Origin of the sequence: Domibacillus sp. 8LH (assembly GCF_038806185.1) — a bacterium.
In the GTDB taxonomy this organism is placed as follows: Bacteria; Bacillota; Bacilli; order Bacillales; family Domibacillaceae; genus Domibacillus; species Domibacillus indicus_A.
Genome location: NZ_JAVJNG010000003.1, coordinates 1 through 55947 on the forward strand (window position 1 = coordinate 1; position 55947 = coordinate 55947).

The following is a 55947-nucleotide window of genomic DNA, read 5'->3' on the forward strand; positions in this document are numbered from 1 at the left end:
TTTTTTTTTTTTTTTTTTTTTTTTTTTTTTTTTTTTTTTTTTTTTTTTTTTTTTTTTTTTTTTTTTTTTTTTTTTTTGGAAAATATTCCCTTATTATGCTAAAATAAAGAAGAATCAGCGAAGCGCGTTTCAGAAAAACCAATCTTTCAAAGAACGGGGTTTTAACATGAAAAAAGTTGTGTTAGCAGGCGGAACGGGATTTATCGGCCGGTACATGGAGGAACGATGTAAGGAGCTTGGCTATACAGTACACATCATTTCTCGGCAGGAGCCCCACATTTCTTGGGAAAACAAAGACCGTATGATCGAAGCACTGGACGGGGCGGAGCTGCTTGTAAATTTAGCGGGAAAATCGGTCAACTGCCGGTATAATGAAACAAATAAACGAGCTATTATGCTTTCTAGGACAAGTACGACGAAACGGCTTGGTGAAGCCGTGCAGACATGTGAACACCCGCCGAAGATGTGGATTAATTCAAGCACAGCTACCATTTACCGGCATGCAGAAGACAGGCCAATGACGGAAGAAGCAGGAGAGGTTGGATCAGGATTTTCAGTTGATGTTGCCAGGGGCTGGGAAGAAGCGTTTTTTTCATTTGATCTGCCGAAAACGCGGCAAGTTGCCCTGCGCATCGCCATTGTGCTTGGACCAGGGGGTGGCGTTATGACGCCTTACCGGAACTTGGTGAAATATGGTCTTGGAGGTCCTCAAGGAAGCGGCCGGCAGCGGTTCAGCTGGATTCATCTCGAGGATTTGTTTGGAATTATCATGTTTTTAAATGAACGGCCTGAATTAAACGGAGTATTTAACTGTGCGGCGCCTAACCCCGTTCAAAATGATGAATTAATGGCAGCCCTGCGCAGAGCGGCAAATGTGGGGTTTGGCCTTCCTGCGCCCGAATGGCTGCTCGAGCTTGGCGCTAAAGTAATCCGGACAGAAACCGAGCTCGTGCTTAAAAGCCGATGGGTACTTCCAGAGCGGCTGGAGCGTGCAGGCTATACCTTTTTATTTCCAACATTAGACAAAGCCCTTCAATCTATTTTATCCTCTTAAACGAGCCTTGCGGAGGCTATCTATGGTAAACTAAACACAGCAACGTGAGGAAAGAAGAGGTGCAGTATGATCAAAAGAATCGTCAGCATTGCCGTTCTGGCCGGCATTCTGCTGCTTGGCATTACACAAAAAGAAGGGCTGCTTGCTATTGTAAATGAAGGAGGCACATATGCTGTTTTAGTCAGCATGCTGCTCGTGGCGATCTGTGTGTTTGTTCCGCTCGTGCCGTTTCCGGTTCTGGCCGGACTCATTGGTGGTATTTTCGGCACGGCAGAAGGCGTACTTGTTACACTCAGCGGTTCCATGATTGGAACGATGCTGTTTTTCTACATTGCCCGGTACGGTTTTAAAGAATGGGCACAGGCAAAACTTGACCGATATCCACAGGTGAAGGACTATGAAGACAAGCTGCACAAAAATGCGTTTCTGGCGATTCTGCTTGTGCGCTTAGTGCCGGTTGTTCCATCTCCTGTTGTAAACATTGTCTGCGGATTAAGCCGTGTTAACGGATTTGTGTTTTTACTCGCTTCAGCGATTGGAAAGCTGCCGAATATTCTTCTGCTGTCATTTGCTGGTGCAAGCTTTGCGGAAAACAAATGGTTTTCGTTTGGGCTGTACGGCGTCTATGTGCTGATTATTATGGCTGTCAATTATGTAATTGTTTATAAACGAATGAACAAAGTGCCGGAATAATACCGGCGCTTTTCTATTTTAAAAAAAGAAGAAAAACAAAGAAAATGAAAGCAAGAGTTAGAAAAAAGGCGATGATGCACGCTTACATAGCCAATGTTTCCGTTTTCTTTGGGTTTTTCAATTTTGAGGGTGTGTAGGATAATAAAGGCAAGATACGAGCGATGAGGGGAGATAATAAAATGACTAAATATATGATCGATACAGCAATGGTATTAAAAGAAAAAGCAGGTTTTGGAAAATACGTACAGGCAATCGCTGCAGCAGTAAGCAGCTTCCGCCAGTCTATGGACCAATATGGAGAAGCAATCATTAAAGTAAAATCAAGATAATCTTTTTATATAAACCAAAAAGCCAATTCTCTTTTTTTAATGAGAATTGGCTTTTTTCATGGAACGCCGTTTTAATTTCGCCGGCTGCACGCCTTTTTTGGAAGCCCTGTCCATAAAAAAAATACAGGTAAGGGAAAAGCCGATAAATGAATGTACCCAGAAAATGCCCGAAAGCCCATTAATCCCGGCGGCAAGGAGGGTTACCACAAGCAAATAAAACGCGCCCAGGCACTGTACGATGGTTCGAAATCCAATCTTTTTTTGCGCTCTTGCCGTTTTAATTGCTGCAATGGAGCGAAATAGCTGCCAGAGAAACACAGCGATCGTTACAAAGAAAAAGCTATAAGAGACCACACGCACGATATTTTGTTCAGTGAGCCATTCCATGGACAGAACCAAGCGGATTGCTTCATTCATTTTTTTGCTCCTTTCTTTTTATGACAGGTAAAAATCAGCATGCCCGTCCAAAGGATATTTCAAACAATAATACCCCATTTTTCCAATCGTTCTTTCTGCACGGAGGGATCTTCCAGCCTGCATCGAATACTATAAAAGAGCAGCGAGGCGAAGCCATTCACAAGGCAGGAGGGATTTGTTGAGACACTACGCTTTTTTGATTCTGTTAGCTGTTTTGCTTGCAGGCTGTCGTTCCGGTGATCCGGAAGAAGGCCAGGCAGATGCCATTGATTGGGTTGATTTTGTTAAATGGAATGGAGTGGAGTATCACGGCATTCATACCGGAATTTTGGCAGACAAAAATGCAGTTGGCGAAAAAGTTGGACAGGTCACCTTTACGGTAGCGGGCCATATTACCGAGCCATCCTATAAACCAAAGGATGGCGATGCCGCTTTTTATGGAAAAGGAACAGGGCTTTATGCCGTTAAAGAACATCCGGGTCTGCTGGCTGTAAGGGATAAACAAGCGAAGAATGGATACAAGCTCTATTACTCAACAAAAGCGGGCGGCTATAGGTGGCATTTTGATAATGTGCCAATTGAAAAGGTAATCCGGGCTGAAGTTTTCCCGGATGGACAAAAACAGGGAAGAAGTATCTCCGGTTCAGATTTAAAGTATTTATTAAAACTGTTAACGACGAGCGAACCGGTTGATTCCTTTACACCAAATACGCAAAAAGAAGGTGTCTCGTATCATATTGTACTGTATACCGGCGAGGCGGTTGCGTATCAATACAGCGTGCAATATGATGGAATAACCTACTACTGGCATCCATGGGATACGGCGATTTTGGATGATGACATTAAGCCGTTTCTTGAAAGCCAGATAGAGTAAAAAGGAGCGCTTGCCGCTCCTTTTTATTGTATCAAATTTTAAACTGCATTTAGCATAATAGTAAAAAATACATAGGATCCCCGAAGGAGAAATACGTATATGCCAAATCATTTTATCACTTATGCCAGTGAGGCCGCACCGTTCGCAGTCATCGGGCTCATTGGCTTTTTTCTTTGGAAAACAGGCAGGCTGAGAGTAAGGACTGTAACGAAAATCCGCTATGTGTATAAGCAGAGCTTTGAACACCTGCGGATTTCTTATAAAAGGTTTCATGGTGTTGATGAATATTCCTTCTACTTCAGCAAAGGGGGTACAGTCACGCTTGCCTATGAAGTGAAGGTCGAAGAAGGAGAACTGCACCTCGAGTGGCAGGATCGAACATCTCCTATCTGGAGCCGGACGTTTACAAAAGACGAAGAAGGCACTATTGTGTTTACCGCCGAGCATCGGCTGCATTCACTTATCGTTGAGGGCAATCAAACAAAAGGCGGGTGCCGTATTGACTTTACTCACCAGCGTGAGAAAGCAGGCACACTGTAGCCGTCCGGCAGATGGTTCAATTTTCCGGGATGGTTTCTGCTGTGAAAAGTGCTGGATTCCATCCTGTGTTCATCGCCTGGGTAGAGGCCCATAAATTTTCGAGCAGCCTGGCCATCATTTGTTTAGAAGGAACATGTCCGTATCGATGGTAATAAACAAAATACTGCAAATAAAGAGAAGCCGATGCGGGCAGGTGCACCTGCTCGAGGTAGAAGCGGTTTTCGGTAATGGTAGCGATCGAGTACGTTTCAAATCCAGACAGAAAGCGTGTCCGCCTGCTCTTATATAGGTTATCGATAAAGTGCAGGTTCCGAATAACTGCGGGATCATCTTCTCCGTCCGCATTGGCTATTCGCAGCTGCCGGTCTGCCGGCACTTTCTCCAGCCTGTCGGCAAAAACCGTTGTATGAACAAACGCTTTGTCGAAGTCAGCCATCCTGGCGCTGAAGCCTGTTTCATTCATATAATCGACTAACTTTAATGTTGTTTGCTCGTCCATATAGGAAGGGCGGTGAACCTGACGTGCATATTTCACCTCGGTCAGCGATTCACATTCCCAGCGTACGGCAAGATACCATTGATGATGGTCATCTTTCATAAGTGTATAAGGAAAATCCTCGTGTCGATAGCTTGTAAACCGGTCCTGCTGGTCAAACATATATGGTTCTGGTGCAACAGCCTGGAAGCCCGGTAAAAAACCAGGGTGGTCAATCGGTACCATGATATCTATCCACATAAAAAACACTCCTTTTGGGACACTTTTTCCTATAAACGTCGTGTTCATTTTTTATCCAAAGAGTGCCGGTTGAAAACATTCGGGGCCTGCTCATTTTTAATATAGCCGTTGTTTAATGCCGTATCCGCTGTCAGGGCAAATAATTTGACGCACATATACACATCCTGTATATTAGTTGATGGATCAAATGTTGACCCGTCAATGAATTGAGGAGACGGATAGGAGAAGGTGTTTTTGACCAATTTATACGAGGAAGATGAGCGAATCATTTACCACTTGCACGAAATCAACAAGGGGATTATGCCAAAGTTTGAAAGATGTACAGGTGTAAGCCAGTCTCGCTTAGAGCTGCTGCATGTGTTGTTTGAAGTAGAAGAGATCAGCCAGACGGCTTTACAGAAAAGGATAAATATTGATCATGCGGCTGTAACGCGGCATCTCAAGCAGCTGGAGGAGCGCGGCACTGTTGTGCGGCGCAAAAACCCGGATGACAACCGCGTTACCTTCGTTCGTTTGACCGAAGAAGGGCGCAGCCGGATGGAAGGCTACTGCAGCGAAAAAAAGCGGTTTATTCAGCAGGTTCTGCAGAATGTGCCGGAAGCTGACCGTACTCATCTTGCTGACCTGCTTGCCCGTATACAGCAAAACGTCGAAAACATTGAGTGAACATAAAGGAGAAACATCGATGAACCACATCAAAACAAATGATTTTCAGGAAATTGTAACCGGCCGCCGTTCGATTCGGTATTATGATCCGTCGGTTAAAATCAGCCGTGAGGAAATAAAGAAAATATTAGAAACGGCATCGCTTGCACCTTCTTCGGTGAACCTGCAGCCATGGCGTTTTCTTGTGATCGATACACCGGAAGGAAAAGAAACGCTTGCGCCGCTTGCCCGGTTCAACCAGTCCCAGGTCGAAACGTCTGCTGCTGTAATCGCCGTGTTTGCTGATATGAACAGCAGTGACTATTTGGACGGAATTTATGACACAGCCGTTCAAAAAGGGTTTATGCCAGAAGATGTAAAAAATCAGCAGGTCAAATCAATCAAAGGTTTTTTTGAAGTTATGACAACGGATCAGTTAAAAGAAATGAACTTAATTGATGCCGGGCTTGTGTCCATGCAGCTTATGCTTGCAGCCCGGGCGCATGGGTATGATACAAATCCAATTGGCGGATTTGAGAAAGCTGAGATTGCCCAGGCGTTTGGCCTGGACAAGGACCGCTATTATCCGGTTATGCTTATTTCTATTGGCAAAGCGGCAAATCAAGGCTATCAGTCGGTTCGGCTGCCTGTTGACCAAATTACAGAGTGGCGATAAGAAAAAAGGGGGATATAAAAATGATTATTATTCATGCACGCTTTCAAGTGAATCCAGCAAAAGAACAGGCATTTTTGGAGGAAATTCGTCCGCTTATTGAAGGATCAAGAGCGGAAGATGGAAACATTGCTTATGATTTAATGAAAGACACCGAGCAGGCGCATGCGTACACAATGGTAGAAGTATGGAAGGATGCAGATGCAGTGGCCTTCCATAATACGAGCAGCCACTTTACGGCTTTCGTTGGTAAAGCGTCCGAATTTTTAACAGCGCCTTTGGATGTAAACAGCTATGAAGCGTCTCCTTTGTCCAAATAAAGAATAGAAAAAACAGCCGGAGTGATTTCGGCTGTTTTTTATTTCGCACCTAAAGTCCCTGTGTTCAACAAAAAAGATTCCATCCCTCTTAATCCAATGGTAACATGTTTATAAAATCAGCGGCAGTTGTGTTATTCGTAAGTATAAAGGGAGCGGCTTCAGAATTTCCCGACATTATGTGAGAATCTGTTTAGTTTGTCAGCCCACAAACAGATTGAACAAAAAAGTGTCGCTGCCAGCTGGGGCTTATAGATGAAATAATCAAAAAAGGAATGTGAAAAAGGTGAATCAGATGATTACGATTCGGCAGGCATTACCAAGTGAAAAAGCATCTATTCGTAAGCAAAGAATAAAATCGTATGAAGAGCATGCAAAACAAATCCCTCCCGGGCATTGGGAGGCATTAAAAAGCGCTGTCTCATCTAACGCAGATGAGCAAGAAGGCGTTGAACTGATTGTAGCGGTTGAAGAAGGGCAAGTGATCGGCAGTGTAGCTCTGTTTCCGGCGAAGTCAGACGCGTATACGGGGCTTGTTGATATGCTGGATTACCCAGAGATCCGAATGCTGGCGGTTGATCCGCAGGCCCGAAATAAAGGGGCAGCCAAAGCGCTGATCAATGATTGTATCCGGCAGACAAAAGAAAGCGGTCTTCCTTATATTGGCCTTCATACAGCTGACTTTATGGAAGCAGCTGTGCGCCTTTATGAGCGTTTGGGCTTTGAGCGCATGCCTCAGTTTGATTTTGAACCAGCTAACGACGGAATTATTGTCAAAGCATACCGGCTTTCTGTCACATAAATGCATGTAGCTGTCAGCACAGAAACAGGCAGTGAAAGGTTAGCCGACAGGAAAAGAAAACAGAGGCAAAAGGTTCTTTTCCTTTTTGCAAAGGATGTCCGCATCTGCATAAGAAAAGGCCGGATCCACATACTAACTGTGGACCCGGCCTTTTCTTTTGAAAGGTGGTACTCGGAATTGAACCGAGGATGAAGGTTTTGCAGACCTTTGCCTTACCGCTTGGCTATACCACCATATTTTTCTTAAAGATTGTTAAGAAGAGCTGTTAATTTTTATACATTTTGCTGTATTTATGTAAGTATTTTCTTTTAAAATTCTTATCTATTTTTACTTTTTTAGCTGCGAATATTCTATTCATCTATTTGATCCCTTATTCCTATGAAAAAGAAAAAGTTTTATGAAATGGCTAGAAAGAAGCGAAAGGGCCATTGAGCTGATAAACAGCTTGAGGCAGTGGAGCTCAAAGAATAAAAAAGTGGATAAAACTCCTCTCCTGCACCCAGTGCATCAAATCCCCATAATGCGGATAAACATGATATGATACCAAAAGAAAAAAGAAGTAAATAGGTGGAGGAAAAAAGATGTACAGAATATTGCTTTATTATCAATATGTACCAATAGATGATCCAGAAACGTTTGCGAAGGAACATAAGCAGTTTTGCGAGGGGCTTGAGCTGAAAGGGCGTATTTTGGTTGCCAAAGAAGGCATTAACGGCACTGTATCCGGAACAGTCGAGCAAACGGAGCGATATATGGAGGCGATGCATGCGGATCCGCGTTTTAAAGACATGGTCTTTAAAATCGATGAAGCAGAAGAACATGCTTTTGCAAAATTAAAAGTGCGTCCGCGTCCTGAATTGGTGACGCTTCGCCTTGAAGATGACGTAAATCCGCTTGAGCTGACTGGTAAATATGCAGAGCCAAAAGAATTTTTGGCGGCGATGAAAGAAGAAAATACAGTAATTCTTGATGCGCGTAATACGTATGAACACGAACTTGGCCATTTCAAAGGCGCCATCCGTCCGGATGTAGAAACATTCCGTGAACTGCCGCAATGGATCCGGGATCACCGGGAAGAACTTGAAGGAAAGAAAATTCTTACGTACTGTACGGGCGGCATCCGCTGCGAGAAATTTTCTGGTTTCCTCAAAAAAGAGGGCTTTGAAGATGTTGTCCAGCTGCACGGCGGTATTGTGTCTTACGGAAAAGATCCGGAAGTACGCGGCGAGAATTGGGAAGGCCAGTGCTTTGTGTTTGACGACCGCCTCAGTGTGCCGATCAACCGCGTAAATCCGAATGTAGTCGGCAAAGATTACTTTACCGGTGAACCGTGCGAACGGTATGTCAGCTGTGCCAATCCGGAATGCAACAAAAAGATTTTGGCATCCGGAGAGTCCGAACACCGCTTCCTGCGTAGCTGTTCAGACGAATGCCGGACACATCCGCGCAACCGGTACATCGCTGAGCACGGACTAACAGCAGAAGAAGTAGAAGAGCGTCTTGAAGCATTAAAGCAGACGATGTAAACGGATAGACATATACGGAAGAAGCCCCCTGTTTTTTAAAACAGGGGGCTTTTCTCGTTCCTTTGAAGTGAAAACTGATTTATTCTTACAGTAGGAAAAGGTTATGACAAGGAAAAGAGCGGAAGTGCTTAGCCTAGCCCGGCTTAAAAAATTTGATCAGCCTGTGTTGAAAAATGTGAATAAAAGCTCCAAAAGAGGGCTGTTTCCTTTTAAAAGGAAACAGCCCTCTCTCATTAGTGTGTGACTTCCTTTAAGTCTTCAATCCCAACTTGTGTCCGTTCTTCGCCAGGACCACGCAGGTGAACGGTCGCTGTATTTGTGTCTTCGTGTACTTCGTCAATCCAAACAGATACACCGTTAAATTCAACATCAATATCAACGGATGAATTGGAAACAATTTGTTTAGCGCGCTGTAGTTCCATGCTGCCACCTCCCGTTTTATGATTTTTCGGAATGGCCGGCTTTGCCGAGCCGTTTGTTTCGTAAGCGGGTGATTTCCGCCAGCTCGCGGGCATATTCCTCATTCACGCTGTCAGCCGGTATTTTTAAATTTTTTGGTGTTTGTGAAAGACCCCGGTCACCGTGGCTGCCTGTTTTATGCTCGTCTCTTCCCATTGGTAAACCTCCTTCCGCTATTCTGATCGATGCGAGGAAGCATTCATTCTTTCCTGTGGATGGGTATTAATGGAGCCGTCAGCCCGTTTAGAGGCGTAAGCCGCTTTAGCCCGTGCTTTTCCGGCTTCACCTTTCATGGTTGTTATTGGAAAATCTTTTGCTTTATTTCTCATTTCCATCCCTCCCAAGTGAATGAAATTTGCGTGTCCGCTGATATAGTATGGGGAGTTGGAGGAAAATTATCAGGCCGTTTTGAATGAAAATGATGGCTCGTATGAGTCAGGCAATTGAGGAAATACTGTAAGTAAAACGTTTACGCCATATACAGAGAAGCAGGCACGGCGAAAACAAATGATTGGATATGAAAGAACAGTTTAGCTTGCCCGTTAGAGTGAATCTTAATCATAGTGTGCGCATTTTATGTTTGAAATCGCTTAATATTCCATTTGTTTAGGAAGTGATTCCAGCGCGTAGGAGAACTCTTGGTCCGCAAAAGGATGTTTTTTCGCTTCTGTTTCTTTAGTCCAACAACTGTATTATTTTTCCTCTTTTGAGTAAATGTGTTTCCATCATTAAAAATTAATCTTATCTCCTAATAAACTTCATTTTAAATTAAAAGAAAATTAACAATATGCTGATAGAGTGTTAAAGGGATAGAAAAGCAGATAGGAGATGAAGAAATGAAGAAAAAATGGATGGCTGCAGCTTTGACACTTCTGGTAGGAGCAAGCGTTGTTTCAGAAGCGGGCGGGGCTATGGCAAAAGAAAAACAAAAAGACATTGTCAACGTAGCGCACCGAGGTGCTTCAGGGTACGCACCTGAACACACTCTTGTATCCTATGAAATGGGAGAAAAATTAAAAGGCGATTATATTGAAATTGACCTGCAGATGACAAAAGACGGCCAGCTAATTGCGATGCATGATGAAACGCTCGACCGTACGACAAATGGAACAGGGCTTGTAAAAGACTTTACACTGGACCAAATTAAAGAACTCGATGCAGGCAGCTGGTTTAATGAAACCTACCCGCAGTATGCAAAAGCATCGTATGAAGGATTAACGGTGCCAACGCTTGAAGAGGTTTTTCAAAAGTTTGGAAAAAATGAATTCTATTACATTGAAACGAAATCTCCGGAAGTGTACCCAGGCATGGAAGACGAACTGCTTCGCCTTGTAGAAAAATACGGAATTGACAAAGATAAGCTTCTTGTTCAATCCTTTAGCGCGGAAAGTCTTGAGAAAATGCATGGGCTTGACCCTTCCGTTAAGCTTGTTCAATTGCTCTGGTATACAGCCGACGCTGTGATTACGGATGAAGAAATTGAAGAGATCAAAGACTATGCCATCGGCGTTGGTCCGAACTATACATTTATTGACGAACAATATGTGCAAAAGGTAACGGCGAGCGGACTCGAAATTCACCCGTATACAGTGAATGATAAAGAAACAATGAAAACATTGATTGACTGGGGTGTAACTGGAATCTTCACTAATTTTCCAGGCTTACTTCACGAAGTGAAAAAAGGGAAATAAGGTGAAGGCAGCCGTTTGAGAGATGGCCGGTGAAAGAACAAACCGGCTTTAATCAAAAAAATTTCAAGGATCAGATAAAGGATACAGTTAAAACAAGAAAAACGCCCGGATGAAAAAATCCGAGCGTTTTTTAAATCAAGCCTGTAGTGCTTGCTGCAGGACACAAAGCGTTTAAAAGGCTATTATGCACCTCGTTCATTATCTTTATTGCCATGGGCGGCAGCACAAACAAAAGAAGAAAAAAGACGGTTCATCTCCGTGCTCCCTGGCACCATCGATTCAGGGTGCCACTGTACTCCGATCACAAAAACATCTCCATCCATCTCCACCGCTTCAATTAAGTGATCCGGACTGTGGCCGACAACTGAGAGTCCTTTTCCTAAAGCGTCGATAGCCTGATGATGAAGACTATTAACGTTTACTTTATCTGCTTCCATCATTTTGGCTAATTGTGAATGGGGAACGAGAGTAACCTCGTGAATGGAAAGAGAGCGGTGATACGTTTGTGCATGTTGAATGTGGCTGCTCACCTGGCTCGGAACATCCTGCCAGAGTGTGCCGCCGAGTGCGACATTTAATACCTGCAGACCACGGCAAATGGCCAAAATCGGCTTTTTTTTCTTTAAAAGCAAAGCTGTCAGCTCGAGCTCAAACTCATCGCGCTCTTCAAACACTGAACCCATTTTTGCATGAGGAGCCTGGCCGTAGTACATCGGGTCCACATCTTCCCCACCGCTTAAAATAAAACCATCACATAGATCAAGATAATAAGGAATAGTATTTGGGGGGACAGACGGCAAAATAACGGGGATGCCTCCGGCTTTCAGTACAGCACGATGGTAATCATGATGAACGTAAACTCCTTCTGAATTTAACGTTTGGCGGACATATGAACTGGTGATGCCGATAATAGGCGCTTTCTTCACGTGAATCCTCCTTTGGCCATTTAGCTGGGGTGTTTTCATGAAAGCTGCCGCATTACGAAAAATGTATGCTTATTCTTTGCAAGAGGGTACAAAGAGTTGTTGATTTAGTTTATTCAGCACCCGGTTTCCTTGTGAGCGGCAGAGAAGTTGGCTGGTAAAATAAAGGAAATAAGAAAAAAGCAGAACTTTAGCATTCTCGGCTGTGAAGCGTTACACTGGAAGAAGTCCTTACAATGGAAGGAGAAAAAGAAAATGAGATGCAAGGTCAACCAAAAAGCCGCAAAAGCACTGAAAAAAATGCTTGATACACCTGAAGCGGAAGGAAAAATGATTCGTGTTGCAGTCACGGAACATCATGGCAATCATGCGCATTATGCGATTACGCTCGATACGCCAAAAGAGCATGATGTAGTCGTTCACACTGATAAAGATATTGATATTATCCTCGACAGCCGTGAAGAGTTTCTTGATGGAATTTTCGTTCAATACTTCTATGTGCCGCAGGAAGGGTTTGTTGTAACGAACTCATCAAAAGGCGGGCACCATCACCACTAACAAAAGGGCGCCGCATGGCGTTTGAGAGTGTAGACAACGTAGGAAAGCAGGCGTTTGTCAACAGCCTAAAAGCGCCATTACGGCGTTTTTTTATTTTGTCGGGTTCGTTCTATCCTCTCATTGAAAATTAATCACGATAAAGCTTTAAAAAAATAATCGATAAAGCGATTCCATAAAGAAAAAATGTCGATTTTTACAGATTCATGATTTACTATCAAAGTAGAAATAATACTTTTCGATAAATAAACCGGTTAGAAGGTGTTTAGTACTTATGGTCAAACGTGGAAGGATCATTTTAGCGGCAGCTTTAACTGCAGCTGTCGCGATCCTGGTTATGGTTAGTTTAAAAGCAGAAGAGATTGTACAGAAGGAAACAGCTGTTCAAACAGAAAAAAAAGTGAAAGTTTATATTTTAACAGCTGATGCCATAGAAGACCAAAGCTGGAGCAGCCTTGCTTATAAAGGAATGCTTCAAATAGAAGATGAGTTTCCAGTTGAGGCGAAGCTGGTAAGTGAGATACGGTCCGAGGTGGAAATGAGGAAAATCATTGACCAGGCCGTTCAAAGTGGGGCAAAAGTCATTGTTGGCCACGGACGCGAGTACAGCCTGCCTTTTGATAAAGCTGCCGCCGATTATCCGGACGTGCAGTTTGCAAATTTAAATGGTGAGTCAAAAGAAAAGAACCATACTGCTTATATGTACAAGCAGAATTCGGTTGATATTGAGCGAATCGCCGCTTTGGCTGCTGCTATGAAAACAAAAACGAATAAAATAGGCCTTATCGATCCGATAGAAGACCGGCTGTTTCATCCTGGATTTGAAAAAGGGCTTAAAAAAGCGGCTCCACAGGCGGAGTTTTACTATAAGGTCGTGGGTGATTGGGAAGATGGGACAAAAGCCGTTCAAGTAGCCAAAGAAATGATTGACGATGGAGTGGACGTTCTTTACTCTAGAGGGAATGAGTTTAACCGGGCGGTCATTGATTATGCATTGAAGCGGGGAGTTTACGTAATCGGCTATATGGATGATCAGTCTTACATGGGAAAAGAGGTTGTTCTAACCAGTGTAGTGAACGATATACCACAAGTTTACAAGGCCATCATGGATGATTATTTCAGCCGGGAAGGGATGCCCGGCGGGATTGCCATGTTAACCAATGAGGACGGCGTGTATTCCCTTGCGCCGCTTGGCCCCATGTATACAGAAAAAGAAAAGCAGCGGATTCAAGAGGAAACGGACAAGTTGAACTGATGCAAAAGGAAGCAGGTTATGAAAAAACAATTTCTTCATATGTCTTTCCGTCACAAAATCTTAACTGTACTGTTAGTCAATACCCTCTTATTAAGCGGGTTTTCACTTGTTTTTGTACGATCTATTGAAGACGTTCAAAGCGTTGGTCAGCGGATTAATAAAAACGATATCCCTGAAATGGTTTGGATTTCTTACTGGCAGGAAGATCTTAATGTTAAAAAGTATATCGTCGAAAGTTATCTATCCGGCGGTCTCAATGATACGCTTGTAGAAGTATACAAGGAGCAGGACAAAAAAGCTGCCCAGTTTCCCGGGAACGAGAAGGTCGTGATTCCGTCGGCACTTGAGACGTTTAGCCGGGATATCGACCGTTTAGACTTTTTAATCGAAAATAATGTCCAGGGGCTTTTACTTAATGGTAATACAGATGAAGCAGCAGCGTATGTAACGGAGCAATACCTGCCGGAGCTGGATCGTTTAAAATTGAGCCTTAGAGAAAAAGAAACGGAGACACTTTCTTCACTAAGCGGGCAGGCAGACCGGTTTTCGGGAATTATTGAAGCAGCTCTCGTGATTTTATTATTTCTGACAACGGCTGCATTGATCATGTCGATTTATGGGTCACACCGGATCAGCAAGGGGCTGACAAAACCAATCGAAAAAATGGTTGAAAGTGTAGATCAAATTGCAGGCGGCCGCTACGGTTTGACAGTGACAGAAGTGGAGCAGGAAGAGCTGAAACTGATTGCCGACTCTATTAATAAAATGTCTGCCAGTTTAAAAGAATCGTTTCATACCATTACAGAGGGCAAAATTTATCAGGAACAAATTTTAAATTCATTGCCTGTTGGAATTATAACGAGTGACGATAAAACGGACGCCTTTTCTTTAAATACGTTTGCCAAGCACTTATTAGAGGCAGGAGAAGACACCGTACAGCATTTAGCCCAAGCAGATCACAAAAACAAGAAGTTCTGGGGAATATTAAAAGATAAGCGCATTTGCCAAAATGAAAAAATTCCTTTTATGACTGGTAAACAATCTTATCAGCTGCTTGTGTCTCAAGCCGAATTAGTAAATAAACGGGAAGAGAGAATTGGCCGCATTTTTTATTTTATCGATTTTACAAAAATGAGCGAGCTTGAACGGCGGATGCAGCAGTCGGAAAAACTGGCAGTGGTAGGTGAAATGGCAGCTGGTGCTGCCCATGAAATACGAAATCCACTCGCTGTTATTCAAGGCTTTCTTTCTTTAATGGATCACTCTTTCTCCAGAGAAGAAAAAAAGCAGTATTATCTGCCTCTTCTTTTAAAAGAGCTGGACCGGATTAATACGATTATTGAAGATATGCTGCTGATGTCGAAGCCGGAGGCCCCGAGATTAAAAGAAGTCAAAATAGAAGATTTAATCCAGGATATCCTCCCGCTTATCACACAGTCACTGCAAAAAGATATTGAGTTTACTTTTTCACTGGATCCGCATCTTCTGCAGGTGGATCCTAATCAAATGAAGCAGATTTTTCATAATTTGATTCGCAATAGTATAGAAGCGATAGAGGAAACAGGCCATATTTCCATTCAATCAACGATTGAAAAAGGCTGGTACCGCATTTACTTGCAGGATACGGGTACAGGAATAGACGACGGGATGCGAAAAACGCTTTTTGATCCTTTTTCAACATCTAAAGAAGACGGGACAGGGCTTGGACTGCCGCTCGTCCAGCGAATGGTGGAAAGCCACGGCGGAACCATCGAGTTAATGTCCACCTCAAAAGCCGGCACGACATTTTGTATGACTCTGCCAGTTTCATAAAGAAAAAGGAGCAGGGTTACAATCAACCGTTTGTAACCCTGCTCCTTTTTATATGTTTGCTTCTTCGACGGGCTGGTGAAATAATGTGTTCATATGATGAACAATCACCTTTTTTATTTTCTCCTTTGACAGCCGCTTAGGGTGAAGCATCGCATGAAGGGCAAGACCGTCCACTAGAGCATAAAGCCGTTCGATTTCCAGATTTACATCCACTTCTTTTTTCAGCAATCCGCCCTCGAACAGTCCTGTCATAATCCGCTCGATCCCTTCACGTATGCCATCCTCCTCTTCTTGGGCATACGGCAGGCTGTTCATGACAAAGTGAAACCAGACAGACATCTCTGTCTGGCTTTCAGCATCGTATGGAATAAGCTCAAGCAAGATGCGAATACTAATTTGTTCTGGAGAATCCTCTGATTGCAAAAGGCGGTTAATCCGGATAGATACCCGCTCTTTAACGAGATCCATCGCGTATAGGAGCAGTTCCTCCTGGGAGGAAAAATAATGACGTAGCGAGCCGAGAGAAACCCCGGCTTCAGCAGCAATGGCACGAACGGTCGCCCCTTCTATTCCCTTTTTTACAATAATAGTCCAGGTTGCTTCGGCAATTTGTTTTTTTCGCTTTTCGTGATCGACGATTTTTGGCATATACCGATTGTAACAAAAAAGAGGGCAATAAACCATTTTTTTAATACGATTGTATTTAATAAGAAAATGTGTTATCTTTTAAATAATACAAATGTATTATTTAAAAGAGGGGGAAAAGATGGATACCGTTGCCTGGCTTATTATTGCGTGTGAAGCAGCGTTTTGGGTGGTTATCGGAGTGGGTTTAACAATAAGATATGTATTCCAAAAGGAAAAAGCGGGTCTGCTTTTTTTAGCGCTTACCCCCATAATAGACTTGCTGCTGCTTGTATTTACAGTAACAGATCTTCAAAGAGGAGCATCGGCCAGCATGGCTCATGGCATTGCGGCCGTTTATATCGGTGTTTCCATTGCTTATGGGAAAAGCATGATCAGATGGGCCGATGAGACATTCTGCCACTATGTGCTGAAAGAGGGCAGCAAGCCGGTGTCGAAAACAGGCTTTGCTTTTGCTAAGCAGGATTTGAAAAACACTATACGCCATGTTTTCGCTTACGGAATTGGAGCCGGGCTGCTGTATGGTATCATCCTGCTGGTTGCCGGGGGAGAACGAACAGAAGCACTCTGGCAGATTTTGCGCATTTGGACGCTTGTATTAGGGATCGATCTTCTAATAACAGCCAGCTATTTCATTTGGCCAAAACAGAGCAAAAAGAACGTCCTCAAATAAGAAGTGCGTACTTTCAGACTGTAGACAAATGATAGGGATGACCGTACACATAAATGGGATAGATCAGCGGCGTCCGGGCAGCTCCGCTTTCCATGGGTCAGGCGCTGAGCCCGGCTTCGCCTGGCGGTTCTACCGGTCTCCGCTGCCCGCTAGTCCCATACATAGGAGGCTGCGCCGCCCTCCCGCCGCCAATTGGCTTGCGAAAAGATTGTATAGAGTGAATAAGGTCGTGTTTTTCTGTGTAAAAAAGAGGAAATTTCTATTCATTTCTTGCTTATGGATCTTCTAGACCACTTATCGGCTCTTTTTAAAAACGAAAGACTTTGGCTACACACTGAAAGAACGCACTCAAATAAGAAGTGCGTTCTTTTTATAAACGGATTGCTTTGAAAAATTTTTGCTCAGAAACGAGCTTGATGGCTCCGCCTTTTGACTGCCAGTTTTTTGCCCGTTGAATTTGGGCGGAAAGCTGTCCGTCTCGGTATTTTTTCGCATCAGATTCACCGACGATTAAATAATCAGTGTTCTTTTTAACGGTAGGATGAATGCTGGCACCAAGGCTTTGGACAATATGGATGGCTTCCTGCCGTTTCATAGACGTAAGCGTGCCGGTAAATGAAATGGCTTTTTGCGCAAAAGGATGTACGCCCGCATCTGCTTTTGGCTTTTGAACTGGAGCCGGCTTGTCCGGCTTCTTTTTGCGAAAAGACTCGCCGTGAATATAGCCGAATCCATACTGCGCTTCCTGGAGAAAGGCAGCAAGCGAAGCGTGGCGTTCCATCATACCGTTTACCACGACTGCACAGGCAACGGCATCTTCCAGCGCATTATGATGATTGAATGTAAAGTTAAAGTGGCCGGCTACTACATTCAATTTGTTAGAAGGCAGCTTCAACATAGATTTTGCCAGCATACAGGAACAGAAATATGGATTATTCGGCAGGGACAGCCCATGTTTTTGAGCTGTGCTGCGCAGGACGCTAATGTCGAATTGGGCAAAGTGAGCCACAATTGGATCCTCTCCGATAAAAGCCATTACTTCATCGAAAATATCGCTAAACGAGGGCGCGTTCGCTACATTTTCCGGCCGGATGCCGTGCACGGCGATATTCCGGCTGTCAAACCGCTCTTTCGGATTAACAAGCGAATAGTACGTTTTTTTGATTTCTCCATCGACTACTTTTGCCAGCCCAATCGAACAAACACTGCTTCGGCTGGCGTTCGCCGTCTCGAAATCAAGTGCAGTGAAATTTTTCACGTCTGGATCATCCTTTACGTTAATCATAGTTATAGTAGAATAAGTGTACTGGTTTTAGGTATGAAATACAATCCGGCGTATGGTACACTAGCAGAAAAAGCAGGTAAGGCAGGTAAGATGATGATTAAATTCGGCTGGGCATTAACAGTTATTGGACTAATCGCTATTTTGAGCGGGCTTCTTTATCCGATGGGTGTCATTCCAAAAAATACGTTTCTCATCATGCTCGTTGCAGGCGCACTCGTCATGTTTATTGGATCAATGGTGCGAACGGTGGGCATCTTAAAAAAGAAGTAGTCCTTTTGCTTTTAAATGGTGCCAGATTATAATCTTTGTTTATTTTCAAGAAAATGTGGAAATAACGTAAAAGAGACAGATCAAAGGAGGCACATTCACATGACAGAAGAAAACAAACAGTCCAATGACTCAATAGAGCAGCAACGAAAGAAAGAGCGCGGTGAAGATATCGAACCGCAGCGCGCACAGGATAAAAAGGAAAAGCGCCCTGAAGATAAAAACCCTGACGATTTCGAATAATCGTCAGGGTTTTTTATTTTCCATGAAAAAAAGGAGCCCAATGGAGAAAAGTATGTCAAAATAAATGAAGCAGAGGATAATAGAAAGAAGGATCAATGTGAACGAATTTATTTATACAGTGAATTATAGTGAGGAAGACGAAGAACTGGCTGAAATGGAGCTGCGCGCTTTTTTCGGTTCGTCTGCCTCCGGGCCGGTAGTGAAAAGCAGTGTCGATCTGGATGTAAATCGAAGCCCGTTTATACGGGAAAAAGTAGAAGTGCTTCTTGAGGCGGATTCGGTGGCTGACATCGTTCAAAAAGCTGGCAGCATCGATATAGGAAGTGAAACATTTAAAGCGATTTTTGTAAAAACGAACGACCTTCCGCCTGAAAAAAAGGTGGAATATCAGGAACGGCTGGAAATTGAACGAGCCATTGGCTGGGAAATTATTGGGGAAGCGGACTTGAAAAATCCGGATCACCTTTTTGGCCTTGTGGCTTGCGGCGGACACTGGTATCTGGGGCGTTATGAGAAAAACAAGCGTGTATGGATGAAACATATTCAAAAGCCGCGTGAATATTCAACAGCGCTCAGTGCCCGGGATGCCCGGGTCATGGCGAATATTGCTGTACCGGAGCCGGAAGGCATTCGGGCTGTCGATCCATGCTGCGGGATCGGGACTGTTTTAGTGGAAGCTTTATCAATGGGGATGGACATTGAGGGGCGCGATATCAATCCGCTTGTTGTCGGAGGCTCGCGTGAAAACCTGGCTTACTTTGGCCTCGAAGGCTGTGTCACACTCGGACCGATTGAAGAAGTAGAAGAGCATTATGATGTAGCGATTATTGATATGCCATATAATCTGTATACACATGCAACGCCTGATGAGCTGCAGTCCATTTTAACACATGCACGGCGCATTGCCGACAGGCTCGTTGTCGTGTCTATTGATCCGATTGAAAAAATGGTTGAGAAAGCAGGTTTTGCTATTCAAGACCGCTGCATTGCAAGAAAAAGTACTTTTTCCAGACGCATTCTCTCCTGTTCATAAGAAGGCCCTTCCCTTCAAATGTATGAGGCTTCCCATAAAAGCCTGCTTTCGCATTTTGCTCGAATGCTGATACATTTCAGTTGAAATGTATCAGACTGTAGACAAATTATATGGACGACCCGTGCACATGAATGGAATGGATCGGCGGCGCTTTCCATGGGGCAGGCGCTAAGCCCGACTTCGCCTGGCAGCTCTACCGATCTCCGCTGCCGCTAGTCCCATAGGAGTCTGCGCCGCCCGTGGAACGCGAAGTCCGGCAGGCTTCACTTATCGGCTCTTTTTTAAAAGCGAAAGACTTTGTCTACGCACTGAGACATTTCAGTTGAAATGTCTTTTTTTATTTGACATAATGTAAAGTTTTATTGAGATAATTGTAAATTTTCTCATTTATTTCCGCCGATCATGCTATAATTCCTATATTTAAAAAATAGTTTAGGGGGCAGTTGAATGAAAAAAGCGTGGACAGTAGGAACCGTTATTGCAGCAGGATTATTTGTGCCGCAGATGGCACAGGCAGCTGAAGATACTGTAAAGCTGCGTATTGTAGAAACATCCGATCTTCATTCTAATGTAATGAACTATGATTATTATAAGGATTCGGCGACAAACGCCTACGGGCTTGCTAAAGCGGCTGCCTTAATCAAACAGGTGCGCGGGGAAGCAGACAACAGCATGCTTTTTGACAACGGTGATTTAATTCAAGGAAGTCCGCTTGGTGATTACGTATATAACAACAGATTAATGAAGGAAGGCTATATTCACCCGGTATACAAAGCGATGAATCAACTTGGCTATGATGCAGCAACAATCGGCAACCATGAATTCAACTACGGGCTTGAGTATATGGATACAGCGCTTAGCGGAGCAGCGTTCCCATACGTAAATGCGAACGTTTATGACCCGGAAGGAAATCCTTATTTTACGCCGTTTAAAATCATTGAAAAAGAAGTAAAAGATACAGACGGAGAAGTACATACAATTAAAGTCGGCGTTACCGGCTTTGTACCACAGGACATTATGAAATGGGATGCCAAGCACCTAGAAGGAAAACTGGTGGTGGAGGACATTGTAAAGTCCGCTCAAAAGGTGGTGCCGCAAATGAAGGAAGCGGGAGCGGATGTGATTGTGATTCTTTCGCATTCCGGCATTGCCGAGTATGACCAGAACGGCGTCATGAAAGAGTATACAGAAGGCATTGAAAACGCTTCTTATTATTTAACGAAAATTCCAGATGTGGATGCTGTTTTAACAGGCCACCAGCATTTGAGCTTTCCGAATGCGGCCAAGCCGTCTTTTCAGGATGGAAGCGGTATCGATAACACAAATGGGACGATTAATGGTGTTCCGACAGTTATGCCTGGTTCATGGGGCAATAACGTTGGGCTGATTGATCTCCAGATTCAAAAAGTGAACGGAAAATGGGATGTAACAAGCGGAACTGGTTCTCTTAAGCCGATTACATCCGGTGATGTGACTGTAGAAGCGGATTCTGCTGTTGCAGCATCTGTTCAAGCCGAGCACGAAGCGACGATTAAATATATGGAGACACCAGTAGGGGAGCTCAAAGGAAATTTGAATACGTACTTTGGTCTTGTGCGGGATAATGCGGCAATGGAAATTTTAAACCGGGCACAAACGTGGTATGTAGAAGATGCACTGAAAGGTACGCAGTATGAGAACCTTCCTGTTCTTTCAGCAGCGGCACCATTTAAAGCAGGACGCGGCGGCGTAGAAGATTATACGGATGTCCAAGCAGGTACGCTCGTGCTGAAAAACATTGCGGATCTGTACCTATACGACAACAACGTCGTCAATGCCATTAAAGTAAACGGTGCCACTTTGAAAGAGTGGCTTGAATGGTCAGCAGGACAGTTTAACACGATCGATCCGGCAAAAGGAGATGGACAAGCACTGATTAACCCGGATTTCCCGACCTACAACTTTGACGTGATCGACGGCGTTACCTATGAGATCGATGTGACATCCCTGCCGAAATATGACAAAGGACAAAATGTAATCAACGCATCGGCAAACCGAATTAAAAATTTGGAATTTAATGGCGAACCGGTAACAGATGAGATGGAGTTTATCGTAGCCACCAATGATTATCGGGCAGCAGGCAGCAAGCTGATGAATCCAGGCGGCGTAAACACGGTATTAAAAGCACCAGATTCCAACCGCCAGGCGGTAATGAATTATGTAAAGGAATTCAAAGAAATTGACGCAGCAGTGGATAACAACTGGACATTTGCCAAAACAAAAGCGAAAGCAACGTTTACCTCTAATCCAAAAGCAGAAGCGCTTGCCGAAGAAACGGATAACATTAGGTATACGGGCAAAACCGATGAAAAAGGATTTGGCATTTTTGAGCTTGACTTAAACAAAGGCACAGCAGGTGCGCCGCCCTTTGCAGACGTGCCAGCGGATCACTGGGCAGCTGAGTATATCGCGGCACTCGCTGAAGCAGGCATTATTAAAGGCAAAACAGATACAACATTCGATCCTGAAGGCGATGTGACACGCGGCCAGTTTGCGAGCATGCTCGTCCGTACCATGAAATGGACGGCCCAAAAAGAAACATCGTTTGTCGATGTAAAGGGCCGGCTGAAGCAGGATATTACGGCTGCATTCGAAGCAGGTGTTGTGAAGGGCACAACAGCTAAAACGTTTGAACCGGCTAAATCGATCAGCCGTGCCGAGATGGCAGCCATGCTCGTGCGCGCTTATGAAAAAGAACACGGAGCAGTTAAAGTAACGGGCTCTATGCCGTTTAACGATGTAGGCCAATACCGCACATCTATTCAACAATCCATCCAGAAAGCGTATCAGCTCGGCTTGATGGAGGGAACAGGCAAAACATTTAAGCCGGGCGACACGGCAACACGGGCCGAGGCGGCAAAAGTGCTTTATTTGCTCGGCCAAAAATAAATATGACACTTGTCATATTTATTGTATGACGGGTGCTACTGCACAACACGTTTTCTTTCCGCTATAGTAAAGTTATTACTGAGCGGAGGGAACGTAAACATGAGCAAAGAACATACAAAAATTTTACGAAAACAAGTAGCTCCCTATGAAAAATCTGATACGCATAAAAGCATCTTTCAATTAATCAACACAATTGGCCCGTTTTTGCTGGTCTGGTTTCTTGCATACCAAAGCCTGCAAATTTCCTACTGGCTGACACTCGGGTTATCGGTAATCGGTGCCGGGTTTATTACACGCATCTTTATTATTTTTCACGATTGCTGCCACCACTCCTTTTTTAAGAACCGCAAGCTGAACCGGGTAGTAGGCACGATCACAGGTGTTTTAACGTTTTTCCCGTATGACCAGTGGCAGCACAGCCATAATGTCCACCACGCAACAAGCTCAAATCTTGACAAGCGCGGTACAGGGGACATGTGGATGCTGACGGTTAATGAATATTATGAAGCGCCATTGAAAACACGTATTGCCTACCGTTTATATCGCAATCCGTTTATCATGTTCGTTATTGGTCCAATATGGGTGTTCTTGATCACCAACCGTTTTAACGTGAAAGGCGCCCGCAAAAAAGAACGCATGAACACATACTTAACGAATGTGCTTCTTCTTCTTGGCGTCGCTCTTATGTGCTGGCTCGTCGGCTGGCAGGCGTTTCTCCTTGTACATGGCCCGATGTTCTGGATCGCCGGTGCGATGGGTGTGTGGCTGTTTTATGTGCAGCATACCTTTGAGGATTCGTACTTTGAAGAAGATGAACATTGGAGTTATGTAAAAGCAGCAGTGGAAGGAAGCTCGTTTTACAAACTGCCACAGCCGCTTCAATGGATTACCGGTAATATTGGCTTTCACCATGTGCATCATTTAAGCCCGCGCGTGCCAAATTATCAGCTTGAAGCAGCGCACTCAAATTCCGAACCGCTTCAAAGTGTTCCGACTATCACACTCTGGACCAGTATCCAGTCTGTAAAGTTTCGCCTTTGGGATGAGGAACAGGATAAATTCGTTACATTTAAACAAGCTAAAAAAACATATGGCTCATTTGGTAAACGAAGTGCCATTCAGTAGTTTGAAAAGCTGTCCCCACTCAAGTGAGGGCAGCTTTTTTATGGTAAAATAAAAACAAAAAAGGTGTTGTATGAAAAAAAGATTCGCATCGTTTGGGAAAAGCTCCGGCTTGTCTCCTTATATATGGATTATTTTAAGCTTTCTGCCGTTTTATTTTATTTTTCAGTCGTCGTCCACGAATGAAATTGTCATCGGCATTACATTGACGATTTTGTTTTTTATCAGCTTCAGGTTTGCTTTTTTATCATCCAGGTGGCCGGTTTATCTCTGGGTCTGCCTTCTTGTCGGCATTTCTGTAGCCATGACGGTTATGTATCAGTTTATTTACTTTTCATTCTACATTGCCTATTACAATGGAAATATCCGTAAGCGTGCGGCTTTTATAACAGCTTACGTGATCCACCTGGTCAGCACCATTGGTTCTATTAACTATAACCTTGTGATTCAGGACCCGCTGTTTATTCAGCAGATTCCCATTATTGTCATCGTATTTATTGGCATTGTACTGCTGCCCTTTTCATTGTACAACCGAAAAAAACAGGATAAGCTTGAAGCTGAGCTGCAACTTGCCAACAATCGGATTGCTGATCTTGTGAAACAGGAGGAACGCCAGCGGATCGCTCGTGATCTGCATGATACGCTTGGCCAGAAGCTTTCCCTCATTGGGTTAAAAAGCGATTTGGCACGCAAGCTGATCGAAAAAGACCCGGAACGGGCAAAGGGAGAGCTGCTGGATGTGCAGCAAACGGCACGAACCGCACTGAATGAAGTGAGAAACCTTGTTTCGTCCATGCGGGGCATCCGGGTGAATGATGAAATTGTGCTTGTTCAGCAAATGCTGCGGGCTGCACAAATTGAGTATACAGGCGCTGATTCTTTTCAGCTTGTAAATGTATCGCTGTTTGTGGAAAATGTGCTCAGTATGTGCATGAAAGAAGCGGTAACGAATATCGTAAAACACAGCCAGGCCTTTTCCTGCCATATATCGATTGAGCAGCTTGAGGATTCCGTTCGAATGACCGTAAAAGATGATGGTGTAGGGCTCAGCCGCCAGGATATTGGAAAAGGAAGTGGACTGCCTGGTATGCGGGAGCGGCTTGAGTTCGTAAATGGAAGTTTAGAGATCCGAAGTGAAAATGGCACAGTTTTAGTTATGACGGTACCGAACAATGTCACACAGCATGACAGGGAGGGAATGAAATGATTCGCATTGTCATTGCAGAGGACCAGCGCATGCTTCTTGGGGCACTTGGGTCGCTGCTCAGCTTGGAAGATGATATAGAAGTGGTTGGACAAGCTGCAAATGGAGAAGAAGCTGTTGCACTTGTGCGGGAGCTGCAGCCGGACATTTGTATAATGGATATTGAAATGCCGCTGAAAACAGGGCTTGAAGCGGCTGAAGAATTAAAAAATGATGCATGCAAGGTGATTATTTTAACGACATTTGCCCGCACAGGCTACTTCCAGCGGGCGCTAAAAGCAAAAGTAAGCGGATATTTACTAAAGGACAGTCCAAGCGATGAACTGGCGAGCTCCATCCGTAGTATTATGAATGGCCGAAAAGTGTATGCGCCGGAATTGATGGATGACTTATACAGTGAAGAAAATCCGCTGACGGAACGTGAAAAAGATGTGCTGGCTCTTGTTTCAGAAGGAAAAAGCACAGGAGAGATTGCGAAGCAGCTGAATTTAAAAAACGGGACCGTCCGCAATTACATCTCTACGATTTTCGATAAGCTAGAAGTGAAAAATCGAATAGAAGCCATTTCTCAATCTAAAGAAAAAGGCTGGTTTAAATAATGGAGGGCGTGCAGAAGCACGCTTTTTTTATGGAAGAAAAAGAGATGAGGGAGGCCATTCGCTCATAAGATAAAAAAGCACAGAAGAAAAAGGAGGACAAGCTGTGAGTTTATTTTTAGGCGCTGGTATTGCACTGGCCGGCTATTTTATCGGAGACGGGCTTAAAAATTGGAAAAATCCATCTGAAAAAACGTTTATCGATCATTTCAAGCGAAGAGGTCAGTCTGAGCTTATTCAGGAGGATACTTTGCATCGTTTTTTTGGCGCACCGAAGCAGGATACGAAAGAACTGCTTCAAAAATATCGGGATATTCCATCTATTGATGTAAATGGAAAAACGTATTTTTCAAGAACTTCTCTCCACCAGTGGCTGGCAGCACGTAAGATTCGTTCCGATTAACAGGCTCAAGCTGTATAAATAGCGTTCATCTGCCTAAGACTAAAGAAAAAAGGAGGGATAAAGTGGATACAAACCTGACATTGATCCTCGGAAAAATAATGGGAGAACTATACGATCTTCAAAGCCGGCAGGGCATTGACAAAGCCGAGAAAGGCCATATTTACGGACTTAAAAATGGATTTGAAGAAGCGCTGACGAAAGAATTCGGGGAGCTCTCCGTTGTCCGGAAAGAAGAAGTGGAGACGGTGTACCGATATTTTTCTCCTTTTATGGAGGCAAAGACGGAAACAGACGAGCTTCCCCCCATTGAAGAAATGCGGGCACAGATGGAGAAAAAGGGGATTTCTCAAGACCGGTTTATTATCATTTTAAGATACTTGAATGCATGTGACAGGATCAATGTTGATGTAAACCAATTTGGAGACTTTATGTTAATAGGCGGACATGACGAAAAGTAAGTATCCTTTATGGGTACTTCAGACTATAAACAAATTATATGGATAACCGTGCACATGAATGGGATGGATAGGCGGCGTCCAGGCAAGCTCCACTTTCCATGAGACAGGCGCTGAGCCCGCTAGTCCCATAGGAGTCTGCGCCGCCCTCCCGCCGCCAAGTGGCTTGCGACAAGATTATATAGAGCGAATAAGGTCGTATCTTTTTGTTTAAAAAAGAGAAAATGTCTATTCGGTCCTTGTTTATTGATCTTCAACACCACTTATCGGCTCTTTTTTAGAAGCGAAAGACTTTGTCTATACACTGAAGCATCCTTTAAGGGTGCTTTTTTCATTTTATTTTCACTTTCTTCCGCTACGATAAAAGGCAGATCACGTTACAAAGGAAGTGCGATAGATGGAGCAGGAAATGGATGAATGGAAAAAACTGATGCTGATTCACAAATTTGCGCTGGATGAAGTAAATACCAAGCTGAATATTTTAAATGAAGAGTTTCAGCATATCCACCAATACAACCCGATTGAACATATTAAATCGCGATTGAAAAATCAGCATGGCATTATTCAAAAGTTAAACCGAAAAGGTTACGCGTTAACCCCGGAAAATGCACGGCGCCATGTGCACGATATTGCTGGCATTCGCATTACATGTTCGTTTGCATCTGACATCTACCATGTGCTGCAAATGCTCAAGCAACAGCGGGATATTCAACTTGCACATGTAAAAGATTACATCAAACAGCCGAAACCAAACGGCTATCAAAGTTTACATGCAATCATTGAAATTCCTGTTTTTATGGCGGCTTCAACCGAAAAAACGATGGTTGAAGTGCAAATCCGTACGGCTGCTATGGATTTCTGGGCGGGACTGGAGCATAAGCTGTTTTATAAATTTGACGGTGTCATTCCGCCCCGCCTGCAAAAAGAACTGAAAAGTGCAGCGGACACGATGACCGCGCTCGGTCAAAAAATGGAAGCGATCAAGCAGGAAATGGATTTTGTTAAAAACGGCGGAACATTCATTTGACTTTCACCGTTTTTTCACTTTTGTTTTTTATAATGAACTCGGAAAATAAATAGCAGGGAGAGAAAAAATGAACGCTTTAAAAAAAGGAAAAACGTATGTATGGGCTGCGATTATCGCAGCAATAGCGGCGGCTGGATTCTTTTTTGCCACAGCCGGCAGCAGTGCAGAAACGATTGCGGAGGTAGGCGGAACCAAAATTACGAAAGATGATTTGTATGATTCACTTGTAAAAATGTACGGAGCAGACGCAGCGGAATCGTTAATTGCGGACAAGATTGTGGAAAAAGAAGCCACTAAGGAAAAGGTGCAGGTGACGGATAAGGAGATTCAAGAAGAACTGGACGCAACCATTGAGTCGTACGGAGGAGAAGAAGCGTACAAGTCAGCGCTTGAATCAAGCGGTATGACCGAAGCAGATATGAAAGAAGAAATTAAAGTATATCTTGAAACGGTGAAACTGCTTGAGCCACGCATCGAAATCACAGATGAAGAAATCGAGACTTATTTTAATGAAAACAAAGATACGTTTGCCACATCTGAACAGGTAGAAGCCAGCCACATTTTAGTAGATGACGAAGCGACAGCAAAAGAAGTTACAGCGAAGCTTGCAGACGGGGAAGACTTTGCAGCGCTGGCAAAAGAATATTCTACCGATACAACAAGTGCGGAAAATGGTGGTGAGCTGGGCTACTTCGGTACAGGGGAAATGACCGAGGAATTCGAGAAAGCCGCTTTTGCGATGGAGATTGGTGAAATCAGCGAACCGGTTAAAACCGATTACGGTTATCATATTATTAAAGTAACAGGAAAGAAAGAAGCGAAAGCCGCTAACTTGGAAGACAGCAAAGAGGAAATTAAAGAAACGCTCAAGCAGGAAAAAATGTCGAGTGAATATACAACCTGGCTGGAAGAAAAAAAGGAAGATTATGATATTTACAATTCATTTGAATAAAAGAAAGAACTCTGTCCTTGGGGCAGAGTTCTTTTTCTTCTCGACAGCATGGGTCTTGTTTCTAAAAAAAGTGGGTATGGATAAAAGAAGATGGGAGAAAACGGATTTTGGGGACGTTGTTTTGCAGCCCTTTTTCCTCAAACAGATTAGTTGTGAAAACAGCGAAATCGTACGTATAATGAACAATTAATACGGCAACAATGAACAGTATTTCCGAATAAAAGGAGGAACAAAGAAAGAGGCATGAAAGTCATCGCCACCATTTTAAGTGTTGTAGCAGTGTGTGTGGCAGGTTTCGCGATTTGGATTTATTACCCGCAATATCAGATAGAACAATTAAAAGAAGGACCGCAGACGCTTGCAAGTGAGCAGAAAGAGACATATATCGATTATTTCCGCGAAAGTGACAAGCAGGTACTTCGCCACCTGGCAATTGGAGATTCTATTATTACCGGTTTTGGTGCACCGCCGAAAGAAAATCTCGTGAAGTCTTTTTCGGAGAGCCTTGAGTCATCCATCCAAAAAGAGGTTGAATTCCAAAACGAAGGCATTAATGAAATTACAAGTACTGAATTAAACCGTCTCGTGCAAGGCGGCGAGTTTGATGACCAGATCAAGAAAGCGGATATTGTGACGATTAATATCGGCGGCAATGATATTTTGCAGCTTGGCTTCCAAAAAGGGTTTTATGAGGCTGTTCAATCCGTGGATTCGCTTCAAAAAACATTTAATACCAATCTGACCGACATCATGGAGCGGGTGCATACGTTAAATCCGGAAGCCACGGTTTTGCTATTAGAATTGTACAATCCGCTTGATAAAGAATTTGAATTGTATTCAATGGCAGACCGGCTCCTGCCAAGATGGAACCTTCAATTTTACGAGCTGGCAGCCAAGCACGATTATGCGGTTGTCGTTGATACAACTGAAGTAATCAATAGTGAAACACCGCAGAATGTGTCAGATGATGGGATTCATCCGAACGAGTTTGGCTACCATGCTATCGCGGATCAAATGCTGTTTCAGCTTCAGCAGGAAGTACGGTAAAAACGAGCGGGCTTTTGCTTGGAAAGAAAGCCCGCACCTGTTAGGATGAAACAAAAGGGGGATTTGCATGAAACCGAACCGGCTGAAAGGATCTATAAAAATTGCGTTAGGATGGGATGGAAACGCTTCGCTTTTTGACCTGGATATGATGGCGCTGCTTGTAGATAGGGAGAACCGTGTGCGCTCAAGTGAACATATCGTTTTTTACAATCAGCTCACTGCTTTCGACGGAGCGCTTCTTTTATCGAGCGATAATCAAACAGGAGCCGGCAGCGGTGATGATGAAGAGCTTTACGTACAGCTGTCGATGCTTCCTGATACAGTGGATAAAATTGTTCTTGCCATTGCCCTTCACGAATCGGGCGGGCGGACATTCTGCGATGTGAACGCTGCATTTGTCCGGATGATCAATGATGAAATAAAAGAAGAAATTGTCCGGTATGAATTAGGAGAAGACTTTTCGGACGCAGCCGGCGTCGTGATTGGTGATGTCCGACGGGCAGAAAAAGGCTGGAGAATCGTTTTGACCGGAAGTGGTGTATCCGGCGATTTTCGGTCTATTTGTCGTGCGTACGGTCTCACATCCTTGCCGGAAGGGTTTTTCAATAAGAAAAAAGGAATGAATAAAATCTCCCCGCTGCATATTGAGAAGCTGTTTTAAATAAAACAGCTTTTTTAGTTGTGTTTTTTATTTGAATCGTGTACGATTTAATCGCAGAAGATTTAAAAACGATTAAAGGAGTTTTTCGAATAAAACCTATTTTTGAAACAACAATTATTAACACAGGCGGACGCGACGGAGAAGTTCATTCACCGGACAACATTTTTAATTTAGACGTTGAAAAACCACAGGCACTTGGCGGCAATGCGACAACAGCTACAAATCCAGAGCAGTTATTTGCAGCGGGCTACAGTGCATGCTTTAACAGTGCACTTGAATTGATGCTTGAACAGGGAGGCGTTGAATTCCAAAGCAGCCAGGTTATAGCAACCGTTGCTCTTTACCCGGACAAAGCCGATAAAGGTGTTAAGCTTGGTGTTAAGCTTGAAGTGTCCATTGAAGGAGTAGATCAAGCAACAGCAGAGGAATATGTGAACAAAGCGCACCACTTCTGCCCATATTCAAAAGCGATCAGCGGTAACGTTGATGTTGAATTGTCTGTAAAGCAATAAGGAGGAGGGAGTTCTGTGACAACTGTTTACGATTTTAGCGTTAAAAAACCGAACGGCAATGAAATGCCGCTAAAAGAGTACGAGGGCAAACCGCTGTTGATTGTCAATACGGCAAGCAAATGCGGATTTACGCCGCAGTTTGGCGGCCTGCAGTCTTTATATGAAAAGTACAAAGACGACGGTTTTGTTGTTCTCGGGTTTCCGTGTGATCAGTTTAATAACCAGGAATATGACGATATCAATCAAACGACCGAATTTTGCCGGGTAAACTATGGTGTTACGTTTCCCATCTTTGCCAAGGTTGATGTAAATGGTGTGGGGGCACACCCGCTGTTTGTTCACTTAACAACCGAGAAAAAAGGGATGCTGTCCAAAAAAATCAAATGGAATTTTACAAAATTTCTCGTCGACCGAAACGGGCGGGTTGTCGAGCGGTATGCACCACAGACAAGCCCTGAAAAAATAGAAGAGGATGTAAAAAAAATCCTATCATGAATGATTTCCGCTCACTGAACAGCCAGCTTTGTTTTGCTGTTTATGAAACAGCTGGCGAGTTTAACAAGCTGTATACAAGCGTATTGCAGCCGTTTGGACTTACGTATCCGCAGTATTTGGTGCTTTTGGCTTTATGGGAAAAAGATGAAGTAACGATGAAAGAGCTTGGTGCAAGGCTCGACCTTGGTACTGGAACACTGACACCGATGATTTCACGTATGCAGGAAAATGGATGGGTGCGTAAAGAGCGCTCCAAAGAAGATGAACGAAAAGTATTTATCTATTTAGAGGAAAAAGCGCACCAGCAGCAGAGGGCTATTACGAAGCGTGTCGCAGAGGAAATCGAACTTTGTCAAATTAACGTGGACGAATACAAAGAATTGATGACCAGGCTTAATGATCTGCATCAAAAACTTAAAAAAAGAACAAATTCCGCTGATGCGTAGTGCATCGGCGGAATTTTTTTGTTGTCATGTTTCGGACAGGTCGCGCATATCGTATTACGGGAAAGGGTGATGCGCATGTGTGGCATAACAGGCTTTGTACATTTTAATCAAGAGCTTGCCAGTAAAAAAGAAACAGTCCGCCAGATGGCGCAGACACTTGAAAAACGGGGACCGGACGATTTTAACATTTGGACAGCGGAACATGTAGCATTTGGTCATACGCGGCTTGTCGTCGTAGATCCGACAGGCGGGATCCAGCCGATGACGCGCGGAACGTACACCATTGTATACAACGGTGAGCTGTACAATACGGAAGAAATCCGGGCTGAGCTCAAAAAGTGCGGCCACTCATTTCAAGGACATTCGGACACGGAAGTGCTGCTTTATTCATTTATCGAGTGGCGTGAAAAGTGCCTGGAGCGGCTAAATGGCATTTTTGCGTTTGGTGTGTGGGACCAAACACGTGGGGAGTTATTTATGGCACGTGACCGGCTCGGTGTGAAGCCGTTATTTTATACAGAAAAAAATGGCGCGTTTATTTTCGGCTCAGAAATCAAAGCGCTGCTTGCCCATCCAGATGTAAAACCGGAACTTGACCGATTAGGCTTTATGGAGCTGATCGCGATCGGACCGGGCCGTACACCGGGACAGGGAGTGTTTAAAGGGATAAAAGAGCTTCGGCCGGCGCACGCGCTAACTGTAAAAAAGACCGGGGTGAAAGTATGGAGATACTGGAATGTACAGAGCGCCCCGCATGCTGATTCCCTTCCTGAGACAGCCCTGCGAGTCCGGGAGCTGCTGCAGGATGCCGTAATGCGTCAGCTGACGGCAGATGTACCGGTGTGTACCTTTCTGTCTGGAGGGGTAGATTCCAGTGCAATCAGTGCATTTGCAGCTCAGTTTTTCGACACACCGCTTCATACGTATTCGATTGAGTACGAAGACAACAGCCGCTTTTTCAAGCAAAACGTTTTTCAGCCGGGGGAAGACCGGCCATGGATCGAAAAAATGCAGCAGCACATTGGCTCCGTTCATCACACAAAAGTGATTGATCAGGAAACATTGGCTCATGCATTAAAAGAAGCCATGTGCGCGCGTGACCTCCCGGGCATGGCCGATGTGGATTCGTCCCTGCTTTGGTTCTGCCATGAAATCAAGCAGGACTTTACTGTCGGCTTGTCAGGAGAGTGTGCAGATGAAGTGTTCGGCGGGTATCCGTGGTTTCACCGGAACGGATCGGAAGAAGGATTTCCGTGGATTACCTCCATGCAGGAAAAATCCCAGCTGTTAAACGATAAATGGCGGCAGGTTCTTCCATTGAAAGAATACGGACGGGAGCAAAGCGGCAAACTGCGGGACGAGACACCAAAGCTTGATGGGGAATCAGATGTGGAGCGCCAGCGCAGAGAGCTGTTTTATTTGAATATGGTATCATTTATGACCGCACTTTTGGAACGAAAAGACCGGATGAGTATGGGGGCAGGACTGGAAGTGCGTGTACCGTTTGCGGATCACCGGCTTGTTGAATACGTCTGGAACATACCGTGGGAGATGAAAATGGCAGACGGGCGTGAAAAAGGCATTCTTCGAAGAGCACTGGATGGTGTTCTGCCGGGAGATGTGCTGTATCGGAAGAAAAGCCCGTATCCAAAGACGCATCATCCAGCGTATACAGCAGCCGTGTCAAGCATGCTGCAGGATATTTTAAAGAAGGATACACCGCTCTTGCACTTTTTCTCAAAAGAAGGACTTGAGAAACTCGCACAGACCGGCGGGGCGTCTTTTCAATATCCGTGGTTTGGCCAGTTGATGACTGGACCGCAGCTTGTTGCTTATTTTATTCAAATGCACGAATGGTTTGAGGAATATTCTGTTAGGTTTTATGACAAATAAGATGTTTTTGAGCAGGAAATCGGGGAATATAGTAATCAAATACGAAAGGAGTGCTGAAAATGAAAACAAATAAAATGACATGTGTATATAGAAACGGGCAAGGTGAGTGGAAACAAGGCGAGTCGTTTGAAGAAGAACTCAAGCTCGGCGAAGGCACTCACTTTCATATCAAGTGCGGCGAAACATCAAAGTTTTACGAAATGGTTTCAGACCGTTATATAACAGATCGAAAAGACCGTCAAAAAACATTTTATAAATTTGAAACACCCGATGGCTATAAAGCAGGAGACCGCTTTTTCAGCGTTGCTTATATAGACCATCGCAATCAGGATATTACATTTGACATTCACAGCGAATAAACCTGCTTTACATGTTTTTATCATAAAAAAGGGGTTATTCCAAAGTCGAGGGAGTGGACTTTTGGAATACCCCCTTTTTATGTGTTAAAGAGACTCCAGTTTTTTCACACTTACTTTCACCTCAAGTGTCTGGCTGCCGCCTCTGTAAATCCCTTGAAGAGGGCTGACATCTGTATAGTCCCGGCCAATGCCAATTCGAATATGATTTTCTAGTGCTTCTACATTATTGGTTGGATCAAGCCCAATCCAGCCAATTCCAGGCACCATCACTTCTACCCAGGCATGGGAAGCTGAGTCGCCAATAAATTCCGCATTGTCTCCTGTGTATAAATAGCCGCTGATATATCTGGCTGGGATCCCTTTTTTTCTAAGCATGCCGAGCATAACATGCGTATAATCCTGACAGACGCCTTTTTTCAAAGCGAAAGCTTCCTGGGCCGTTGTACGGACATTCGTGGCTTCAGTATCATACGTAAATGTCTTATGCAAATACCGCATTAATTCCAGTGGAAATTGAACAGGATTTTCAATATTACCGACAGACTGCGTCATTTCTTCTACTTGTTCCGGACTAAGAAAGGTATATGTATTTTCCTTTAAAAAAGGAAGATAGTGCTCTTTGAACCGCCTTGAATGAAAAATGGACTTCATTTCAGAAGAGTATTCAATTCGTTCAATAAACGGCGCCCGCTGAATGCTGACAACAGAAGTCGTTTTTACTTCTAATGAGCGATGTTTTTGTGGGATAAGAAAGCTCTCCACGGTATTTCCCCACAAATCTATACTTTCTTTTGTCATAGAAGGAGGAGTAATATCAATCTGATAAGAAAGCAGATGCTGGCATTCGTCCGTACTTGGTTTTAAACGAATATGGTTCATGCTTTGGTCCACATCATTTTCGTATTCGAAAATATTGGTATGGGTAATTTCATACTTCATAAAGCCATCACTCTCCAAGTGCGTTGGTTTATTCGTTCACATAATAGATTCACGCTCCATTAAATAATACGTCTCAGAGAATATTTTGCCAAATTCTATGCAGCGATTTAACGATTGAAACAGGAAATATTCCATTTCTTCTTCTGCCAGGCTGTTCAGGTAATCTTCATGAAACTCTGTCATCATCGTATCGAGCAGCGCATACATCCGCCAAGAATAATGGGACACTTTTTCATTTTCTAATTTTTTTATGGCTTCCCAAATATGGTCTATACAGTAGCGGATCGAGCGTGGGAAAGAGACGTCTGTCACGAGAAACTTAATCACACAATCCGGATTGATAATAGGAGAAAAACGGTTAAAGTATGTGTCAGCTCCGTTTACAAACTGCAACGCAGAACGCCAGGCAACATCATCGGTCGTGGTTTCGCCAGCCTGTTTTGATTTTTGGTAAAAAACGTGCAAAATACGCGCTGTTTTCTCTGCCCGTTCAAGCCATCTGCCGATCTTCATAAAGTGATAAGGAAGATCACGTGCCATAGAAGCGTCTATCACACCTGTTGCGGTAAACGATGTTTTTTTAATTTGATTTAAAAAGAGATGGATATCCGGAAGAGAGCAGTTTACTGTCTGCGGTATCTTCGGAAGAGACAAATAAAATTCATTCCAGACCTCCCACAGCTCATTCGGGATATGATTGCGGGTAATGCGGGCATTTTCGCGAACGATTGACACGGTATTTACGGTCGAATTTATATTTTCTTTTGAAAATGTTAAGTAATCTACCATGTTATCTAATTGTATATTATTATACAAAAAAGAAAATTCCTCTTTTGACGAGCAAATATCAAGAACGGTTTCCCAGTCATCTTGTGCCGCCGTTTCCTGCTCGGATGATTCGAGCATTTTGATCAGCTGCATACTGAGGATATGCGCGTTTTGCTCTGTTCTTTCACCATTTCTAGACATCCAATATAATGAATCAGCGACTCTGCTTAGCATGCTGTGATTCCTCCTTTAATACCCAAGTATCTTTTGCTCCTCCGCCTTGTGAAGAGTTCACAACGAGTGAGCCTTCTTTTAACGCAACACGTGACAGGCCGCCTGGAAAAACATTAATGTTTTCCCCTTTCATCACAAATACACGAAGGTCTACATGGCAAGGATAAAAGCGGCCATACTGATAAACCGGTGCTCGTGACAGCTTGATGGTCGGCTGCGCAATATATTGATTTGGGTTTTCCATAATTTTCTCTTTGAAAATAGCGATTTCTTCTTCAGACGCGTGCGAGCCAACCAACATATCGTAGCCTCCAGAAGCTCCTACGTTTTTAACAACAAGCTGGTCAATATGCTTAAGCACCCATTCGCGCTGTTCAGGATTTCGCAGCATATAGGTTTCCACATTTGGGATAATTGGTTCTTCGTTTAAATAGTATTTGATCATATCAGGTACATACGCATAGATCGCTTTATCATCTGCAGCCCCGTTGCCGATGCCGTTTACGATCGAAACATTTCCTGCCCGGTACGCATCGAGCAGGCCGGGAACGCCTAAACGGGAATCTTTTCGAAATGCCTGTGGATCAAGAAAATCGTCATCAATACGCCGATAAATAATATCAACCCGTTTTAGTCCCCTGATTGTTTTCATGTAGACGATTTTGTCCTTAACAATCAGATCCCGCCCTTCAACAAGAGAAATATTCATCCGCTGTGCTAAAAAAACGTGGTCATAGTAAGCGGAGTTATACATGCCGGGTGTTAACAAAACAGCTCGTGGATCGGCGGTTGTTCTTGCATTTTTAGGCAGATGGGACATTAAAGCAGCGTGCAGGTGGCCGATTTGTTCTTCCAGCATGTTAAGGGAATGCTTTGAAAAGAATTCCGGGCAAACCTGGCGCATCACATACCGGTTTTGATATACATATGACATGCCGGAAGGGTTTCGCAAGTTGTCTTCAAGTACTCTGTAAACACCTTTTTCATCTTTGATTAAATCAATGCCTGCCAAAAAAATATAGTTTCGAAGCGGGATGTCTACCCCGCCTGCTTGCTGGTAGTAAAAATAAGGGTTTTGTTCAATGAGGTCACGCGGAATAATCCCGTCATTCAAAATATTTTGACTATGGTAAATGTCATCTAAAAATAAATTTAATGCTTTGACACGCTGCACCATTCCTTTTTCGATTTGCTTCCACTTGTCAGCTGGAATAATAATAGGAATAAAATCGAAAGGCAGCGTCCGCTCGGTCCCGCCCTCATTTCCGTAGACGGTAAACGTTATACCCTGACGTAAAAAATTTAAATTCGCTGTATCCTGTTTTTCTTTTAAATCTTCAGGATTCAATTGTAGAAGGGAGTTATAAAAACGCTGGTAATGTTCCCTCGGATTTCCGTTTTGGTCAATCATTTCGTCGAAATAAGGATCACTATTGTATGGTTTAAACATTGTCAGGACTCTCCTTAAAAGTATTTATTGTAAGAATACAACAAATGATGGTAAATCCCTTTAATTTTGTCAAAAAATCTTACATGAATATGTAAGGTTTTTTGACAAAATTAAAGTATAAAAAATAATAAAATGCAAACAGAAGATTTGAAAGGGAAGATAGAATTTCTAACATGTAGAAGAAAAAAGTGAAAAGTAGTGGGAAAATTCTGTTTAATGAGTTGGGCTTTTATGATAAATTATTGGGAGAAAGTGAAAGGATGGAGAATATGACTCAACTAAAAAACGTAGATATTACAAAGGAAGCAAACATTTATTTCGACGGGAAGGTAACGAGCAGAACCATTTTCCTGCAGGATGGAACTAAAAAAACGCTCGGTATTATGATGCCGGGGGAATATACATTTTCAACGGAGTTAAAAGAAGAAATGGATATTTCAGCTGGAAAGCTCGAATACAAGCTTCAAGGAAGTAACTGGGAAACGATTGACGGAGCGGGTGTTTTCTTCGTGCCGGCCAATGAAACATTTGAATTAAAAGTACATACAATTGTGGATTATTGCTGCTCTTATCTGTCTGAGTAACCAAGTTGTTTTTTCGTTTTTGGCGCTCGTTTTCGAGCGCTTTTTTTTGTTTAAATTTTTGGAAAAAGGATATAAATAATGGGAATTTAAATTCAATTTGGCAGGGAGGAATAAATGTGGAACACGAAGACAAGAAAAAAACGGGGACAGGTGAAACGGAAGAAACGTTAACAAACCGTCAGGGACATCCAGTTGTAGACAATCAAAACATTCGAACTGTTGGAAACCGTGGTCCGGCAACGCTCGAAAACTACCATTTTATCGAAAAAATCTCCCATTTTGACCGTGAACGCATTCCGGAACGGGTTGTGCATGCGCGTGGTGCCGGGGCACATGGCTATTTTGAAACGTATGGGAAAGTCGGCGACGAAGATGTTGCTAAATATACACGGGCAAAGGTATTTAAAGGAGCAGGCAAGCGGACACCGGTATTTGTTCGGTTTTCAACGGTTGCCGGAGCGAAGGAATCTCCAGAAACAGCCCGCGATCCGCGTGGATTTGCGGTTAAATTTTATACAGAAGACGGAAACTGGGATCTTGTCGGCAACAACCTAAAAATTTTCTTTATTCGTGATCCACTCAAATTCCCAGATATGATTCATGCGTTTAAGCCAGACCCGGTGACAAACATTCAAAATCCGGAGCGCATGTTTGATTTTGTTTCCAAGACACCGGAAGCGACTCATATGATTACCTTCTTATTTTCCCCTTGGGGCATTCCGGCAAACTATCGCCAAATGCAGGGCTCGGGTGTTAACACGTATAAGTGGGTAAACGAAGCGGGTGAAGCGGTGCTGGTGAAATATCATTGGGAGCCGTTAAAGCAGGGCATTCGGAACTTAACGCAAAAAGAAGCCAATGAAATTCAAGGAATGAATACAAGCCATGCCACACAGGATCTTTATGAAGCGATTGAAAAAGGTGACTACCCGGAATGGGAGCTTTGCGTACAAATTATGAGTGATGATGAGCACCCAGAGCTTGATTTTGATCCGCTTGATGATACAAAGCTATGGCCTCAGGATCAATTCCCGTTCCTGCCGGTTGGGAAAATGGTGCTCAATAAAAATCCGGAAAATTATTTTGCAGAAGTTGAGCAGGCGGCTTTTGGGACAGGAGTGCTTGTGGACGGCCTGGATTTTTCTGATGATAAAATGCTCCAGGGGCGCACGTTCTCTTACTCAGATACCCAGCGTTACCGTGTTGGAGCAAACTACCTGCAAATTCCGATCAATAAACCGAAAAAGCGGGTTGCGACCAATCAGCGCGATGGCCAGCATGCCCACTATGTAGACGATGGGCGGAATCCGCATGTGAATTACGAGCCGTCTATGCTGGATGGCTTAAAAGAAGCAGAAAGAGCCGGTGCAGACCATCAGCCTGCTTACAACGCTAAATTAATAAAGCAGCCGATTGACCGCAAAAACGATTACGGGCAGACCGGTGATACATACCGGAGTTTTGAAGACTGGGAACGCGATGAGCTGATCAGCAATTTGGTTGATGCGCTCAGCGTATCACACCCGGATATTCAAAAAGCCATGATCGGCCACTTTACAAAAGCGGACGAGGAGTATGGCCGCCGTGTAGCAGAAGGGCTTGAAAAAGCAAAACAGAAGATGGACCAAACAGCTGGAGATACCGGTTCAGCGGCAGCGAAAAAAGCAGCAGATACTGCAAAACAAGAAGGCCACGAGGCGGAACCATACTAAAACAACCCCCTTCACCATAGTGAAGGGGGACTTTTGATTTTTATTCGAGCGAACGCAAAACGTCTGCTGTGAGTTCAAAGGAACGCAGCCTTGCTTCATGGTCATAAATTTGCGCGTTAATCATTAGTTCGTCCGCGCCGGTTTCTTCGATGAACGCGGCTAATTTTTTCTTAATAGTTTCCGGACCGCCGATGATGGAGGAACCGAGCTGCTGCTGCAGTGCTGCTTTTTCAAATTCAGTCCAAATGCCGTCCATGCTGTCCACTGGCGGCTGAAGAGGCACCGCTTTGTTGCGGATCAGGTTTAAAAATTGCTGCTGCATGGATGTAGCAAGCCGCTCTGCTTCTTGGTCCGTATCAGCGGCAATAACGTTTACGCCAAGCATAGCATGCGGCTTTTCGAGAACGTCCGATGGGGTAAAATGACGCCGATAAAGGGCGAGCGCCGGCAGCGTATGATCTGGAGAAAAGTGGCTTGCAAAAGAAAATGGCAGGCCTAAATCACCAGCGAGGCGAGCGCTGAACCCGCTTGAGCCAAGCAGCCAGATCGGAATGGACAAGCCTTCACCCGGAACGGCATGAACGTGATTTGTACCGTTAAAGTATCCGCGCAGCTCAGCCAGCTGCTCTGGAAAGTCGTGCCCGTCGCTCATATTTTGGCGGCGCAGTGCCCGCATCGTCACCTGGTCCGTTCCAGGAGCGCGGCCAAGCCCCAGATCGATGCGTCCAGGAAACAGGGACTCAAGGGTGCCAAATTGTTCTGCGATGACAAGCGGCGCATGATTAGGCAGCATAATACCTCCGGAGCCAACCCGGATTGTTTTGGTGGCGGCGGCAATATGGCCGATCACCACGGATGTGGCAGAGCTTGCAATGCCGGGCATATTATGATGCTCAGCAAGCCAGTACCGGTTATAACCCCATTTTTCTGCATGACGGGCGAGGTCAGCAGAACGCTGAAAAGATTCTGAAGCGGTGCTTCCTGCTGTAATAGGAGCAAGGTCAAGAGCAGAATAAGAGATAGACATCTATAAACACTTCTTTCATATAAGGTAAGTAAAGGTACTCATTTCTCGTCTGTTTAGTGTAGCAGGAATATTTCGTGTGGCAAAATAAAACGGCTTGCATTTCAGGCGAAAAAGAAGTAAGATACGAATACAGCTGCATTGTACGTGTTTTTTTAATTAAGTTTTAACCTTTAAGCTGTAATAGGGAGTTTAACATTAAAGCGGGATTGACAAGCCTCTGCCGGTTCGGCAGGGAGGACAGACATGAACGTTTTTGCAAACACCCACTTTGAGGAGTGGTGGTTTAAAACTTTCTTATTTTTGATAATACGGCAAAAGCGGCACAAAAAAACCAGCTCCCAAACGGGGCTGGTTTTTTTGTGCCTGAAAAACAATAAGGAGAAAAAATGTTTAAAACTTTCTATAGGGCTGAAATTGATTCATCAGCTCGTCCAGTTCTTGGCTGTACTGAACAGTCTCTGCATGGCTTAATCCTTTTGTTGTGCCGGATGTAATCATGTCCCGGCGGACTTTTTTAATTTTTTTCATTAACTCATCACGATTTACCAACGTATTCATTTTGAAACCTCCGTGAGTACTTTCCATACTTTTTTTATAAGAGAACAGCATTTAGTATACGAAAAGATCGTATTATTTAAAACAGATTCGACAAAACGTATCAAAACGTTACAGATGGAGCGGGTTGTTTGACAGAAAGGAGAAATTTTCGAAAAAGGAGCAGCAGAGAAAGAGAAGAAAAGCCGGCTTCAAAAAAACCGGCTGCAGGATTAAGAACGGAAAAATGCTTTGTCCGTATTGTATTTCGCTTCGAACGTATTAATAATATAGGTTTCATAAATATCCCGTTCCATCGGGTTATCCACCACAAGAACAACAATTTTGTGAACGTCATCACGGTGGTTTTTAATGTCGGATACATTGTCTTCAAAATGTTTGCGGATACGCATGCGGAGTTTACGGGCTTTACCCACGAACAGAAGACGGTCCTGTGCATCATAAAAAAGAAAAACGCCTGGTTTATCACGCGGAATTTTATGATAATCGGTAAATCCGTACTCGCGTGCGATCGGCGCTTCACTTGTGTCCTCCGGATTCCGTTTTCTTGTTAAAATGTAGTCAGCCTGAGGCAGTTCAATGTTAATCAATGTGAATCACTTCCTATTCCTTTGCATAATGGTACAATGCTATCATAACAGAGAAGAGAGGGATATGTGTGTCTATTTTTGTTTGGACAGTTATTATTTTACTGTTTATCGCAAGCTTTGCCGGCTTCATTTTTCCAATTGTTCCATCGGTTCTCGTTTTGTGGGCAGGGTTTGGTCTTTATTATGTTGGCATTAGCCGCGAGGAATTATCCATTCTTTTTTGGATTGGCATGCTTGTTTTAACAGCGCTTATGTTTTTAGCTGATTTTCTGGCAAACAGCTACTTTGTGAAAAAATACGGCGGTTCCAAATGGGGCGAGTGGACCGCGGTGATTGCTCTTATTGCGGGTTCGTTTATCATCCCGCCCTTTGGGATTTTGATTGTGCCGTTTGTGGCGGTTTTTGCCGTTGAACTCATTGTTTTAAAAAATGTAAAACAGGCTTTTTTTGTTGCGTACGCAACGCTTATTGCTTTCTTAAGCGGAACGCTGGCCAAAGTGGTGATCCAGCTTATTATGATCGGCTGGTTTTTGGCAGAAGCAATCCTGTAGAGGCTCCATGTTTGGATGCTTCCTCTGTAAGGGTATAGAGCATACCATGAAGAAGCATACAGGAGGCTTGAGCAATGGCAGCTGAACGGATACGAGTTGGATATATGGAATTAACAGAAGAAGAATCAAATCGCTTGTTAAAAGAAGTGCAGCGTGATGGACGGGCGGAAACACTGGAAGATCTGCAGCAATTGATGGATAAGTATGATGCCCGGATGACAGAGGCGGAAGGTCATCTTCTTGAGAAATTGATGGAGGAAAAGGAAGCGAAACCTTCTGTAACAGAGGAAGAAATTGAATTTTTTCCAAAAACAGAAAGTGATAAGCGGTATCGGATTAAAGCATCGAAAAAAACAAATGCTTTTGACAAACCGGGAAATCAATAAAAGCAGGCAAAAGAAAAAAGCGGATTCCCAAGAGGGATCACGCTTTTTTTTGTTCGGCCTCTGCCGGTTTACGAAACGTATTGTTTTGCAGCGAATTCGTGTGCCGGGTTCCGTTTTCCATCTCGCTCCCGCAAAATGGGCACGTTGGTGAATCATCATCTGAAAAGTTCTTTCTCATCCAGCCTTTGCAGCCCTCCGACGGGCATTCCCATGTCTCGATATCAACGTTTGGCAATGGTTCCGTACGATTTTTGCTGTAATAAGACATTTTAAACGTCACCCCCGGGATTATTGGTCAATCCTGTCTATTATCTCACACTTTGCCTCGTTCTGATACATTTTGCTGTTTATTTTTGTTTTTAAGCAGTTCTTATTTCGAATCGGGCGTGCGAGGATCCGTTAAATATCCCTTTACTTTTGATATACTGGGATGTAAAGGAGAAGATAGCGATGAATGATCTTATTTTACAAATTATAGTCTGGGCAGTAGTCATTTTGGCCATGGTGAAGCTTTATCCGATTTTGCAAAAATTATGGAAAAAATGAGAAAGGGCTTTCAGAAATAAGTTGAAATTTTCTGAAAGCCATGTTACTCTTTTTTTAAGATTTTTTTGAAACACTGTTGCGTAATACCAAACAAAGGGGATGTTGTACGTGGGGAATTATGTGAAAGCAGGGTCGCTGCAAGTAGATGATCGGTTGTATGAATTTGTAAACAGCCGTGTGCTTCCTCAGGCAGGGGTGGATGAGGAAGCATTCTGGACGGGTTTCAGCCGGCTTGTAGCGGATGTTACACCAAAAAACAAGAAGCTTTTAGAGCGAAGAAATGACTTGCAGGCTCAAATCAACGATTGGCATCGAAAGCATTCTTTTGAGCCGGCAGCGTATAAAACCTTTTTGGAGGAAATCGGTTATCTTGAGCCTGAAGGGGACGACTTCACGATCCAAACGGAAAACATAGATGATGAAATTGCGCTTCAAGCCGGTCCGCAGCTTGTTGTACCGGTAAATAATGCGCGCTATGCCGTTAACGCAGCTAATGCAAGATGGGGGAGCTTGTATGATGCGTTATATGGTACAGATGCCATTCCGGAAACGGACGGTGCGGAAAAGTCAGCCGGCTTTAATCCGATCCGCGGCGAAAGAGTTGTTGCTTTTGCACGCCGGTTCTTAGATACAGCAGCACCGCTTGAAGCAGGTTCACATACAGAATCAACCGGCTATCGTGTAGAAAATGGCCGCCTGATCGTTTCTTTACAAAATGGCGAGACATCACTGAAGAACCCAGAACAATTGAAAGGAACGAGTGAAGAAGGGATTTTACTCGTGCATCATGGCCTGCATATTGAAATACAAGTGGATCCGGAGCACCCAATTGGCTCAAAAGATCCAGCGGGGGTCAAAGATATTTTACTGGAAGCAGCCATAACGACCATTATGGATTGTGAAGACTCTGTAGCGGCTGTCGATGCCGAAGACAAGCTCCTTGTGTACGAAAACTGGCTGCGCTTGATGCGGGGAGACTTATCCGCTTCTTTTACAAAAAAAGGAAGAAAAATCCACCGTACACTGAATGCAGACCGGTCTTATATATCGCCGGATGGTGCGCCGTTTGAACTTCCCGGCCGCTCTCTCATGTTTGTTCGAAATGTTGGCCATTTAATGACCAACAATGCCATATTGGACGAGCATGGTGATGAAATTTTTGAAGGTATTTTGGATGGTGTGATCACAAGCGCCATTGCCAAGCCGTCAGTACTCGGACAGCCGAACCGGATAAATTCACGCAAGCGCTCCATTTATATTGTGAAGCCGAAAATGCATGGATCCGAGGAAGTGGCTTTTGCAGACGATTTATTTAACCGGATTGAGGATTTATTAAATATGCCGCGATACACACTTAAAATCGGAGTGATGGATGAAGAGCGCCGAACGTCTCTTAATTTAAAAAATTGTATCGCAGCTGTTCGAAACCGGATTGTCTTTATTAACACCGGCTTTTTAGACCGGACTGGCGATGAGATTCACACTTCAATGGAAGCGGGTCCGATGATTCAAAAAAGCGAAATGAAAAAAACAGCCTGGCTGGAGGGGTATGAAAAATCGAACGTAGCGAGCGGGTTGGCAGCGGGCTTCGGACACCGGGCGCAAATCGGTAAGGGAATGTGGGCAATGCCGGACTTGATGGCTGATATGATGGAGCAGAAAATCAGCCATGTGCAGGCTGGCGCCAATACAGCCTGGGTTCCGTCCCCGACAGCAGCTGTTTTGCACGCCATTCATTACCATGAAGTGAACGTATTTGACCGCCAGAAAGAAATCGCCGATCAAGCTTCCGCTTTTCAGGATATGATGCTGCAAATTCCAATCGCGTCCAAAGCAAATTGGCGTGCAGAAGATATTCAGCAGGAGCTCGATAACAATGCCCAGGGAATTTTAGGATATGTTGTCCGGTGGGTTGAACAGGGAATTGGCTGTTCCAAAGTGCCGGATATTCATAATACCGGCTTGATGGAAGACCGGGCGACTCTCCGAATTTCAAGCCAGCATATGGCCAACTGGCTGCATCATGGAATTTGCACAAAGAAGCAGGTTATGGACACGCTGGAGCGAATGGCACAAGTAGTTGATGAGCAAAATGCGGAAGATCCCGGCTACCGGCCAATGGGGCCGAATTATCATGATTCGGTTGCCTTTGCGGCTGCTTGTGAGTTGATCTTTAAAGGATATAAGCAGCCGAATGGCTACACAGAACCGATCCTGCACGAAAAACGGCTCCAGGCAAAAGAAAAATATCGTATTACATCATAAAGGAAAGCGGGCCCCGGCCGGCTTTTCCTGCATAGTGAGGAAGGGATTCGGTTGGAAAGAGAAAACGTCGTTAAATCGGTCGCGCGTGCGCTTGATATTATTGCACATGTCAGTGCATCCCCGAGGGGGCTTGGTGTAACAGAAATTGCGAATGGAATGGATATTAATAAAAGCTCGGTGTTTCGGACACTAGCGACACTTGAGCAATACGGCTATATTGAACAGCATAAGGAAACAGGCCGCTATCGAATCGGCTATGCTTTTTTAGAGGTAAGCTCAAGGCTGCTGGAATCACTCGATGTCCGATCAGAAGCACAGGATGTTCTGCGCCAGTTGGAGGCGGAAACAAATGAAGTGGTTCACCTTGTCGTGTATGACCGTGGAGAAGTGGTGTATATTGAAAAGCTGGACGGACACGAAGCGCTGCGTATGCATTCAAAAGTCGGCAGGCGTGCGCCGGTTCACTGCACGTCTGTCGGAAAAGCGATTTTAGCCCATCTGCCCCAATCAGAAGTAAACGATATATTGGAACGAAGAGGGCTGCCGGTCCATACAGACCAGACCATTACAACGAAAGAAGCGTATCTGGCGGAACTCGCGCGTGTAAGAGAAGCAGGATATGCGCTCGATCTTGAAGAAAACGAGCCTGGAATCCGCTGTATTGCAGCACCGGTATTTGATCATCATGGAACCATTGCAGCGGCTGTATCAATTTCCGGCCCCACTCTCCGTATGACGGATGAGCGCTTAAAAGTGTTAAGAGAGCGCATGATAAAAGCGGGAAGCGACATTTCAGAGCGCCTTGGATGGAACAGGAAATAATTTCTTGACTTTTTATTTGATGAGTGTTATGATTAACTTCTGATTGAGATCGTAACTTAGAACGTTCATATAACATTCTGGCATTCTGCTAGTGTTGACTTTACTTATTCACACTGGAGCAGCTTCGGAGCTGCAAGGACTTAAGAGCAGGAAGGGCTTAGGTCGTTTAGGGACATCAAAAACGATAATGTGGAATTTTAATATACCGCGGCGGTTTAACGAAGGATAAAGAAAAAGATTTATCCTTGGAACGTTGTGAGTTACCCAATAAATATAAAAAAACCGGCCTGATCCGTTCAGGCCGGTTTTTCTATTCTCTTCCGGCATACGCTGTAGGAAAGGAGGAGATGGCGATGTATGATCGTGAATCCGCAGTCCGTTATGCGGAAAAGTGGTGGAACAAACGCAATCCGGCTTTTCCGGCCTTTGCTGTAGACTGCACCAATTATGTTTCACAATGCCTGCTGGCCGGAGGAGCCCCTATGAGAGGCGGCTACGCCGACCGCAAAAATGGCTGGTGGGTTGGAGGCGGTACGTGGAGTTTCAGCTGGAGTGTGACCCATTCGCTCAGGTGGTATTTAGAAGGATCGAAGAAGGGGTTAAAGGCTGTGCGGAAAGCATCGGCAGCAGATCTGCTTCCTGGAGACGTCATCATTTATGATTTTAACGGTGATGGCCGTATGGATCATGCTGCTTTTGTCGTAAGCCGCCAAAACGGTGTACCGCTTGTGAATGCGCACACGGCTGACAGCTATCACCGCCATTGGAGATATACGACGTCACCGGCACACACGGCCGGCATTCGTTACTACTTTTTCCATATTGATGAAAACACATCCTTGTAACAGTTTTGTAAAAGAATTACGCTTATATGTCGCTGCCTGTTTCTGCTTGCAAGTGAAAATAGCACAGCGCTGACGGGATAGGGACTGAGCACTGTGGGCAAAGCAGGAAACTATCATTATGAAATGAGGCTATCATTTTCCATCTCAAAATCTATTGCCGTTTTTTCGTGTTTCGGGCTATAGTAATCACGCAGCCCGGGCAACACATAAAAAAACGCAGGAGGATTTCGACCTTGAAAATAAATGTACGCATTGCCGCAATCGCTGGTCTTGTGTCAATTGGACTTTTCACAGCAGGACAGGTGGAAGCAGCTTCCCTGACTTGTGATACGACAAAGACTGTTCAGGTGAAAACCTACCAAAAATATTATCAAGTAAAATGGCAGGCACAGCCAGCAGCTGCTGCTCCATCTAAAGAAGTAACACAGCCAACAGCACCTGCTGCTGAAGCAAAGCCTCAGCAGACAGCGCCTTCACAAGAAGCACCAAAGCAGGAGCAGGCGGCACAGCCGGCAGCTTCTCAATCAGTAAATGCTTTTGAACAGGAAGTAGCGAAGCTTGTAAACCAGGAGCGCGCTAAAGTGGGATTAAAGGCTTTAACGTTAGACACTGAGCTTAGCAAAGTCGCTCGTGCGAAATCACAGGATATGAAAGATAAAGGCTACTTTTCTCACCAGTCACCAACATACGGATCACCATTTGATATGATGAAACAATTCGGTATTACGTATAAAACAGCAGGTGAAAACATTGCCAAAGGCCAAAAAACGCCAGCAGAAGTAATGGAAGCGTGGATGAACAGTGACGGCCACCGGAAAAACATTTTAAACTCTGAATTCACTCACATCGGTGTTGGGTATGTAGGTGGCCACTGGACACAAATGTTTATCGGAAAATAAAAACGCGCGGAAAATGGAGATCATTTTCCGCTTTTTTGCGCGTTCATTGTATGTTGAATAGTGGACGATGAGAACTTTAGATGTTATTCGAAAGAATGCTTATGGTTCCGGCAGCGGATGAAAATAAGAAAAATTCCGGAGAAGCGGAAAATTCCGTAATTCCGGAAAAATCGGCGCGTTTTTTTTCCGGAATTACGGAATGAAAGGGAGAAAACAGCGAAAAAAGGACTCTTTTATGGTTGGCACAGCTCTTGCAAATATAAAATGAAAACGGTTGCTTAAGGGGGAGCGGAAATGGATTTACTTGTGATACTTCTGGCGCTTGGCCTGCTCATGTTTACCGCATACCGCGGTTTTTCTGTTATTTTATTTGCGCCGATTTGTGCATTGCTGGCTGTTCTCTTAACAGAGCCATCCCATGTTTTGCCGTTTTTCTCAAATATTTTTATGGAGAAAATGGTCGGTTTTATTAAATTATATTTTCCTGTTTTTTTACTCGGTGCTATTTTTGGAAAAGTGGTGGAAATGTCAGGTATTGCAGAATCGATTGCCAAAACAATCGTTAAGTTCGTAGGTGCCAGGCAGGCTATTTTAGCCATTGTGTTAATGTGCGCTATTTTAACGTACAGCGGTGTCAGCTTATTTGTAGTTGTTTTTGCGGTTTACCCGTTCGCAAAAAAAATGTTTATGGAGGCTGACATTCCGAAGCGGCTCATTCCAGGAACAATTGCACTTGGCGCTTTTACCTTTACGATGGATGCACTGCCGGGAACTCCGCAAATTCAAAATGTCATTCCGACAACCTTTTTTAAAACAGATATTTACGCAGCGCCGGTTCTAGGAATCATCGGAGCGGTATTTGTGCTTGGCGCAGGCCTGTTGTATTTGGAGATGCGCCGGAAGAAAGCCTCCAAAGCCGGTGAAGGCTACTACGGGTTAAACAACGACATTTTGGAAGAAGAAGAGGAAACAAAAGCTGTAGAAAAGAAACATCAGCCCTTCGCAAAGCACTTGCTTTGGTACCACTTATTTTAGTAGCCGTAATGAATAAATTTTTCACTGAAACATTGCCTGTATGGTACCCGAACGGATTTGATTTTGCAGCCATCGGCTTAGATTCTTTTGGGAAAGTGGAGCTGTCGTCTGTTCTGGCGATCTGGTCTGTAGAAATGGCTTTGCTGACGGGAATTGTTGCGGCTCTTTTATACAACTGGAAGCAAGTTAAGACCAATTTTCAAGCTGGTGTAAACACGGCTATTGGCGGTGCGCTGCTTGCCGCAATGAACACAGGGGCTGAATATGGATTCGGCGGTATCATTTCTTCGCTGCCGGGCTTTTCGGTTGTCAGCAAGGGGATTTCAGATACGTTTACAAATCCGCTTGTAAACGGAGCTGTTACCACAACCACTTTAGCCGGAATTACAGGATCAGCCTCCGGCGGTATGGGAATTGCGCTTAGTGCCATGTCAGACAAATATATGGAAGCGATCACAAAATATCATATTGATCCTGAAGTGATGCACCGTGTGATTTCAATGGCCTCCGGCGGCATGGATACACTGCCGCACAACGGAGCAGTTATTACACTTTTAGCTGTAACGGGTCTTACCCATCGGCAGTCGTACGGAGACATCTTTGCGATCACCGTTATTAAAACAATCGCTGTCTTTTTGATTATTTTCATTTACAGTACAACAGGACTTGTTTAAGGGGGAAGAAAAGATGTTAAAAAACAAAACGGCATTAATTACAGGCGCTGGAAGCGGTATCGGACTCGAGCTGGCAGATGTTTTTGCAGCGGAAGGAGCAAACGTCATTGTTGCGGATATCAATGAGGAAGCAGCTGTGCAGGCTGCAGAAGCATTTCAAGAGCAGGGATTCCATGCGTCCGCGGTTTTATGTGATGTAACGAATGAAGAACAGGTTAAAAGCAGCATTGAATTTGCGGCTAATCGGTACGGTACGCTCGACATTTTAATTAACAATGCCGGAATGCAGCATGTGGCGCCCATTGAACATTTTTCGACAGAGCGGTTTAACCAGCTTTTAAGCATTATGCTGACAGCTCCCTTTACAGCCATCAAACACGCACTGCCGCTTATGAAAAAACAAGGAAACGGACGCATTATTAATATGTCTTCTATCAACGGGCTGGTTGGCTTTGCCGGCAAAGCCGGATACAACAGTGCGAAGCACGGAGTGATTGGATTAACGAAAGTAGCCGCTTTAGAAGCCGCCCCGCACGGAATTACAGTGAATGCACTTTGTCCTGGATACGTTGATACTCCGCTTGTGCGCGGCCAATTTGAAGATTTAGCAAAAACGCGCAGCGTTCCGCTTGAGCGGGTACTTGAGGAAGTTATTTACCCGCTTGTGCCGCAAAAGCGGCTGCTGGAGGTTCGGGAAATAGCTGATTATGCTGTTTTTCTTTGCAGTGACCGGGCGAAAGGCGTGACCGGCCAGGCAATTGTTTTAGACGGCGGTTATACGGCACAGTAAGTGAAAGCTGCCTTTACGGCGGCTTTTTTTGATAAAATAAAAGGAAAAGGAGGGCATAACGATGAAGAAGCTCCCTTATGAATGGCTGGAAGAAATTATTAATCTGGCGGCGGAATGGGTTGTTGCAGTTGACCGGGATGCAAAGGTTATTTTTATGAACACGGCTTACTGCGAGTATCTTGGAACGACTCAGCAGGAAGCATTCGGAAAAGACGTAAGAGATGTGATTGAAAACACGCGCATGCATATTGTTCTCCAAACAGCCCGGGCAGAAATTGCATCGATACATACCATTAAAGGCAGTGAAATGATCGCAAACCGGTATCCTTTCTATGTAAACGGCGAGCTTGTTGGAGCAGTCGGGGCTGTGATGTTTCGCAACGCAGAAGAGTGGATGGCGTATTCCAACAAAGTACAGCCGCTAATGGAAGAGCTTAACTATTATAAGAAACGGTTTGCGAACGAATTAAAAAGTAAGTACAGTTTTGAGGACTTAATTGGAACAACAGAATCTTTTATAGAAGCAAAGCAGCTGGCTGCGCGTGCGTCCACAAGCCAGTCAGTCGTGCTTTTGACCGGGAAATCCGGCACGGGCAAAGAACTTTTTGCCCATGCAATCCACGGGGCAAGCACAAGAAGTGTGTTTCCTTTTGTTCGTGTCAATTCAGCCTCAATCCCGGAGCAGCTGCTTGAATCGGAACTGTTTGGATATGAGGAAGGGGCTTTGACCGGGGCGAAAAAAGGCGGGAAAAAAGGGAAGTTTGAGCTGGCGCACCGCGGAACCATTTTTCTCGATGAAATTGGCGATATGCCATTGGCTATGCAAAGCAAGCTGCTTCGCGTTCTTCAGGAAAAAGAAATCGAGCGGGTTGGCGGACAAGGCACAGCCCCTGTTGATGTACGGGTGATTGCTGCCACACACCGCAATCTTGAGGAAATGGTCAAACAGGGAAAGTTCCGGGAGGATTTATACTATCGGCTGAACGTAATGAAAATTGATATTCCTTCCTTAATGGAACGAAAACAAGATATTCCGGCTATTGCGGCTGTCTTGCTTCGAAAGCTTGAGAAGAACTTTGACCGGCCTGTGATCAATTTATCCAAAGAAGTGGAAAGCCGTCTTTTGCTTCATACCTGGCCCGGAAATGTACGGGAGTTAGAAAATGTGCTGGAAAGAGCGGTGAACGTGATGGATGGATCTGTGATTCGGCTTGATCATTTGCCGCTTTACTTACAGGAGGAACCCTCTCAAGAAGCCGGAATCCGTTCCGTAAAAACGCCTGTAGCTGTTATGCCGCTAAAATATACTCTTCAAAAAGCAGAAAAAGAAGCGATCCAGCATGCCCTTTGCCAGTCTGCTAATAAAACTGAAGCGGCCCGGCTGCTCGGCATCGGAAAAACGAAGCTTTATGACAAGTGCCGGGAGTACGGATTATGATAGAATAGAAGCGGTCATACATAGAGGAGGAAACGGTATGGAATCGATTAAGCAATTTATTTTTGCAAGAAACGCAGCGCTTGGCACTATTGCTAAAGCACCGGAAAACAAGTGGGATGAAATCCCTGCCGGATTTTCAAACAATATCCGCTGGAATGCCGGGCATATTTTCGTAGCGGCGGAGGGGCTGCTTCATTTAGCAGATGAAGCCTATGAGACTGTGCATCCTGACTGGAATGCCCTGTTTGCTACAGGAACACGTCCGGCTAACTGGCCGGCAGAGTTTCCATCAGCAGAAGAAATTACGAACGCCCTGCAGGAACAATTGAATCGTGTAGAGCGTCATTTTTCTGCCAAGCTCGGTGAAAAAGCAGCCAAGCCCGTTACAATCGGTCCGCTTGAAATGACAACCGTAGAAGCTCTTTTGCAGTTTGTCACGTTCCATGAAGGCATGCATACCGGGGTTATAAACAGCTTAACGAAAATGGTATAAAAAAACGCCCTTGCCGGATGCGGCAAGGGCGTTTTTTTTGTGAGCAGCTTAACCAGCAGACTTTTGCTTAGACAGCTGGCTGGCAGGCGTTACCCGTTTCATAAAGAAAGCCAGGACAAGAGCAACAGCGGCAATAAAGACAGAGATGGTAAAAGAGAAATTAATGCCGTGCAGCATCGCTTCATTGGCAATATTGGCCATCGCAGCTGGATCACCCGCAGCAGACTCGGCAAGCTGTTCAGCTTCCGACTCGGTCCGGTTTTGCATCAGTGTAACGAGCAGGGCAGACCCGACAGCGCCGGATACTTGCTGCAGGGTATTGTTCATGGCCGTTCCGTGCGGATTCATAGCCGGCGGAAGCTGGTTCAGCCCGTTTGTCATAACCGGCATCATAACCATAGACATCCCAAACATGCGAAGTGTATATACAAACATAATATAGCCGTACGAGGTATCCAGCGTTAAATTACTGAACATAAAGGTCGTTAAAATTGTAATAGATAAGCCGATAACAGCTAAAACCCGTGCACCGAATTTATCAAATAATATTCCGGTAACTGGAGACATGATCCCCATAACGATCGCGCCCGGCAGCATTAACAGCCCTGAATCAAGCGGGGAAATACCACGGATTGTCTGTACATAAATCGGCATAAGAAGCATAGCAGAAAACATAGCCATGGCAATCACAACCGAAATCGCTGAAGACAGGGCAAACATCGGATACTTATAAATGCGGAACTCAAGCAGCGGTTCGTCCAGCTTCATCTGGCGTAAAACAAACCAAACTAAGCCGATGACACCGGCCGCAATCGCGCCATAAACGTAAATAGAATCCCAGCCTTTTTCACCGGCAGAGCTGAATCCGTACAAGATGCCGCCGAAGCCGATGCTCGACAGCGCGAGAGACAAAAGATCCAGCGAAATGGGGCGCTGCGGCGTAATGTTTTTTAATTTAAAGATGGCAAAAAGAAGCGTGAGAGCGGCAATCGGAATGACGACGTCAAACAGGGTGCGCCATGTGTAATGCTCAATGAGCCAGCCGGAAAGGGTAGGCCCGATCGCTGGTGCCGTAATCATTACAAGCCCGAAAATCCCCATGGCCGCACCGCGGCGTTCCACCGGAAAGCTTGCGAGCATAACATTCATTAAAAGCGGCATCATAATCGCAGAACCGGATGCCTGGATCATCCGAGCGGCGAGCAGCACGCTAAACGTTGGCGAAAGTGTTGCGAGAACAGATCCCGCCGTAAATAACGTCATTGCCGTAAGAAATAAACTCCGATTTGTAAACCTCTGAATGAAAAAAGCACTTGCTGGAATTAAAACGCCGTTTACCAGCATATATCCAGTCGACAGCCACTGAACAGCAGAAGCCGATACATCAAATTCTTTCATAATAGACGGAAGCGCTACGTTGAGAAGCGTTTCGTTTAAAAGGGAAACAAAAGCGCCGACAAACAAAATGGCAATCATCGCGTAAGGCGGTTTTCCCGGTACTCCGTGTGTATTCAATTTATATCCTCCTTATACATACTCACTGTTCAATTTTTATACTGTTGTTCTAACAGGTATTTATCTTATACCGATCGTTCAAAAAAATCAACAAATAAATTAAAATTATATATGAAAGCTTGAAATAACAAGGTTATTGCGCTAATCTCGGAATAGACCGACAGTTCAAAAAAAGGAAGTGCATTCATTGAACGAACGAAAAAGAAATGTAATGGAAGCAGCGCATGCTTTATTTGTAGAAAAAGGGTATGCGGCTACATCGATTCAAGATATTCTCGATCAAAGCGGCATTTCGAAAGGAACGTTTTATAATTACTTTCCATCTAAAAACGAGCTGCTGATGAGTATCTTTGAAAAAATTAATCTCGAAACGGACCAGCGCCGGGCGCATGTCATTGCCGGACGGCCTGTTCACGATAAAGAAGCGTTCATTCAGCAAGTGAAAGTCAAGATGGAAGTCAGCAAGGAAAACAATTTGTTTGCTCTATTTCAAGGTGTATTTGTATCGGAAGATGAAGAATTAAAAAAGTTTATTAAGCAGCATCATATAAGCGAGCTGCGCTGGATGCAAAGAAGGGTTATAGAAGTGTATGGAATGCGGGTTTATCCTTATTCAATTGACCTGGCTGTGATGATGCACGGCATGATCCATCATACGGTTCACTTTGTGATGGCAATCGAGGCAGGTGTTGATGTAGATCAAGTCATTGGGTATGCAATGCGCCGGGTAGATGCGGCTATAGAGGAAATTATCCACACAAACGATGCACTGCTTGATCCGCATGTGCTCGAAAAATGGCAGCCCGAAGAAGAACGGGCAAGGGAGCGGAAAAAAAGCCGTGTGCTGCAGGAAATCGGTGCGATGCAGAGGGAGGCGGATGAACGTTCCCAAGAGCTGCTGGTGTTTTTACAGGATGAAATGAGGGAAGAAGCACCTCGCCGTCTTGTGATGGAAACAGTGGCCGGCACCATTCTAAACAATGAAACCCTTATGCTGCGTATACAGGAATTTTTTTCATAAGCGCCAGGCGGTCCAGACAGGGCCGTCTTTTTTTTGGACAAAGACCAGCGGGGCTATGATAATAAAGAGAGCGAGAGGAGCGAAAGGGATGGATAAACAGCGTATTTTAATTGTAGAAGACGAAGAGCGGATTGCCCGGGTGCTTGAGTTGGAGCTTGAGCATGAAGGATATAAAACGAAAAAAGTGCTGGACGGGCTGGATGCTCTTGCTTTGTTTCGAACAGAGACATTTGACCTTGTCCTGCTTGATGTGATGCTGCCGGGAATGGATGGAATGGGCGTTCTGCGGCGAATCCGCCAGGGAAGCGATGTACCTGTTATTATGCTGACAGCCAAGGATGAAGTGGCCGACAAAGTAACCGGGCTTGATCTTGGGGCCAGTGATTATGTCACAAAGCCGTTTGATATGGATGAGCTTTTAGCCAGAATCCGGGCGGCACTTCGTAAAACGGTTTCGAACAGCTCGCTGTCTGCAGCGGATTTAATCGTAAAAGAAGAATCTCGTGAAGTTACACGAGCGGGCCAGCCTATCGATCTTACACCGCGTGAGTATGATCTGCTCGTTTACCTATTGAAAAACAAGCGTCACGTATTGTCCAGAGAGCAGCTGCTTGATGGCGTCTGGGGATATGATTATTACGGTGACACAAACGTGGTGGATGTATATATCCGCTATGTGCGAAACAAAGTCGATAAACCGTTTGACCTGCCCCTTATTCACACGGTACGCGGCGTTGGATACGTGTTGAAAGAATCATGAAGCTGAAAAATAAAATTCACCTCGGCACGAGCGTCCTGCTTGTTGTGATTGTCATTTTGATGAATACGGCCGTTTATTTTGCCGCTTCTTTTATGCTGAGGGAAGCAGATGTTGAAAGAGCGGCAGCGGATGCAGCGCAAATAGCCGGAGGCGTGTCGAGTCCAGCCGAGTCTATAACGAGCAGTGATTTGCTTCGGGCTTATGCGCCGCCGAATGGAATGGTTCGTGTGATATTGCCGGATGGAACGGTTGATGGGGTGGCAGTTTCGCCAGATGCCTCCGGGCTCAGAGAGCGGGCGGCTGCTTTTACAAAAGGAGAGAAACGGGAGATCATAAGGGATGATAAGGGTTCTTCCTATGCCCGAGTCGCACTTCCGGTTATTTGGCGCGGCGGCGAAGTGGCTTCGCTTGAATTATGGGAGGATTTGCAGGCAACAGAGCGGATTTTAACGATTTTGCGCGGCGTGCTTTTTGCTGCTTTGCTGATAGCGGTTATTCCTG

Annotated in this window: 63 protein-coding genes, 1 tRNA gene, 1 other RNA gene and 1 pseudogene (1 of these 66 only partly in view); 49 read left to right on the top strand and 17 right to left on the bottom strand. The window is 44.4% G+C overall.

From position 1 onward, the window contains the following. The first annotated feature begins 166 nt into the window (after positions 1–166). The 3 genes from RG959_RS06425 to RG959_RS06435 all read left to right on the top strand — a co-directional run bounded on the left by RG959_RS06425 (position 167) and on the right by RG959_RS06435 (position 2076). A complete protein-coding gene (locus tag RG959_RS06425; protein ID WP_342796436.1) occupies positions 167–1054 on the top strand; it encodes a TIGR01777 family oxidoreductase in 888 nt (295 codons plus the stop codon). Between the two features lie 66 nt (positions 1055–1120). Further along, positions 1121–1747: a TVP38/TMEM64 family protein gene (locus RG959_RS06430; protein WP_342796437.1), complete on the top strand. Its 627-nt coding sequence runs from the start codon at positions 1121–1123 to the stop codon at positions 1745–1747. A 179-nt stretch (positions 1748–1926) separates the two neighbouring features. Continuing rightward, positions 1927–2076: a hypothetical protein gene (locus RG959_RS06435; RefSeq protein WP_342796438.1), complete on the top strand. Its 150-nt coding sequence runs from the start codon at positions 1927–1929 to the stop codon at positions 2074–2076. Positions 2077–2112: 36 nt separating this feature from the next. On the opposite strand, the gene RG959_RS06440 is transcribed toward RG959_RS06435, so the two are convergent. Next, entirely contained in the window at positions 2113–2493 is a 381-nt protein-coding gene (locus RG959_RS06440; protein ID WP_342796439.1) for a hypothetical protein, read from the bottom strand. Between the two features lie 178 nt (positions 2494–2671). Here RG959_RS06440 and RG959_RS06445 point away from each other — a divergent pair, with 178 nt between their 5' ends. Together RG959_RS06445 and RG959_RS06450 are read left to right on the top strand one after the other, a co-directional pair. Beyond that, positions 2672–3367 (top strand): hypothetical protein, encoded by a 696-nt coding sequence (locus tag RG959_RS06445; protein ID WP_342796440.1) that lies wholly within the window; start codon positions 2672–2674, stop codon positions 3365–3367. Positions 3368–3466: 99 nt separating this feature from the next. Further along, positions 3467–3907, top strand: a complete 441-nt coding sequence (locus RG959_RS06450) for a hypothetical protein (RefSeq protein ID WP_342796441.1) — start codon at positions 3467–3469, stop codon at positions 3905–3907. Between the two features lie 16 nt (positions 3908–3923). On the opposite strand, the gene RG959_RS06455 is transcribed toward RG959_RS06450, so the two are convergent. Beyond that, a complete protein-coding gene (locus tag RG959_RS06455) occupies positions 3924–4643 on the bottom strand; it encodes a hypothetical protein (protein WP_342796442.1) in 720 nt (239 codons plus the stop codon). Between the two features lie 234 nt (positions 4644–4877). Here RG959_RS06455 and RG959_RS06460 point away from each other — a divergent pair, with 234 nt between their 5' ends. The 4 genes from RG959_RS06460 (at position 4878) to RG959_RS06475 (ending at position 7080) form a co-directional block, all read left to right on the top strand. Next, positions 4878–5309 carry a MarR family winged helix-turn-helix transcriptional regulator gene (locus tag RG959_RS06460; RefSeq protein WP_342796443.1) on the top strand — a complete coding sequence of 144 codons (432 nt, stop codon included), beginning with the start codon at positions 4878–4880 and terminating at the stop codon, positions 5307–5309. 19 nt (positions 5310–5328) lie between these two features. Then, positions 5329–5964, top strand: a complete 636-nt coding sequence (locus RG959_RS06465) for a nitroreductase family protein (RefSeq protein ID WP_342796444.1) — start codon at positions 5329–5331, stop codon at positions 5962–5964. A gap of 20 nt (positions 5965–5984) precedes the next feature. Then, entirely contained in the window at positions 5985–6281 is a 297-nt protein-coding gene (locus tag RG959_RS06470; RefSeq protein WP_309086879.1) for a putative quinol monooxygenase, read from the top strand. A 292-nt stretch (positions 6282–6573) separates the two neighbouring features. Continuing rightward, on the top strand, positions 6574–7080 hold the full coding sequence (locus RG959_RS06475; RefSeq protein WP_342796684.1) for a GNAT family N-acetyltransferase: 507 nt from the start codon (positions 6574–6576) through the stop codon (positions 7078–7080). A gap of 162 nt (positions 7081–7242) precedes the next feature. Here RG959_RS06475 and RG959_RS06480 read toward each other — a convergent pair. Further along, a tRNA-Cys gene (locus RG959_RS06480) sits at positions 7243–7313 on the bottom strand. 348 nt (positions 7314–7661) lie between these two features. Here RG959_RS06480 and trhO point away from each other — a divergent pair. Then, positions 7662–8606, top strand: coding sequence for an oxygen-dependent tRNA uridine(34) hydroxylase TrhO (gene trhO, locus RG959_RS06485; protein WP_342796445.1), 945 nt, complete (start codon positions 7662–7664; stop codon positions 8604–8606). A gap of 233 nt (positions 8607–8839) precedes the next feature. Here the strand turns inward: trhO and RG959_RS06490 are convergent, their stop codons facing one another. Genes RG959_RS06490 through sspK form a run of 3 tightly spaced genes read right to left on the bottom strand, consistent with a single transcriptional unit; the run spans position 8840 to position 9394 of the window. Further along, positions 8840–9028: an H-type small acid-soluble spore protein gene (locus RG959_RS06490; RefSeq protein ID WP_242232294.1), complete on the bottom strand. Its 189-nt coding sequence runs from the start codon at positions 9026–9028 to the stop codon at positions 8840–8842. 16 nt (positions 9029–9044) lie between these two features. Continuing rightward, positions 9045–9221: a YfhD family protein gene (locus RG959_RS06495; RefSeq protein WP_242232293.1), complete on the bottom strand. Its 177-nt coding sequence runs from the start codon at positions 9219–9221 to the stop codon at positions 9045–9047. A 17-nt stretch (positions 9222–9238) separates the two neighbouring features. After that, the gene (sspK, locus tag RG959_RS06500; RefSeq protein WP_251270475.1) at positions 9239–9394 is read right to left on the bottom strand and encodes a small, acid-soluble spore protein K; all 156 of its coding nucleotides are present in this window, start codon (positions 9392–9394) and stop codon (positions 9239–9241) included. A gap of 507 nt (positions 9395–9901) precedes the next feature. On the opposite strand from sspK, the gene RG959_RS06505 reads away from it, so the two are divergent. Next, the gene (locus tag RG959_RS06505) at positions 9902–10756 is read left to right on the top strand and encodes a glycerophosphodiester phosphodiesterase (protein ID WP_342796446.1); all 855 of its coding nucleotides are present in this window, start codon (positions 9902–9904) and stop codon (positions 10754–10756) included. A gap of 182 nt (positions 10757–10938) precedes the next feature. Here RG959_RS06505 and RG959_RS06510 read toward each other — a convergent pair whose 3' ends face one another. Further along, positions 10939–11682 carry a gamma-glutamyl-gamma-aminobutyrate hydrolase family protein gene (locus RG959_RS06510; protein WP_342796447.1) on the bottom strand — a complete coding sequence of 248 codons (744 nt, stop codon included), beginning with the start codon at positions 11680–11682 and terminating at the stop codon, positions 10939–10941. Positions 11683–11934: 252 nt separating this feature from the next. On the opposite strand from RG959_RS06510, the gene RG959_RS06515 reads away from it, so the two are divergent. From RG959_RS06515 to RG959_RS06525, 3 genes are all read left to right on the top strand, one after another. Continuing rightward, on the top strand, positions 11935–12237 hold the full coding sequence (locus RG959_RS06515; RefSeq protein ID WP_251270473.1) for an iron-sulfur cluster assembly accessory protein: 303 nt from the start codon (positions 11935–11937) through the stop codon (positions 12235–12237). Between the two features lie 271 nt (positions 12238–12508). Further along, positions 12509–13489 carry a BMP family ABC transporter substrate-binding protein gene (locus tag RG959_RS06520; RefSeq protein ID WP_342796448.1) on the top strand — a complete coding sequence of 327 codons (981 nt, stop codon included), beginning with the start codon at positions 12509–12511 and terminating at the stop codon, positions 13487–13489. Positions 13490–13507: 18 nt separating this feature from the next. Further along, positions 13508–15301 (top strand): sensor histidine kinase, encoded by a 1794-nt coding sequence (locus tag RG959_RS06525; RefSeq protein WP_342796449.1) that lies wholly within the window; start codon positions 13508–13510, stop codon positions 15299–15301. 48 nt (positions 15302–15349) lie between these two features. Here the strand turns inward: RG959_RS06525 and RG959_RS06530 are convergent, their stop codons facing one another. After that, positions 15350–15949, bottom strand: coding sequence for a TetR/AcrR family transcriptional regulator (locus tag RG959_RS06530; RefSeq protein WP_342796450.1), 600 nt, complete (start codon positions 15947–15949; stop codon positions 15350–15352). 118 nt (positions 15950–16067) lie between these two features. Here RG959_RS06530 and RG959_RS06535 point away from each other — a divergent pair, with 118 nt between their 5' ends. Continuing rightward, positions 16068–16619, top strand: coding sequence for a hypothetical protein (locus tag RG959_RS06535; protein ID WP_342796451.1), 552 nt, complete (start codon positions 16068–16070; stop codon positions 16617–16619). Between the two features lie 370 nt (positions 16620–16989). On the opposite strand, the gene RG959_RS06540 is transcribed toward RG959_RS06535, so the two are convergent. Next, positions 16990–17877, bottom strand: a complete 888-nt coding sequence (locus RG959_RS06540) for an exonuclease domain-containing protein (protein ID WP_342796452.1) — start codon at positions 17875–17877, stop codon at positions 16990–16992. 60 nt (positions 17878–17937) lie between these two features. On the opposite strand from RG959_RS06540, the gene RG959_RS06545 reads away from it, so the two are divergent. The 18 genes from RG959_RS06545 to RG959_RS06630 all read left to right on the top strand — a co-directional run bounded on the left by RG959_RS06545 (position 17938) and on the right by RG959_RS06630 (position 33547). Next, positions 17938–18174, top strand: coding sequence for a hypothetical protein (locus tag RG959_RS06545; protein WP_342796453.1), 237 nt, complete (start codon positions 17938–17940; stop codon positions 18172–18174). A 99-nt stretch (positions 18175–18273) separates the two neighbouring features. Then, on the top strand, positions 18274–18414 hold the full coding sequence (locus tag RG959_RS06550) for a 3-methyladenine DNA glycosylase (protein WP_242232282.1): 141 nt from the start codon (positions 18274–18276) through the stop codon (positions 18412–18414). A gap of 79 nt (positions 18415–18493) precedes the next feature. After that, the gene (locus RG959_RS06555) at positions 18494–19447 is read left to right on the top strand and encodes a TRM11 family SAM-dependent methyltransferase (protein ID WP_483298856.1); all 954 of its coding nucleotides are present in this window, start codon (positions 18494–18496) and stop codon (positions 19445–19447) included. 447 nt (positions 19448–19894) lie between these two features. Then, complete coding sequence (locus RG959_RS06560) at positions 19895–22375, top strand: bifunctional 2',3'-cyclic-nucleotide 2'-phosphodiesterase/3'-nucleotidase (protein WP_342796455.1); 2481 nt, start codon at positions 19895–19897, stop codon at positions 22373–22375. Positions 22376–22474: 99 nt separating this feature from the next. Next, positions 22475–23500 (top strand): Delta(5) desaturase DesA, encoded by a 1026-nt coding sequence (desA, locus tag RG959_RS06565; RefSeq protein ID WP_342796456.1) that lies wholly within the window; start codon positions 22475–22477, stop codon positions 23498–23500. A gap of 70 nt (positions 23501–23570) precedes the next feature. Further along, positions 23571–24704: a sensor histidine kinase gene (locus tag RG959_RS06570; protein WP_342796457.1), complete on the top strand. Its 1134-nt coding sequence runs from the start codon at positions 23571–23573 to the stop codon at positions 24702–24704. Further along, positions 24701–25300: a response regulator transcription factor gene (locus RG959_RS06575; protein ID WP_309086896.1), complete on the top strand. Its 600-nt coding sequence runs from the start codon at positions 24701–24703 to the stop codon at positions 25298–25300. The genes RG959_RS06570 and RG959_RS06575 overlap by 4 nt, the downstream gene beginning before the upstream one ends. A 103-nt stretch (positions 25301–25403) precedes the next feature. Next, positions 25404–25700: a DNA-binding protein gene (locus RG959_RS06580; protein ID WP_342796458.1), complete on the top strand. Its 297-nt coding sequence runs from the start codon at positions 25404–25406 to the stop codon at positions 25698–25700. A gap of 62 nt (positions 25701–25762) precedes the next feature. Further along, a complete protein-coding gene (locus tag RG959_RS06585; RefSeq protein ID WP_342796459.1) occupies positions 25763–26158 on the top strand; it encodes a hypothetical protein in 396 nt (131 codons plus the stop codon). A gap of 394 nt (positions 26159–26552) precedes the next feature. Beyond that, positions 26553–27182 (top strand): GTP pyrophosphokinase, encoded by a 630-nt coding sequence (locus RG959_RS06590; RefSeq protein ID WP_342796460.1) that lies wholly within the window; start codon positions 26553–26555, stop codon positions 27180–27182. A gap of 67 nt (positions 27183–27249) precedes the next feature. Beyond that, positions 27250–28134 (top strand): foldase protein PrsA, encoded by an 885-nt coding sequence (locus tag RG959_RS06595; RefSeq protein WP_342796461.1) that lies wholly within the window; start codon positions 27250–27252, stop codon positions 28132–28134. A gap of 243 nt (positions 28135–28377) precedes the next feature. Next, entirely contained in the window at positions 28378–29181 is an 804-nt protein-coding gene (locus tag RG959_RS06600; RefSeq protein WP_342796462.1) for a GDSL-type esterase/lipase family protein, read from the top strand. Positions 29182–29248: 67 nt separating this feature from the next. Then, positions 29249–29842 (top strand): TerD family protein, encoded by a 594-nt coding sequence (locus tag RG959_RS06605; protein ID WP_342796463.1) that lies wholly within the window; start codon positions 29249–29251, stop codon positions 29840–29842. Positions 29843–29931: 89 nt separating this feature from the next. Next, on the top strand, positions 29932–30354 hold the full coding sequence (locus RG959_RS06610) for an organic hydroperoxide resistance protein (protein ID WP_251270454.1): 423 nt from the start codon (positions 29932–29934) through the stop codon (positions 30352–30354). A 15-nt stretch (positions 30355–30369) separates the two neighbouring features. Then, positions 30370–30849, top strand: a complete 480-nt coding sequence (locus tag RG959_RS06615) for a glutathione peroxidase (protein WP_342796464.1) — start codon at positions 30370–30372, stop codon at positions 30847–30849. Next, positions 30846–31295 (top strand): MarR family winged helix-turn-helix transcriptional regulator, encoded by a 450-nt coding sequence (locus tag RG959_RS06620; RefSeq protein ID WP_342796465.1) that lies wholly within the window; start codon positions 30846–30848, stop codon positions 31293–31295. Before RG959_RS06615 ends, RG959_RS06620 begins: the two co-directional genes overlap by 4 nt. Positions 31296–31370: 75 nt before the next feature. Then, positions 31371–33188, top strand: a complete 1818-nt coding sequence (asnB, locus tag RG959_RS06625; protein ID WP_342796466.1) for an asparagine synthase (glutamine-hydrolyzing) — start codon at positions 31371–31373, stop codon at positions 33186–33188. Between the two features lie 59 nt (positions 33189–33247). Further along, positions 33248–33547 carry a hypothetical protein gene (locus RG959_RS06630; protein ID WP_242232266.1) on the top strand — a complete coding sequence of 100 codons (300 nt, stop codon included), beginning with the start codon at positions 33248–33250 and terminating at the stop codon, positions 33545–33547. Positions 33548–33631: 84 nt separating this feature from the next. Here RG959_RS06630 and RG959_RS06635 read toward each other — a convergent pair whose 3' ends face one another. Genes RG959_RS06635 through RG959_RS06645 form a run of 3 tightly spaced genes read right to left on the bottom strand, consistent with a single transcriptional unit; the run spans position 33632 to position 36938 of the window. Next, positions 33632–34486 carry a transglutaminase family protein gene (locus tag RG959_RS06635; protein ID WP_342796467.1) on the bottom strand — a complete coding sequence of 285 codons (855 nt, stop codon included), beginning with the start codon at positions 34484–34486 and terminating at the stop codon, positions 33632–33634. 36 nt (positions 34487–34522) lie between these two features. After that, positions 34523–35488 carry an alpha-E domain-containing protein gene (locus RG959_RS06640; RefSeq protein ID WP_342796468.1) on the bottom strand — a complete coding sequence of 322 codons (966 nt, stop codon included), beginning with the start codon at positions 35486–35488 and terminating at the stop codon, positions 34523–34525. Further along, positions 35469–36938, bottom strand: coding sequence for a circularly permuted type 2 ATP-grasp protein (locus tag RG959_RS06645; RefSeq protein WP_342796469.1), 1470 nt, complete (start codon positions 36936–36938; stop codon positions 35469–35471). Before RG959_RS06645 ends, RG959_RS06640 begins: the two co-directional genes overlap by 20 nt. 269 nt (positions 36939–37207) lie before the next feature. On the opposite strand from RG959_RS06645, the gene ppnP reads away from it, so the two are divergent. Together ppnP and RG959_RS06655 are read left to right on the top strand one after the other, a co-directional pair. Next, a complete protein-coding gene (gene ppnP / locus RG959_RS06650) occupies positions 37208–37522 on the top strand; it encodes a pyrimidine/purine nucleoside phosphorylase (protein WP_342796470.1) in 315 nt (104 codons plus the stop codon). 116 nt (positions 37523–37638) lie between these two features. Next, complete coding sequence (locus tag RG959_RS06655; protein ID WP_483298853.1) at positions 37639–39234, top strand: catalase; 1596 nt, start codon at positions 37639–37641, stop codon at positions 39232–39234. 40 nt (positions 39235–39274) lie between these two features. On the opposite strand, the gene RG959_RS06660 is transcribed toward RG959_RS06655, so the two are convergent. After that, entirely contained in the window at positions 39275–40261 is a 987-nt protein-coding gene (locus RG959_RS06660) for an LLM class flavin-dependent oxidoreductase (RefSeq protein ID WP_342796471.1), read from the bottom strand. A 127-nt stretch (positions 40262–40388) separates the two neighbouring features. On the opposite strand from RG959_RS06660, the gene ssrS reads away from it, so the two are divergent. Beyond that, positions 40389–40589: non-coding RNA, 6S RNA (ssrS, locus tag RG959_RS06665), on the top strand. Between the two features lie 62 nt (positions 40590–40651). Here ssrS and RG959_RS06670 read toward each other — a convergent pair. Both RG959_RS06670 and RG959_RS06675 read right to left on the bottom strand, forming a co-directional pair. Further along, positions 40652–40819 (bottom strand): aspartyl-phosphate phosphatase Spo0E family protein, encoded by a 168-nt coding sequence (locus RG959_RS06670; RefSeq protein WP_251270445.1) that lies wholly within the window; start codon positions 40817–40819, stop codon positions 40652–40654. Positions 40820–41028: 209 nt separating this feature from the next. Then, the gene (locus RG959_RS06675) at positions 41029–41406 is read right to left on the bottom strand and encodes a nucleotide excision repair endonuclease (protein WP_342796472.1); all 378 of its coding nucleotides are present in this window, start codon (positions 41404–41406) and stop codon (positions 41029–41031) included. Between the two features lie 68 nt (positions 41407–41474). Here RG959_RS06675 and RG959_RS06680 point away from each other — a divergent pair, with 68 nt between their 5' ends. Together RG959_RS06680 and RG959_RS06685 are read left to right on the top strand one after the other, a co-directional pair. Further along, complete coding sequence (locus tag RG959_RS06680; protein WP_242232258.1) at positions 41475–41957, top strand: DUF456 domain-containing protein; 483 nt, start codon at positions 41475–41477, stop codon at positions 41955–41957. Between the two features lie 74 nt (positions 41958–42031). Continuing rightward, entirely contained in the window at positions 42032–42343 is a 312-nt protein-coding gene (locus tag RG959_RS06685) for a hypothetical protein (protein ID WP_342796473.1), read from the top strand. Positions 42344–42380: 37 nt separating this feature from the next. On the opposite strand, the gene RG959_RS06690 is transcribed toward RG959_RS06685, so the two are convergent. Further along, complete coding sequence (locus tag RG959_RS06690) at positions 42381–42611, bottom strand: cold-shock protein (protein ID WP_242232256.1); 231 nt, start codon at positions 42609–42611, stop codon at positions 42381–42383. A gap of 386 nt (positions 42612–42997) precedes the next feature. Between RG959_RS06690 and RG959_RS06695 the strand changes: the two genes are divergently transcribed. From RG959_RS06695 to RG959_RS06730, 8 genes and pseudogenes are all read left to right on the top strand, one after another. After that, positions 42998–45154: a malate synthase G gene (locus RG959_RS06695; protein WP_342796474.1), complete on the top strand. Its 2157-nt coding sequence runs from the start codon at positions 42998–43000 to the stop codon at positions 45152–45154. Positions 45155–45205: 51 nt separating this feature from the next. Continuing rightward, on the top strand, positions 45206–45976 hold the full coding sequence (locus RG959_RS06700; protein ID WP_342796475.1) for an IclR family transcriptional regulator: 771 nt from the start codon (positions 45206–45208) through the stop codon (positions 45974–45976). 353 nt (positions 45977–46329) lie between these two features. Further along, on the top strand, positions 46330–46821 hold the full coding sequence (locus RG959_RS06705; protein WP_342796476.1) for an amidase domain-containing protein: 492 nt from the start codon (positions 46330–46332) through the stop codon (positions 46819–46821). Positions 46822–47054: 233 nt separating this feature from the next. Then, positions 47055–47720 carry a CAP domain-containing protein gene (locus RG959_RS06710; protein ID WP_342796477.1) on the top strand — a complete coding sequence of 222 codons (666 nt, stop codon included), beginning with the start codon at positions 47055–47057 and terminating at the stop codon, positions 47718–47720. A gap of 294 nt (positions 47721–48014) precedes the next feature. After that, a pseudogene (locus tag RG959_RS06715) lies at positions 48015–49429 on the top strand (GntP family permease). 13 nt (positions 49430–49442) lie between these two features. Continuing rightward, complete coding sequence (locus tag RG959_RS06720) at positions 49443–50219, top strand: 3-hydroxybutyrate dehydrogenase (protein WP_342796478.1); 777 nt, start codon at positions 49443–49445, stop codon at positions 50217–50219. Between the two features lie 61 nt (positions 50220–50280). Continuing rightward, the gene (locus RG959_RS06725; protein ID WP_342796479.1) at positions 50281–51657 is read left to right on the top strand and encodes a sigma-54 interaction domain-containing protein; all 1377 of its coding nucleotides are present in this window, start codon (positions 50281–50283) and stop codon (positions 51655–51657) included. A 37-nt stretch (positions 51658–51694) separates the two neighbouring features. Beyond that, a complete protein-coding gene (locus tag RG959_RS06730; protein ID WP_342796480.1) occupies positions 51695–52150 on the top strand; it encodes a DinB family protein in 456 nt (151 codons plus the stop codon). A 48-nt stretch (positions 52151–52198) separates the two neighbouring features. Here the strand turns inward: RG959_RS06730 and RG959_RS06735 are convergent, their stop codons facing one another. Beyond that, a complete protein-coding gene (locus RG959_RS06735) occupies positions 52199–53626 on the bottom strand; it encodes a DHA2 family efflux MFS transporter permease subunit (RefSeq protein WP_342796685.1) in 1428 nt (475 codons plus the stop codon). A 226-nt stretch (positions 53627–53852) separates the two neighbouring features. On the opposite strand from RG959_RS06735, the gene RG959_RS06740 reads away from it, so the two are divergent. The 3 genes from RG959_RS06740 to RG959_RS06750 form a co-directional block, all read left to right on the top strand. Beyond that, a complete protein-coding gene (locus RG959_RS06740) occupies positions 53853–54686 on the top strand; it encodes a TetR/AcrR family transcriptional regulator (RefSeq protein WP_342796481.1) in 834 nt (277 codons plus the stop codon). 88 nt (positions 54687–54774) lie between these two features. Then, on the top strand, positions 54775–55446 hold the full coding sequence (locus RG959_RS06745) for a response regulator transcription factor (RefSeq protein ID WP_342796482.1): 672 nt from the start codon (positions 54775–54777) through the stop codon (positions 55444–55446). Continuing rightward, positions 55443–55947, top strand: partial view of a sensor histidine kinase gene (locus RG959_RS06750; protein ID WP_342796483.1) — the start only. 875 nt of this gene lie beyond the right edge of the window; the window shows 505 of its 1380 coding nt (coding positions 1–505); the start codon lies at positions 55443–55445; its stop codon lies beyond the right edge, outside the window. Before RG959_RS06745 ends, RG959_RS06750 begins: the two co-directional genes overlap by 4 nt.

Coding starts and splice junctions, on each gene's coding strand:
- RG959_RS06425 (WP_342796436.1), top strand. CDS start 167: ATGAAAAAAGTTGTGTTAGCAGGCGGAACGGGATTTATCGGCCGGTAC.
- RG959_RS06430 (WP_342796437.1), top strand. CDS start 1,121: ATGATCAAAAGAATCGTCAGCATTGCCGTTCTGGCCGGCATTCTGCTG.
- RG959_RS06435 (WP_342796438.1), top strand. CDS start 1,927: ATGACTAAATATATGATCGATACAGCAATGGTATTAAAAGAAAAAGCA.
- RG959_RS06440 (WP_342796439.1), bottom strand. CDS start 2,493: ATGAATGAAGCAATCCGCTTGGTTCTGTCCATGGAATGGCTCACTGAA.
- RG959_RS06450 (WP_342796441.1), top strand. CDS start 3,467: ATGCCAAATCATTTTATCACTTATGCCAGTGAGGCCGCACCGTTCGCA.
- RG959_RS06455 (WP_342796442.1), bottom strand. CDS start 4,643: ATGTGGATAGATATCATGGTACCGATTGACCACCCTGGTTTTTTACCG.
- RG959_RS06465 (WP_342796444.1), top strand. CDS start 5,329: ATGAACCACATCAAAACAAATGATTTTCAGGAAATTGTAACCGGCCGC.
- RG959_RS06470 (WP_309086879.1), top strand. CDS start 5,985: ATGATTATTATTCATGCACGCTTTCAAGTGAATCCAGCAAAAGAACAG.
- RG959_RS06475 (WP_342796684.1), top strand. CDS start 6,574: ATGATTACGATTCGGCAGGCATTACCAAGTGAAAAAGCATCTATTCGT.
- trhO (WP_342796445.1), top strand. CDS start 7,662: ATGTACAGAATATTGCTTTATTATCAATATGTACCAATAGATGATCCA.
- RG959_RS06490 (WP_242232294.1), bottom strand. CDS start 9,028: ATGGAACTACAGCGCGCTAAACAAATTGTTTCCAATTCATCCGTTGAT.
- RG959_RS06495 (WP_242232293.1), bottom strand. CDS start 9,221: ATGGGAAGAGACGAGCATAAAACAGGCAGCCACGGTGACCGGGGTCTT.
- sspK (WP_251270475.1), bottom strand. CDS start 9,394: ATGAGAAATAAAGCAAAAGATTTTCCAATAACAACCATGAAAGGTGAA.
- RG959_RS06505 (WP_342796446.1), top strand. CDS start 9,902: ATGAAGAAAAAATGGATGGCTGCAGCTTTGACACTTCTGGTAGGAGCA.
- RG959_RS06515 (WP_251270473.1), top strand. CDS start 11,935: ATGAGATGCAAGGTCAACCAAAAAGCCGCAAAAGCACTGAAAAAAATG.
- RG959_RS06520 (WP_342796448.1), top strand. CDS start 12,509: ATGGTCAAACGTGGAAGGATCATTTTAGCGGCAGCTTTAACTGCAGCT.
- RG959_RS06525 (WP_342796449.1), top strand. CDS start 13,508: ATGAAAAAACAATTTCTTCATATGTCTTTCCGTCACAAAATCTTAACT.
- RG959_RS06530 (WP_342796450.1), bottom strand. CDS start 15,949: ATGCCAAAAATCGTCGATCACGAAAAGCGAAAAAAACAAATTGCCGAA.
- RG959_RS06535 (WP_342796451.1), top strand. CDS start 16,068: ATGGATACCGTTGCCTGGCTTATTATTGCGTGTGAAGCAGCGTTTTGG.
- RG959_RS06545 (WP_342796453.1), top strand. CDS start 17,938: ATGAAATACAATCCGGCGTATGGTACACTAGCAGAAAAAGCAGGTAAG.
- RG959_RS06550 (WP_242232282.1), top strand. CDS start 18,274: ATGACAGAAGAAAACAAACAGTCCAATGACTCAATAGAGCAGCAACGA.
- RG959_RS06560 (WP_342796455.1), top strand. CDS start 19,895: ATGAAAAAAGCGTGGACAGTAGGAACCGTTATTGCAGCAGGATTATTT.
- desA (WP_342796456.1), top strand. CDS start 22,475: ATGAGCAAAGAACATACAAAAATTTTACGAAAACAAGTAGCTCCCTAT.
- RG959_RS06570 (WP_342796457.1), top strand. CDS start 23,571: ATGAAAAAAAGATTCGCATCGTTTGGGAAAAGCTCCGGCTTGTCTCCT.
- RG959_RS06575 (WP_309086896.1), top strand. CDS start 24,701: ATGATTCGCATTGTCATTGCAGAGGACCAGCGCATGCTTCTTGGGGCA.
- RG959_RS06590 (WP_342796460.1), top strand. CDS start 26,553: ATGGAGCAGGAAATGGATGAATGGAAAAAACTGATGCTGATTCACAAA.
- RG959_RS06595 (WP_342796461.1), top strand. CDS start 27,250: ATGAACGCTTTAAAAAAAGGAAAAACGTATGTATGGGCTGCGATTATC.
- RG959_RS06600 (WP_342796462.1), top strand. CDS start 28,378: ATGAAAGTCATCGCCACCATTTTAAGTGTTGTAGCAGTGTGTGTGGCA.
- RG959_RS06605 (WP_342796463.1), top strand. CDS start 29,249: ATGAAACCGAACCGGCTGAAAGGATCTATAAAAATTGCGTTAGGATGG.
- RG959_RS06620 (WP_342796465.1), top strand. CDS start 30,846: ATGAATGATTTCCGCTCACTGAACAGCCAGCTTTGTTTTGCTGTTTAT.
- asnB (WP_342796466.1), top strand. CDS start 31,371: ATGTGTGGCATAACAGGCTTTGTACATTTTAATCAAGAGCTTGCCAGT.
- RG959_RS06630 (WP_242232266.1), top strand. CDS start 33,248: ATGAAAACAAATAAAATGACATGTGTATATAGAAACGGGCAAGGTGAG.
- RG959_RS06635 (WP_342796467.1), bottom strand. CDS start 34,486: ATGAAGTATGAAATTACCCATACCAATATTTTCGAATACGAAAATGAT.
- RG959_RS06640 (WP_342796468.1), bottom strand. CDS start 35,488: ATGCTAAGCAGAGTCGCTGATTCATTATATTGGATGTCTAGAAATGGT.
- RG959_RS06645 (WP_342796469.1), bottom strand. CDS start 36,938: ATGTTTAAACCATACAATAGTGATCCTTATTTCGACGAAATGATTGAC.
- ppnP (WP_342796470.1), top strand. CDS start 37,208: ATGACTCAACTAAAAAACGTAGATATTACAAAGGAAGCAAACATTTAT.
- RG959_RS06660 (WP_342796471.1), bottom strand. CDS start 40,261: ATGTCTATCTCTTATTCTGCTCTTGACCTTGCTCCTATTACAGCAGGA.
- RG959_RS06670 (WP_251270445.1), bottom strand. CDS start 40,819: ATGAATACGTTGGTAAATCGTGATGAGTTAATGAAAAAAATTAAAAAA.
- RG959_RS06685 (WP_342796473.1), top strand. CDS start 42,032: ATGGCAGCTGAACGGATACGAGTTGGATATATGGAATTAACAGAAGAA.
- RG959_RS06690 (WP_242232256.1), bottom strand. CDS start 42,611: ATGTCTTATTACAGCAAAAATCGTACGGAACCATTGCCAAACGTTGAT.
- RG959_RS06705 (WP_342796476.1), top strand. CDS start 46,330: ATGTATGATCGTGAATCCGCAGTCCGTTATGCGGAAAAGTGGTGGAAC.
- RG959_RS06720 (WP_342796478.1), top strand. CDS start 49,443: ATGTTAAAAAACAAAACGGCATTAATTACAGGCGCTGGAAGCGGTATC.
- RG959_RS06725 (WP_342796479.1), top strand. CDS start 50,281: ATGAAGAAGCTCCCTTATGAATGGCTGGAAGAAATTATTAATCTGGCG.
- RG959_RS06730 (WP_342796480.1), top strand. CDS start 51,695: ATGGAATCGATTAAGCAATTTATTTTTGCAAGAAACGCAGCGCTTGGC.
- RG959_RS06735 (WP_342796685.1), bottom strand. CDS start 53,626: ATGATTGCCATTTTGTTTGTCGGCGCTTTTGTTTCCCTTTTAAACGAA.
- RG959_RS06745 (WP_342796482.1), top strand. CDS start 54,775: ATGGATAAACAGCGTATTTTAATTGTAGAAGACGAAGAGCGGATTGCC.